The organism is Mycobacterium sp. 852002-51152_SCH6134967 (assembly GCF_001667105.1).
GTDB lineage: Bacteria > Actinomycetota > Actinomycetes > Mycobacteriales > Mycobacteriaceae > Mycobacterium > Mycobacterium neumannii_A.
Genome location: NZ_LZIK01000042.1, coordinates 115,344 through 170,557, shown reverse-complemented (window position 1 = coordinate 170,557; position 55,214 = coordinate 115,344). Strand labels below are relative to the sequence as shown.

At 68.1% G+C, this 55,214-nt stretch carries 60 protein-coding genes (2 of these 60 cut by a window edge); 34 read left to right on the top strand and 26 right to left on the bottom strand.

Translation table 11 applies throughout. The features are described from left to right. On the bottom strand, positions 1–1,370 hold the 5' portion of the coding sequence (locus A5790_RS14090) for a PLP-dependent aminotransferase family protein (RefSeq protein WP_066845095.1). 73 nt of this gene lie to the left of the window's left edge; the window shows 1,370 of its 1,443 coding nt (coding positions 1–1,370); it begins with the start codon at positions 1,368–1,370; its stop codon lies beyond the left edge, outside the window. A gap of 64 nt (positions 1,371–1,434) precedes the next feature. Between A5790_RS14090 and A5790_RS25990 the strand changes: the two genes are divergently transcribed. From A5790_RS25990 to A5790_RS14055, 8 genes are all read left to right on the top strand, one after another. Then, positions 1,435–1,590, top strand: a complete 156-nt coding sequence (locus A5790_RS25990; protein WP_197696786.1) for a hypothetical protein — start codon at positions 1,435–1,437, stop codon at positions 1,588–1,590. Next, positions 1,583–2,401 carry a YitT family protein gene (locus tag A5790_RS14085; protein WP_082961711.1) on the top strand — a complete coding sequence of 273 codons (819 nt, stop codon included), beginning with the start codon at positions 1,583–1,585 and terminating at the stop codon, positions 2,399–2,401. The genes A5790_RS25990 and A5790_RS14085 overlap by 8 nt, the downstream gene beginning before the upstream one ends. Then, positions 2,359–3,201, top strand: a complete 843-nt coding sequence (locus A5790_RS14080) for an ABC transporter ATP-binding protein (RefSeq protein WP_066845092.1) — start codon at positions 2,359–2,361, stop codon at positions 3,199–3,201. The genes A5790_RS14085 and A5790_RS14080 overlap by 43 nt, the downstream gene beginning before the upstream one ends. Further along, positions 3,198–4,043: an NUDIX hydrolase gene (locus A5790_RS14075; RefSeq protein ID WP_066845089.1), complete on the top strand. Its 846-nt coding sequence runs from the start codon at positions 3,198–3,200 to the stop codon at positions 4,041–4,043. Before A5790_RS14080 ends, A5790_RS14075 begins: the two co-directional genes overlap by 4 nt. Further along, a complete protein-coding gene (locus A5790_RS14070) occupies positions 4,040–4,687 on the top strand; it encodes an enoyl-CoA hydratase (RefSeq protein WP_066845079.1) in 648 nt (215 codons plus the stop codon). Before A5790_RS14075 ends, A5790_RS14070 begins: the two co-directional genes overlap by 4 nt. A gap of 11 nt (positions 4,688–4,698) precedes the next feature. Next, positions 4,699–5,706 carry a class I SAM-dependent methyltransferase gene (locus tag A5790_RS14065; RefSeq protein WP_066845077.1) on the top strand — a complete coding sequence of 336 codons (1,008 nt, stop codon included), beginning with the start codon at positions 4,699–4,701 and terminating at the stop codon, positions 5,704–5,706. Positions 5,707–5,708: 2 nt separating this feature from the next. Beyond that, positions 5,709–6,872, top strand: a complete 1,164-nt coding sequence (locus tag A5790_RS14060) for an SAM-dependent methyltransferase (RefSeq protein WP_066845181.1) — start codon at positions 5,709–5,711, stop codon at positions 6,870–6,872. Between the two features lie 63 nt (positions 6,873–6,935). After that, positions 6,936–7,628, top strand: a complete 693-nt coding sequence (locus A5790_RS14055; RefSeq protein WP_066845074.1) for an esterase — start codon at positions 6,936–6,938, stop codon at positions 7,626–7,628. 3 nt (positions 7,629–7,631) lie between these two features. On the opposite strand, the gene A5790_RS14050 is transcribed toward A5790_RS14055, so the two are convergent. Both A5790_RS14050 and A5790_RS14045 read right to left on the bottom strand, forming a co-directional pair. Next, positions 7,632–9,176 carry a sodium:alanine symporter family protein gene (locus A5790_RS14050; protein ID WP_066845071.1) on the bottom strand — a complete coding sequence of 515 codons (1,545 nt, stop codon included), beginning with the start codon at positions 9,174–9,176 and terminating at the stop codon, positions 7,632–7,634. Between the two features lie 133 nt (positions 9,177–9,309). After that, positions 9,310–10,614 (bottom strand): PQQ-binding-like beta-propeller repeat protein, encoded by a 1,305-nt coding sequence (locus A5790_RS14045; RefSeq protein WP_066845068.1) that lies wholly within the window; start codon positions 10,612–10,614, stop codon positions 9,310–9,312. A gap of 80 nt (positions 10,615–10,694) precedes the next feature. Between A5790_RS14045 and A5790_RS14040 the strand changes: the two genes are divergently transcribed. Together A5790_RS14040 and A5790_RS26435 are read left to right on the top strand one after the other, a co-directional pair. Beyond that, the gene (locus A5790_RS14040; RefSeq protein ID WP_066845065.1) at positions 10,695–11,432 is read left to right on the top strand and encodes an acyltransferase; all 738 of its coding nucleotides are present in this window, start codon (positions 10,695–10,697) and stop codon (positions 11,430–11,432) included. Between the two features lie 265 nt (positions 11,433–11,697). After that, positions 11,698–12,693 (top strand): IniB N-terminal domain-containing protein, encoded by a 996-nt coding sequence (locus A5790_RS26435; protein WP_066845062.1) that lies wholly within the window; start codon positions 11,698–11,700, stop codon positions 12,691–12,693. A 63-nt stretch (positions 12,694–12,756) separates the two neighbouring features. On the opposite strand, the gene A5790_RS14030 is transcribed toward A5790_RS26435, so the two are convergent. The 3 genes from A5790_RS14030 to A5790_RS14020 form a co-directional block, all read right to left on the bottom strand. Then, on the bottom strand, positions 12,757–13,998 hold the full coding sequence (locus tag A5790_RS14030) for a glycosyltransferase family 4 protein (protein ID WP_197696784.1): 1,242 nt from the start codon (positions 13,996–13,998) through the stop codon (positions 12,757–12,759). A gap of 100 nt (positions 13,999–14,098) precedes the next feature. Continuing rightward, positions 14,099–15,709, bottom strand: a complete 1,611-nt coding sequence (locus A5790_RS14025) for a 1,4-alpha-glucan branching protein domain-containing protein (RefSeq protein ID WP_369829787.1) — start codon at positions 15,707–15,709, stop codon at positions 14,099–14,101. Then, complete coding sequence (locus A5790_RS14020) at positions 15,706–16,476, bottom strand: bifunctional 2-polyprenyl-6-hydroxyphenol methylase/3-demethylubiquinol 3-O-methyltransferase UbiG (RefSeq protein WP_066845058.1); 771 nt, start codon at positions 16,474–16,476, stop codon at positions 15,706–15,708. The genes A5790_RS14025 and A5790_RS14020 overlap by 4 nt, the downstream gene beginning before the upstream one ends. A 194-nt stretch (positions 16,477–16,670) precedes the next feature. On the opposite strand from A5790_RS14020, the gene A5790_RS14015 reads away from it, so the two are divergent. The 8 genes from A5790_RS14015 (at position 16,671) to mnmA (ending at position 24,109) form a co-directional block, all read left to right on the top strand. After that, the gene (locus A5790_RS14015) at positions 16,671–17,462 is read left to right on the top strand and encodes an electron transfer flavoprotein subunit beta/FixA family protein (RefSeq protein ID WP_064398495.1); all 792 of its coding nucleotides are present in this window, start codon (positions 16,671–16,673) and stop codon (positions 17,460–17,462) included. A gap of 45 nt (positions 17,463–17,507) precedes the next feature. Next, on the top strand, positions 17,508–18,464 hold the full coding sequence (locus A5790_RS14010; RefSeq protein WP_066845056.1) for an electron transfer flavoprotein subunit alpha/FixB family protein: 957 nt from the start codon (positions 17,508–17,510) through the stop codon (positions 18,462–18,464). A 159-nt stretch (positions 18,465–18,623) separates the two neighbouring features. Continuing rightward, positions 18,624–19,367 carry an SDR family oxidoreductase gene (locus A5790_RS14005; RefSeq protein ID WP_066845173.1) on the top strand — a complete coding sequence of 248 codons (744 nt, stop codon included), beginning with the start codon at positions 18,624–18,626 and terminating at the stop codon, positions 19,365–19,367. After that, entirely contained in the window at positions 19,364–20,035 is a 672-nt protein-coding gene (locus A5790_RS14000; protein ID WP_066845054.1) for a nitroreductase, read from the top strand. The genes A5790_RS14005 and A5790_RS14000 overlap by 4 nt, the downstream gene beginning before the upstream one ends. A gap of 90 nt (positions 20,036–20,125) precedes the next feature. After that, positions 20,126–20,974, top strand: coding sequence for a GNAT family N-acetyltransferase (locus A5790_RS13995; RefSeq protein ID WP_066845171.1), 849 nt, complete (start codon positions 20,126–20,128; stop codon positions 20,972–20,974). Next, complete coding sequence (locus A5790_RS13990) at positions 20,971–21,801, top strand: 1-acyl-sn-glycerol-3-phosphate acyltransferase (RefSeq protein WP_066845051.1); 831 nt, start codon at positions 20,971–20,973, stop codon at positions 21,799–21,801. Before A5790_RS13995 ends, A5790_RS13990 begins: the two co-directional genes overlap by 4 nt. A 44-nt stretch (positions 21,802–21,845) precedes the next feature. Beyond that, positions 21,846–23,042: a cysteine desulfurase family protein gene (locus A5790_RS13985; RefSeq protein ID WP_066845048.1), complete on the top strand. Its 1,197-nt coding sequence runs from the start codon at positions 21,846–21,848 to the stop codon at positions 23,040–23,042. Next, the gene (gene mnmA / locus A5790_RS13980) at positions 23,042–24,109 is read left to right on the top strand and encodes a tRNA 2-thiouridine(34) synthase MnmA (RefSeq protein WP_066845045.1); all 1,068 of its coding nucleotides are present in this window, start codon (positions 23,042–23,044) and stop codon (positions 24,107–24,109) included. The genes A5790_RS13985 and mnmA overlap by 1 nt, the downstream gene beginning before the upstream one ends. On the opposite strand, the gene A5790_RS13975 is transcribed toward mnmA, so the two are convergent. Beyond that, positions 24,110–24,754 carry a sensor domain-containing protein gene (locus A5790_RS13975; RefSeq protein ID WP_066845042.1) on the bottom strand — a complete coding sequence of 215 codons (645 nt, stop codon included), beginning with the start codon at positions 24,752–24,754 and terminating at the stop codon, positions 24,110–24,112. A gap of 60 nt (positions 24,755–24,814) precedes the next feature. Here A5790_RS13975 and A5790_RS13970 point away from each other — a divergent pair, with 60 nt between their 5' ends. Next, complete coding sequence (locus A5790_RS13970; protein ID WP_066845039.1) at positions 24,815–25,825, top strand: methionine synthase; 1,011 nt, start codon at positions 24,815–24,817, stop codon at positions 25,823–25,825. Between the two features lie 339 nt (positions 25,826–26,164). Continuing rightward, the gene (locus tag A5790_RS13965) at positions 26,165–27,058 is read left to right on the top strand and encodes a hypothetical protein (protein WP_066845036.1); all 894 of its coding nucleotides are present in this window, start codon (positions 26,165–26,167) and stop codon (positions 27,056–27,058) included. Here the strand turns inward: A5790_RS13965 and A5790_RS13960 are convergent, their stop codons facing one another. Both A5790_RS13960 and A5790_RS13955 read right to left on the bottom strand, forming a co-directional pair. After that, positions 27,059–28,663, bottom strand: coding sequence for a 4-coumarate--CoA ligase family protein (locus A5790_RS13960; RefSeq protein ID WP_066845033.1), 1,605 nt, complete (start codon positions 28,661–28,663; stop codon positions 27,059–27,061). A gap of 38 nt (positions 28,664–28,701) precedes the next feature. Next, positions 28,702–29,106 carry an MmcQ/YjbR family DNA-binding protein gene (locus A5790_RS13955; RefSeq protein ID WP_066845030.1) on the bottom strand — a complete coding sequence of 135 codons (405 nt, stop codon included), beginning with the start codon at positions 29,104–29,106 and terminating at the stop codon, positions 28,702–28,704. Between the two features lie 79 nt (positions 29,107–29,185). Here A5790_RS13955 and ligA point away from each other — a divergent pair, with 79 nt between their 5' ends. After that, positions 29,186–31,270: an NAD-dependent DNA ligase LigA gene (ligA, locus tag A5790_RS13950; RefSeq protein ID WP_156656400.1), complete on the top strand. Its 2,085-nt coding sequence runs from the start codon at positions 29,186–29,188 to the stop codon at positions 31,268–31,270. A gap of 79 nt (positions 31,271–31,349) precedes the next feature. After that, positions 31,350–31,604, top strand: coding sequence for a hypothetical protein (locus A5790_RS13945; RefSeq protein ID WP_064416829.1), 255 nt, complete (start codon positions 31,350–31,352; stop codon positions 31,602–31,604). 4 nt (positions 31,605–31,608) lie between these two features. On the opposite strand, the gene A5790_RS13940 is transcribed toward A5790_RS13945, so the two are convergent. The 6 genes from A5790_RS13940 to A5790_RS13915 all read right to left on the bottom strand — a co-directional run bounded on the left by A5790_RS13940 (position 31,609) and on the right by A5790_RS13915 (position 35,968). Further along, positions 31,609–33,186, bottom strand: coding sequence for a polyamine aminopropyltransferase (locus tag A5790_RS13940; protein WP_066845023.1), 1,578 nt, complete (start codon positions 33,184–33,186; stop codon positions 31,609–31,611). Continuing rightward, positions 33,183–33,638: a DUF350 domain-containing protein gene (locus tag A5790_RS13935; protein ID WP_066845020.1), complete on the bottom strand. Its 456-nt coding sequence runs from the start codon at positions 33,636–33,638 to the stop codon at positions 33,183–33,185. Before A5790_RS13935 ends, A5790_RS13940 begins: the two co-directional genes overlap by 4 nt. Before the next feature lie 36 nt (positions 33,639–33,674). After that, positions 33,675–34,109 carry a DUF4247 domain-containing protein gene (locus tag A5790_RS13930; RefSeq protein WP_066845167.1) on the bottom strand — a complete coding sequence of 145 codons (435 nt, stop codon included), beginning with the start codon at positions 34,107–34,109 and terminating at the stop codon, positions 33,675–33,677. Then, positions 34,106–34,609, bottom strand: coding sequence for a DUF2617 family protein (locus A5790_RS13925; protein WP_066845169.1), 504 nt, complete (start codon positions 34,607–34,609; stop codon positions 34,106–34,108). Before A5790_RS13925 ends, A5790_RS13930 begins: the two co-directional genes overlap by 4 nt. Beyond that, the gene (locus tag A5790_RS13920) at positions 34,588–35,232 is read right to left on the bottom strand and encodes a DUF4178 domain-containing protein (protein ID WP_066845019.1); all 645 of its coding nucleotides are present in this window, start codon (positions 35,230–35,232) and stop codon (positions 34,588–34,590) included. The genes A5790_RS13925 and A5790_RS13920 overlap by 22 nt, the downstream gene beginning before the upstream one ends. A gap of 79 nt (positions 35,233–35,311) precedes the next feature. After that, entirely contained in the window at positions 35,312–35,968 is a 657-nt protein-coding gene (locus A5790_RS13915; protein ID WP_066845165.1) for an amino acid-binding protein, read from the bottom strand. A gap of 80 nt (positions 35,969–36,048) precedes the next feature. Here A5790_RS13915 and gatC point away from each other — a divergent pair, with 80 nt between their 5' ends. The 4 genes from gatC to gatB all read left to right on the top strand — a co-directional run bounded on the left by gatC (position 36,049) and on the right by gatB (position 40,474). After that, positions 36,049–36,348 (top strand): Asp-tRNA(Asn)/Glu-tRNA(Gln) amidotransferase subunit GatC, encoded by a 300-nt coding sequence (gatC, locus tag A5790_RS13910; RefSeq protein ID WP_064398527.1) that lies wholly within the window; start codon positions 36,049–36,051, stop codon positions 36,346–36,348. Between the two features lie 14 nt (positions 36,349–36,362). Continuing rightward, a complete protein-coding gene (gene gatA, locus A5790_RS13905) occupies positions 36,363–37,826 on the top strand; it encodes an Asp-tRNA(Asn)/Glu-tRNA(Gln) amidotransferase subunit GatA (RefSeq protein ID WP_066845017.1) in 1,464 nt (487 codons plus the stop codon). Positions 37,827–37,916: 90 nt separating this feature from the next. Continuing rightward, entirely contained in the window at positions 37,917–38,948 is a 1,032-nt protein-coding gene (locus A5790_RS13900) for an ATP-dependent 6-phosphofructokinase (protein WP_066845015.1), read from the top strand. A 23-nt stretch (positions 38,949–38,971) separates the two neighbouring features. Next, positions 38,972–40,474 carry an Asp-tRNA(Asn)/Glu-tRNA(Gln) amidotransferase subunit GatB gene (gene gatB / locus A5790_RS13895; RefSeq protein ID WP_066845013.1) on the top strand — a complete coding sequence of 501 codons (1,503 nt, stop codon included), beginning with the start codon at positions 38,972–38,974 and terminating at the stop codon, positions 40,472–40,474. Between the two features lie 78 nt (positions 40,475–40,552). Here gatB and A5790_RS13890 read toward each other — a convergent pair whose 3' ends face one another. Next, a complete protein-coding gene (locus A5790_RS13890) occupies positions 40,553–41,158 on the bottom strand; it encodes a TetR/AcrR family transcriptional regulator (RefSeq protein WP_066845011.1) in 606 nt (201 codons plus the stop codon). A 99-nt stretch (positions 41,159–41,257) separates the two neighbouring features. Here A5790_RS13890 and A5790_RS13885 point away from each other — a divergent pair, with 99 nt between their 5' ends. Then, positions 41,258–41,998, top strand: a complete 741-nt coding sequence (locus tag A5790_RS13885) for an SDR family NAD(P)-dependent oxidoreductase (protein ID WP_066845008.1) — start codon at positions 41,258–41,260, stop codon at positions 41,996–41,998. Positions 41,999–42,004: 6 nt separating this feature from the next. Beyond that, complete coding sequence (gene sugE / locus A5790_RS13880) at positions 42,005–42,322, top strand: quaternary ammonium compound efflux SMR transporter SugE (protein WP_066845005.1); 318 nt, start codon at positions 42,005–42,007, stop codon at positions 42,320–42,322. A gap of 21 nt (positions 42,323–42,343) precedes the next feature. Here the strand turns inward: sugE and A5790_RS13875 are convergent, their stop codons facing one another. Then, a complete protein-coding gene (locus tag A5790_RS13875; RefSeq protein WP_066845002.1) occupies positions 42,344–43,465 on the bottom strand; it encodes a PQQ-dependent sugar dehydrogenase in 1,122 nt (373 codons plus the stop codon). 139 nt (positions 43,466–43,604) lie between these two features. Between A5790_RS13875 and A5790_RS13870 the strand changes: the two genes are divergently transcribed. Then, positions 43,605–44,432: a DoxX family protein gene (locus A5790_RS13870; RefSeq protein ID WP_066845163.1), complete on the top strand. Its 828-nt coding sequence runs from the start codon at positions 43,605–43,607 to the stop codon at positions 44,430–44,432. On the opposite strand, the gene A5790_RS13865 is transcribed toward A5790_RS13870, so the two are convergent. Further along, complete coding sequence (locus tag A5790_RS13865) at positions 44,429–44,776, bottom strand: PH domain-containing protein (RefSeq protein ID WP_066844999.1); 348 nt, start codon at positions 44,774–44,776, stop codon at positions 44,429–44,431. The genes A5790_RS13870 and A5790_RS13865 overlap by 4 nt on opposite strands. 306 nt (positions 44,777–45,082) lie before the next feature. On the opposite strand from A5790_RS13865, the gene A5790_RS13860 reads away from it, so the two are divergent. The 3 genes from A5790_RS13860 to ilvC are packed head-to-tail and all read left to right on the top strand — an operon-like array spanning position 45,083 to position 48,513. Then, entirely contained in the window at positions 45,083–46,951 is a 1,869-nt protein-coding gene (locus tag A5790_RS13860) for an acetolactate synthase large subunit (RefSeq protein WP_066844996.1), read from the top strand. Next, a complete protein-coding gene (ilvN, locus tag A5790_RS13855) occupies positions 46,951–47,460 on the top strand; it encodes an acetolactate synthase small subunit (protein WP_066844993.1) in 510 nt (169 codons plus the stop codon). The genes A5790_RS13860 and ilvN overlap by 1 nt, the downstream gene beginning before the upstream one ends. A 51-nt stretch (positions 47,461–47,511) precedes the next feature. Further along, complete coding sequence (gene ilvC, locus A5790_RS13850) at positions 47,512–48,513, top strand: ketol-acid reductoisomerase (RefSeq protein WP_197506030.1); 1,002 nt, start codon at positions 47,512–47,514, stop codon at positions 48,511–48,513. 57 nt (positions 48,514–48,570) lie between these two features. Here the strand turns inward: ilvC and A5790_RS13845 are convergent, their stop codons facing one another. Beyond that, positions 48,571–49,008, bottom strand: coding sequence for a hypothetical protein (locus A5790_RS13845; RefSeq protein WP_066844987.1), 438 nt, complete (start codon positions 49,006–49,008; stop codon positions 48,571–48,573). A gap of 133 nt (positions 49,009–49,141) precedes the next feature. Between A5790_RS13845 and A5790_RS13840 the strand changes: the two genes are divergently transcribed. Together A5790_RS13840 and idi are read left to right on the top strand one after the other, a co-directional pair. Then, complete coding sequence (locus A5790_RS13840) at positions 49,142–49,978, top strand: MerR family transcriptional regulator (protein WP_066844984.1); 837 nt, start codon at positions 49,142–49,144, stop codon at positions 49,976–49,978. An 83-nt stretch (positions 49,979–50,061) separates the two neighbouring features. Next, positions 50,062–50,619 carry an isopentenyl-diphosphate Delta-isomerase gene (gene idi / locus A5790_RS13835; protein ID WP_066844980.1) on the top strand — a complete coding sequence of 186 codons (558 nt, stop codon included), beginning with the start codon at positions 50,062–50,064 and terminating at the stop codon, positions 50,617–50,619. A 47-nt stretch (positions 50,620–50,666) separates the two neighbouring features. Here the strand turns inward: idi and A5790_RS13830 are convergent, their stop codons facing one another. The 7 genes in view from A5790_RS13830 to A5790_RS13800 are tightly spaced (at most 38 nt apart) and all read right to left on the bottom strand, a layout consistent with a single transcriptional unit that may run on beyond the window. Beyond that, complete coding sequence (locus tag A5790_RS13830) at positions 50,667–50,876, bottom strand: DUF2945 domain-containing protein (protein ID WP_066844977.1); 210 nt, start codon at positions 50,874–50,876, stop codon at positions 50,667–50,669. A gap of 38 nt (positions 50,877–50,914) precedes the next feature. Continuing rightward, a complete protein-coding gene (locus A5790_RS13825; RefSeq protein ID WP_066844974.1) occupies positions 50,915–51,922 on the bottom strand; it encodes a DUF5914 domain-containing protein in 1,008 nt (335 codons plus the stop codon). Beyond that, a complete protein-coding gene (locus A5790_RS13820; protein WP_066844972.1) occupies positions 51,919–53,430 on the bottom strand; it encodes an FAD-dependent oxidoreductase in 1,512 nt (503 codons plus the stop codon). Before A5790_RS13820 ends, A5790_RS13825 begins: the two co-directional genes overlap by 4 nt. Next, positions 53,427–54,158: a class I SAM-dependent methyltransferase gene (locus A5790_RS13815; protein WP_066844969.1), complete on the bottom strand. Its 732-nt coding sequence runs from the start codon at positions 54,156–54,158 to the stop codon at positions 53,427–53,429. Before A5790_RS13815 ends, A5790_RS13820 begins: the two co-directional genes overlap by 4 nt. Then, positions 54,155–54,484 (bottom strand): lycopene cyclase domain-containing protein, encoded by a 330-nt coding sequence (locus A5790_RS13810; RefSeq protein WP_066844967.1) that lies wholly within the window; start codon positions 54,482–54,484, stop codon positions 54,155–54,157. Before A5790_RS13810 ends, A5790_RS13815 begins: the two co-directional genes overlap by 4 nt. After that, entirely contained in the window at positions 54,481–54,825 is a 345-nt protein-coding gene (locus tag A5790_RS13805) for a lycopene cyclase domain-containing protein (protein WP_066844964.1), read from the bottom strand. Before A5790_RS13805 ends, A5790_RS13810 begins: the two co-directional genes overlap by 4 nt. A 2-nt stretch (positions 54,826–54,827) precedes the next feature. Next, positions 54,828–55,214 carry the final stretch of a phytoene/squalene synthase family protein gene (locus A5790_RS13800; RefSeq protein WP_066844959.1) on the bottom strand. Its footprint extends 561 nt past the window's final position, so the window shows 387 of its 948 coding nt (coding positions 562–948); its start codon lies off the right edge, out of view; its stop codon occupies positions 54,828–54,830.

The following is a 55,214-nucleotide window of genomic DNA, read 5'->3' as shown; positions in this document are numbered from 1 at the left end:
ACCGCCTCACCCAACTGCTCCTCGGGTAGCGCGTACGGCACGCGGACGAACCGCTCGAGGGTGCCGTCCACCCCGAACCGCGGGCCCGCGGGCAGGTCGAGGCCCAGCCGGGAGGCCGCCGCCGATAGCGCCGTACTCATCGGGGCAGGCAGCCGCACCCACAACGACATACCGCCGGCGCCCGGGCCGGGCTCCCAATCGGGCAGGTGCTGACTCAGCAGCGACTGCAGATATGCGCGACGGCTGCGCAAGATCTCGCGCCGCTCTGGCAGCAACTCGTCGCGTCGGGCGAGAAGTCTTGCCGCAGCGTACTGTTCGAGCACTGCCGTGCCCATGTCGATCGACGGTCGCAGCGCGGCGATGGTGGCGATGGTGGCGCGCTCCGCACGGATCCAGCCGACCCGCAGCCCACCCCAGAACGACTTCGACATCGAGCCGACCGTCAGCACCAGATCGCGTCGCGACGTCATCTCGCCCGCAACCGGGCCGGGCGCGGGCTCGTCGAGCCACATGTCGAGGATGGTCTCGTCGATGACGGTGCGGGTGCGGGTCTCGGCGATGATGTGCGCCAGCTGTTTCCGGCCCGCGGCGGGCATGGTCATACCCGTCGGGTTCTGGTTGTCGGGGATCAGATACGCCAGCGTCGGCGACATCTGGTGCAGCGTGTTCTGAAGTGCGTCGAAATCCCAGCCGGTTTCGGTCATCGCGACCGGGACGGGGCGAGCGCCTGCGGTTGCGATCGAGGACAGCGCGCCGTGGTACGTCGGTTGTTCGACGAGTACGCGGTCACCGGGCTGAACATATGTCGTCAGGATCAGCCCGATGGCGTGCAGCGCCCCGGTGGTCACCATGATCTCGTCCGGCTCGGTGGAAAGCCCACGCTCGCAATACCTTTCGGCGATCACATGTCGCAGCGCCGGAACGCCGACGAGTTCGTGTCCCGGCGCGTGCAGATAGGGCGTGACGTCGCGGGTCGCCTCTGTGAAGGCCTCCATCACCGCGGCGGCCGGAGCCGACAACGCCGCCGCGGCCAGGCTCACCGACGCTGTGGCGGGCTCGACGCGCGCTGCAGGTGCGACGGGTAGCGCGGTGGTGCTGCGGGCGCCGCGGCGCGCGAGGAGATATCCGTCCTCCTGCAGCTGGGTGTAAGCGGCGGTGACCGTGGTGCGTGACACCCGCAGCGTGTCGGCGAGTGCGCGTTCGCTGGGCACGCGTGCGCCGACCGGAACACGTCCGTCGATGATCAGCAGACGAAGGGCGTCGGCCAGACCCTGGTAAACGGGTCCACTTCGACTGGAGGTGCGCCAGTTGCCCAACTCGCGGGCCAGAAGGTCCACATTGAGCGTTCGGGCGGGCGATTCAAGTGTCATTGCAGGCCAGTATCGCCTAACTGGCTATTGAAAGGCAAGCCAGTTAGAGCCAACGATGGAGCCCATGAGCTTAAACTGGATACCTCGCTTGAGTCGCCGCCTCGCCTCGACCCTGGCGTGGCAGCAGCCCGTCGCCCACGCTGACTACGTCGACCGCGACGCCGAACGCATGGCCCGCGAACTCGAACTCATCAAGGTGCGCTTCCCACACCATGCATAGAGGGGTCGTTCGCGGCCTGGTCCTTCTCGTCGGCTTGACCGGCTACGGCTTCTCGATGGCGGCCATGGTGCGCGCCGGGCTCGGATTGGATCCCTGGGACGTCTTCCATCAGGGTCTGTCCCGGCACACCGGGATGACGATCGGCGTGGCTTCGGCGGTCGTGGGCGTGGTCGTGCTGTTGGCCTGGATTCCGCTGCGCAACCGGCCCGGTGTGGGCACCGTGGCCAACGTCGTCGTCATCGCGATTACGGTCGACGCCGCGCTGTGGCTGCTGCCGACGCCCACGTCGCTGCCGGTGCGCAACACGATGATGGTGGGCGCGGTGGTGCTCAACGCGGTCAGCACCGTGCTCTACGTCGGCGCCGGCCTCGGACCGGGGCCGCGCGACGGGCTGATGACCGGCCTGGTCGAGCGCACCGGGTGGTCGGTGCGCGTTGTCCGTACCTCGATCGAGGCGACGGTGTTGGCGGTCGGCTGGCTACTCGGCGGCACGGTCGGCGTCGGGACCGTCGTCTATGCATTCGGGATCGGCCCGCTGGTGCAGTTCTTCTTGAGGGTCACGCCGGAGAGGGTGGTGGCGGCGAGCGGGTGGGCTTCCGTCGCCGAGGCTCGCCGCAGGCGCGCGACAACTTCCGTCGCCGAGGCTTGCCGCAGGCGCGCGACAACTTCCGTCGCCGATGCTCGGCGCAGGCGCGCGGGCGATTTGGGTGTGAAATCGATCGCTGGGCGAACGGAATCACGCCCAAGTCGCCTGTCTACGATGGGCGAGTGTCCACCACCGAAGGAGATCCAGCCGACCCCGACGTGCTGATCGACTTCGCCAAGGTGTCGTTGCGGCGCGGGGGCCAGACCCTGATCGGCCCCATCACGTGGGCGGTTGAACTCGACGAGCGCTGGGTGGTCATCGGTCCCAACGGTGCGGGTAAGACCTCGCTGCTGCGCATCGCGGCGGCGCTGGAGCATCCGTCGTCGGGGACGGCGTACGTGCTCGGCGAGCGACTCGGCCGAACCGACATGTCCGAACTGCGGTCGCGGGTCGGTCTGAGTAGTTCGGCGTTGTCGCAGCGGGTGCCCGACGGTGAGGTGGTGCGCGACCTGGTGGTCTCGGCCGGCTACGCGGTCCTGGGCCGCTGGCGCGAGGCTTACGACGACGTCGACTACGAGCAGGCGATCGACATGCTCGAAAGCGTCGGCGCCGAACACCTGGCAATGCGCACGTACGGCACTCTGTCCGAAGGCGAACGCAAGCGCGTGCTGATTGCACGGTCGATGATGACCGACCCCGAACTGCTACTGCTCGACGAGCCCGCCGCCGGACTGGACCTCGGTGGACGCGAGGAACTTCTGGCCCGGCTCGAGGATCTGGCCGAGGACGCGGACGCCCCGGCGATGGTTCTGGTGACCCACCACGTCGAGGAGATTCCGCGCGGTTTCTCACACGGATTGATCTTGTCCGAGGGCAAAGTGGTCGACTCCGGGCTGCTGCCCGACGTGCTGACCGCCGAGAACCTTTCCAAAGCCTTCGGCCAGGCGATCACGCTCGAGGTCGTCGACGGGCGGTACTTCGCGCGTCGCGCCAGGAGCCGGGCCGCGCACAGGAGACGAGCATGACCGAAGAACCACTGACGCCGAGGCCCGCCTCGACCGTGATGCTGATCCGCGACCAACGGAATGGACTCGCTCGAGGAGTTGAAGTTTTCCTCATGCGACGGCACTCGGCGATGGATTTCGTCGCCGGCGTGATGGTGTTCCCCGGCGGCGGTGTCGACGACCGCGACCGCAACGCCGACATCGACTGGTTCGGACCCGAACCCGATTGGTGGGCAGAGCGTTTGAACGTCGAGCCGAACCTGGCGCAGGCGCTGGTGTGCGCGGCGGCACGCGAGACGTTCGAGGAGTCCGGGGTGTTGTTCGCCGGGGCCGCCGACGATCCCGACGTCCTGGTCGATGACGCCTCGGTCTACCACGAGGCACGCGCCGCGCTGGTCAACCGGTCGCTGTCGTTCGCCGACTTCTTGCACCGCGAGAAGCTGGTGCTGCGCGCCGATCTGCTTCGGCCGTGGGCCAATTGGGTGACGCCGAAGGAAGAACGCACTCGCCGATACGACACCTACTTCTTCGTCGGCGCCCTGCCGGAGGGCCAACGCGCCGACGGCGACAACACCGAGACCGACACGGCAGACTGGATCACCCCGCAGCAAGCGCTCGACGATTTCGCCGCAGGCCGGACGTTCTTGCTGCCGCCGACATGGACCCAGCTGGACTCGCTCGCCGGCCACACCGTCGACGAAGTGCTTGCCGTGGAACGTCAGATCGTCTCCGTCACACCGCATCTCGCGGCGAACAAAGACACCGGCAACTGGGAGATCGAGTTCTTCGACAGCGGCCGGTACAACGCCGCCCGCAACCGCCGCAGCCCCGAGGGCTACGGATCCGGCGCGCGCCAGGCATGAGCGAGTTCGTCTCGGTCCACACCAGCGATGAGCGGCCCGGCATCGCCACGTTGCTGCTGTCGCGCCCGCCGACCAACGCCCTGACCCGTCAGGTCTACCGCGAACTGGTCTCCGCTGCGCGAACCATCGGCGACCGCGACGACATCCATTCGGTGATCGTGTACGGCGGCCACGAGATCTTCTCCGCCGGTGATGACGTGCCCGAACTGCGCAGCCTCAACGTCGAGGAAACCGACGCGGCAACACAGGCCTGCCGGGAGGCCGTGGACGCTCTGGCGGCCATCCCCAAACCGACGGTCGCCGCTATCACCGGTTACGCGTTGGGGGGTGGGCTGACGCTGGCGCTGGCGGTCGACTGGCGGGTCTGCGGCGACAACGTCAAGTTCGGTGTGACGGAGATCCTGGCCGGGCTTGTACCCGCAGGCGGCACCGCCCGACTGGCTCGCACCGTCGGCCTGAGCAAGGCCAAGGAGCTGGTCTTCAGCGGTCGGTTCATCGATGCCAAGGAGGCGCACGCGCTGGGCCTCGTCGACCAGATGGTGGCGCCCGACGGCGTCTACGACGCCGCGCTGGCCTGGGCACAACGGTTCGTCGGGCATTCGCCTCAGGTACTGGCTGCGGCCAAGGCGACGTTCGACCTCTAGGCTGCCCTGTTATGAGCTTTGAGGAAACCGACACTGTTTCTGATGTCGACGGCTCCGCGGCTCCGGTGCCGAATCCGCACGCCACCGCCGAGCAGGTGGAAGCCGCCCGCCACGACTCAAAACTGGCCCAGGTGCTGTACCACGACTGGGAAGCCGAGAGCTACGACGAGAAGTGGTCGATCTCCTACGACAAGCGCTGCGTTGACTACGCCCGCGACCTGTTCGACGCCACGGTTCCGTTCTCCGAGCAGCGCAAGCTGCCCTACGACCGGGCGCTGGAGCTCGGGTGTGGCAGCGGGTTCTTCCTGCTCAACCTGATTCAGGCGGGCGTGGCACGGCGCGGTTCGGTGACCGACCTGTCCCCGGGCATGGTCAAGGTCGCCACCCGCAACGGCGAGAACCTCGGCCTCGAGATCGACGGCCGGGTGGCCGACGCCGAGGGCATCCCGTGCGACGACGACACCTTCGACCTGGTCGTCGGCCACGCCGTGTTGCACCACATCCCCGACGTAGAACTGTCGCTGCGCGAAGTGGTGCGGGTGCTCAAGCCCGGCGGCCGGTTCATCTTCGCCGGCGAGCCGACGAACGCTGGGGAGAACTATGCCCGCCCGTTGTCGACGCTGACCTGGCGGGCGGTGACCAATCTGACCAAGCTGCCCGGACTCTCGGGATGGCGTCGCCCACAGTCCGAACTCGACGAGTCCTCGCGCGCAGCCGCGTTGGAGGCGGTGGTCGACCTGCACACCTTTTCACCGGGCGACCTGGAGCGCATGGCAAGCAACGCCGGCGCCGTCGAGGTCTCGACCGCGACCACCGAGTTCACCGCCGCGATGCTGGGCTGGCCGCTGCGCACCTTCGAGGCCGCGGTCCCACCCGGCCGATTGGGTTGGGGCTATGCGAAATTCGCGTTCCACAGCTGGATCGCGTTGAGCTGGGTCGACGCCAACCTTTGGAGCCGTGTGGTGCCGAAGTCCTGGTACTACAACGTCATGATCACAGGGGTCAAACCAGCCGCGTGACGGTGGCGTTCGGCGTCGAGGACGTCGACTATCTGCGCGGCCCTGCGGGTGTCGACGCTCTGCGGGAAACCGCCACGCTGCGGTTGACCGGTAACACGCTCGTCGCCGACATCGCTTCGGCGCGTAGGCGTTTCGGTGATCGAGCCGCCGTGCTGGTCGAGACCACGCTGCTGCGTCGCAAGGCGGCCGCCAAACTCTCGAATCCCGATGGTTGGTTGTTCACCGACGAAGCCCTGCAGCAGGCCACCGCCGAACCGGTCGCTCGGCACCGCGCCCGTCGGCTCAGCGGCGCCCGGGTACACGACGCGACGTGCTCGATCGGCACGGAGTTGGCCGCGCTCCGCGAATCGGCAGACGTCGTGATCGGCAGCGATATCGATCCGGTGCGCCTGGCGATGGCGCGCAACAACGTCGACGGTGTGGACCTCTGCCGCGCCGATGCCCTTCGGCCCATTACGAACGGCACGGTCGTCGTGCTCGACCCGGCGCGGCGCAGCGCCGGACGCCGCCGGTTCGATCCGCGTGACTACGCGCCCCCGCTCGACGAACTGCTCGATGTCTACCGCCGACACGACACCGTCGTGAAATGTGCTCCCGGAATCGATTTCGACGCCGTGAGGCGGTTGGGTTTCGACGGTGAGATCGAGGTGACGTCGCTTGCGGGCAGCGTGCGTGAAGCGTGCCTGTGGTCAGCCGGGCTCACCGAGGGTGGGGTCAGGCGTCGAGCCTCGTTGTTGGACACCGGCGAACAGGTCACCGACGATGAACCCGACGACTGCGCGGTGGCACCCGCGGGGAAGTGGATCGTCGACCCGGACGGTGCCATCGTGCGCGCGGGGCTGGTCCGCCACTACGCGGCACGGCACGGACTGTGGCAGCTCGACCCCGACATCGCCTACCTGTCGGGCGACCGGCTCCCGCCCGCTGTACGCGGCTTCCAGGTGCTCGACGAAGTCGCCTTCAGCGAACGGCGGTTGCGGCAGGTGCTTTCGGCGCGCGATGTGGGGGCAGCCGAGATCCTGGTGCGCGGCGTCGACGTCGACCCCGACGCGCTGCGCGCGCGGCTTCGCCTGCGCGGCTCACAGCAAGCTTCGGTGGTGATCACCCGCATCGGCACCGGAGGCGCAAGCCGGGCAACGGCATTCATTTGTCGTCCGTCGCGCTGAGCGTCCACGTATCCTTGCGGAGATACGCCGGTATCCGGACCGGCGCGGGCTGCGAGGACGTCGATGCGCAATTTCAGGTGGACCGCTCTGGTTGCGGTGGCCGCCGTCGCCGGCGCCGCCGCCATCCCCGCGGCCGCCGCCCAGCCGGGGTGTGCTGACCTGCAGGGCACGGTGGGGCCGGATCAGATATGCCGGGTGCACGTCGAAAAGCCGAACTACAGCTACGAATTGAGTTTCCCCAACGACTATCCCGACCAGGCGCCGCTGGTGGCCTACCTGACGCAGGCGCGCGACGGCTTCGTCAACGTCGCCGAGAACCCGGGCGCGGACGGGATGCGGTACGAACTCGACGCCGACGGTACCGGCTACCGATCGGGACCGCCGACCACCGGCACCCGCAGCGTGGTGTTCAGCGTCTGGCAGAACGTCGGCGGGGTGCGCCCGCAAACCTTCTACCAGTCGTTCAACTGGAACCTCGCCACGAATGCGCCGATCACCTTCGACACGCTGTTCAAGCCGGGCTCCGAGCCCATGGACGTGATCTACCGCGAGGTCGATCGATACCTGGAGAGGCAGGGCCTCATGGCCCCGGTTCCGCCGGGCCAAGGCACCGATCCCGCGAACTACCAGAACTTCGCGGTGACCGACGACTCGTTGATCTTCTTCTTCAGCCAGGGCGGGCTGTTCCCCGAATCGGCGGGCCCGGTTCAGGCGACGGTACCGCGCGCGGCGGTCGCGCCGATGCTCGCGCTGTAAGGCTCAAGTCCGCACCGATTCCCGCTCCTTGCCGGCGAGCGGGTCGTAGTTCTCCCAGAACGTCGCACCGGTGATCTCCAGCGCGCGGGGGTCGAAAATGGGATCCAGTCCGGCCTTCTTCTGCTTCTCGTAATCCCACAGTGCCCGGTAGGCCGGTTGCTGGAGGATCAGGATGCCGACGATGTTGAGCCAGGCCATCAATCCGACACCGATGTCGCCGAGGACCCACGCCTCGGTCGCGGTCGACACCGCGCCGAGGATGACCGACACCAGGATCAGCGCCTGCAGCGCCATGGTGAGGTTCGATCCCACGGTCCCGCGGATGACCGGCATCGACACCGTCGAGAAGCGCCCGAGCAGGAACCGCAGGTTGGTCTCGGCCATGTAGTAGTACGCCACGATCGTCGTGAAGCAGAAGAACGCCAATGACACCGCGATGAAGGTCGATCCGGCGCCGCTCCAGAGGGTGTCGAAGCCGGCCTGGGCGTAGGCGGGACCCACCTCGACGGTGGTGGCGAGCAGACCACCCTCGGCGATCACCGGGCCGGTCTCACTCTCGCCCCCGAAGACGCGGTAGGCGCCGGTCGACAGGATCAGGAAGCCGGTGGCCGAGCAGACGAACAAGGTGTCGACGTAGACCGCGAACGCCTGCACCAGGCCCTGTTTGGCCGGATGCGACACCTCCGCGGCGGCCGCCGCGTGCGGGCCGGTGCCCTGCCCGGCCTCGTTGGAGTAGATGCCGCGCTTGACGCCCCACATCACCGCCGAGCCGATGATCGCGCCGAACGCCGAATCCAGGCCGAACGCGCTGGCGAACACCATCTGCAGCACCTCGGGGACCCGCTCGGCGTTGACCATTACGACGACGAGGGCCAAGGCGATGTAGACGACGGCCATGAACGGCACGACGATCGAGGCGAACGCCGCGATGCGCTTGACGCCGCCGATGATGACGAACGCCAGCACGATCACCGTGCCTGCACCGACCCACCACTTGTCGAAGCCCCACGCCGACTCCATCGCCGATGCCATCGAGTTGGACTGGACGCTGGGCAGCAGCAGCCCGCACGCCAGCACGGTGACCGCGGCGAAAATCAGACCGTAGACCTTGAAGGCGCCGGCGGCGCGGGTGTGGGCCAGCGCGCGGCTCAGATAGTAGGCGGGCCCACCGCGGTATTCACCGGTCAGCGGGTCGCGGGTCTTGTAGATCTGCCCGAGGGTGCACTCGACGAAAGACGTCGACGCGCCGAGGAAGGCCATCGCCCACATCCAGAACAGCGCACCGGGACCGCCGAACGCGATCGCGGTCGCCACGCCGGCGATATTGCCGGTGCCGATCCGCCCGGCCAGCGACATCGTGAGCGCCTGAAACGACGACACCCCCGACGGCGACTTCTCGCCCTTGAGCATCAGCCGGACCATCTCCCGCACCTGGCGTACCTGCACGAACCGGGAGCGAACAGAGAAGTACACACCTGCGGCCAGGCACAGATAGACCAGCGAGTCGCTCCATACGTAACCGTTGACTGCGTCGAGGAACTCGGACAATCCGTCTCCTTAGCTCGGGTGCGCCCGCAGGCGCCTCACTGGGGCCATACGCGCACGGTGGCATGCTGGCATGCCCGCGCGCTTCGTATGTTTCGTTGCGGTGACAAATGCGATTCGCGACCGGTGCCGTGCACTACGCCGGTGCGAAGCCGTACACCATGCCGTCGCTGGTGGCGGTGACCACGCGGCGGTCCTTTCCGATGGAGACGCCGACCGGCCAACCCGTCGCCCTGGGCAGCGGATAGCTGTTGAGGGTGCGCCCGTCGGCGGGATCGAAGACCAGCAGCGCCTGTCCGTCGTCCTCCCCGTCGCCGTTGCGCACGACGGTGTAGGCGAGATCGGCGCCGGATCGACTCGAGGTCGTCAGCGGCGTGACGTCGTCGCGGGTCCACTGCACCTCGCCGCGGTCGCCCTCGTCCCTGATGCCGGTCAGCTTCGCCCCGGGCCCGCCGCCGGCGACGATCAGCCCGTCGGGTGACACGGAGGGCGGGGTTTGGGCGAGGTAGTCGAGCGGCACCGACCACTTTGCCTTGCCGTCGGCGGCGTTGAGCGCCCATAGCCGGTCGTCGCGTCCGTTGACGTAGACGGTCGATCCGTCGGCCGAAAACACCGGGCTGGCAAGGGGTCCGCCGCCGGCGGCGTCGCTGGTCCACTCGCGGGTCAGAAACGGCGACTGCCCGGGCCGGTAGCGCAGGCCCACGAGGATGGGCGCGTCGGCACCTGGCTCCCACAATGAGAGGACGACGGTCCCCGTGGCAGAGGCGAACGCCGGCGCGGCGGCCACCGGGCAGCGCGGGCGGGCCGGCCGGCAGTCGGCGAGGCCGCGCTCGGAATCCTTGGGGTCGACGCCGGCGACCAGGTCGATCGGGCTGCCTTCGACCGTCCCGCGGTGGGCGTCGAAAACCAGCACCTGACCCAGGTGCGTCACGACCAGCAGGTGACCCGGGCTCAGGATCCGCGCTGTGGTCGGCATCCCGATGACCGGTTGACGCCAGCGGATCCACTGCGTCGGGGGGAACGACAGCATGGCGCCGGGCTGTCCGATGTAGAGGTTGTCGAAGCCGTCGAACAGAGGACTGGACGCGCCCCCGCCCTGTACGAGGCGCGTGCACCAACGCTGCCGCGCCTTGTTGTCGGCCTCCCACACCATCAGCGAGCATCCGTCTGGGGTCTGCGCGTTGACGGCCAGATAGCTGCCGGTGCCGAGTGCCACCGCCGCGGCGAGGTCACCCTTGACCGACCTCATCCATTCCAGGCGCAGCGTGTCGGCACCCGCCACCGGTTGGTAGCTGCTGTTGGCGGCATCGCCGTATTGGGCGGCCCAGCCGTCAGCGGCCTTGGCCTCGACCCAGGAGGTGGTGTCCTGGCAGCCCGCCAGGGTGGCCGTGATCAGCGCCGTCAGTAAGGACACTGCCAGCACGGTCAATCGCCGGAACACTCGATCCTTCCCGTTTCTCGTCATCGGTCCACGTGAGGGTAACCGTTGCCGATTCGGACGCTCGCGTAGGCTTTCCGGCCATGACGACCATGTGGGGCGCGCCGCTGCACAAGCGCTGGCGAGGGTCGCGATTGCGTGACCCGAGGCAGGCGAAGTTCCTGACCTTGGCGTCGTTGAAATGGGTGTTGGCCAACCGCGCCTACACCCCGTGGTATCTGGTGCGGTACTGGAGATTGCTGAAGTTCAAGCTGCGCAATCCGCACATCATCACCCGCGGGATGGTCTTCCTCGGTAAGGGCGTCGAGATCGAGGCGACGCCGGAGCTGTCGACCATGGAAATCGGCCGCTGGGTGCACATCGGCGACAAGAACACGATCCGCTGCCACGAGGGTTCGCTGCGGTTCGGCGACAAGGTGGTGCTCGGCCGCGACAACGTCATCAACACCTACCTCGACATCGAGCTGGGTGATTCGGTGCTGATGGCCGACTGGTGCTACATCTGCGATTTCGACCATCGTATGGACGACATCAACGTGCCGATCAAGGACCAGGGAATCGTCAAGGGGCCGGTGCGAATCGGGCCAGACACGTGGGTGGGTGTCAAGGTCACGGTGTTGCGCAGCACCACGATCGGGCGTGGTTGCGTGCTCGGATCGCACGCGGTCGTGCGCGGCGACGTGCCCGACTTCTCGATCGCCGTCGGTGCGCCCGCGAAAGTGGTCAAGAACCGCCAACTCGCATGGGAAACATCGGCGGCGCAGCGCGCGGAACTGGCCGCGGCCCTTGCCGACATCGAACGCAAGAAGGCCTCCCGCTAGCGCGCACTCTGGTTTCCGCGAGCGCGCGTGTCTGCATACGCCACGCCGCTGAAATTCAACAGTTTGCGCACGCTCGTCGCCGTTCGGCGACCGCGAACTGCTCACAGAGAACCGCCCCTAATCCCCTAATAGGGGTCTGGGTTGACCCTGCATCCGTCCACCGCAGCGAGGGGGCTTCGGCCCGTTTTCGGGATATCCGCGGATTCGTAACGTTCGCATCAGTTCGCCGGAGGTCGGCGACCAGACATCCGAAAGGACCACTGAGATGAACGTAATCGACTGGATTCTGAACCTGTTCCGTGACGAGGTCTCGGCTCAGGCCTTCGTCGACGATCCAGAACGGGCCATGTGCGGTGCCGGCGTGCAGAACGCGTCCGCAGCCCAACTGCAGCACGCCGCCGCGGCCGTGGCGCCTGCGGCGGTGGTGCACGGGGGTGGTGATCCGGTGGTGGGGCTGCAGCAGGCGGTGGCCCAGACGCACGGGATCGCGTTCACCCCGCAGCGGCAGACCGAGGTGTTGTCCAACAACGACACCCTCAGCCATAACGACACCCGGTTCCTGAGCCCGGAGACCAACACGGTCAACCACGCCGGTGAGGATCAGCAGCAGGGTATCGGCAACTTCGGGCTGGAGTTCGGTGACATCACCTTCGGTGACAAGACCACCAACACCGCCACCGACGGCGGGGTGGTCAACACCGGCACCGCAGGCGATATCGATGCCACCAACGTCGAGGGCGACGGCAACGTCGTCGGCGATGACAACGAGAACGTCAACACCGGTGATATCGAGGACTCCAACGTCAACATCGGTGAGGACAATGAGATCGACGACAGCGGAGACCAGACCGCCGGCGGCGACATCATCTCCGACAATGACGGCCCGGTGATCAACGATGTCGACATGAGCGGTGGCAGCGGCGGCAGCGCCTCGGGCGGTGACGGCGGTGGCGGCCTGATCGGGGTCGGCAACGACGGCGGCAACGCCACCGGTGGGGCCGGCGGCTCGGGTGGCGGGATCGTGATCAACGACAACGACACGACCACCACCAATGTCGATGGCAACCAGACCAATGTCGGCGATATCGACGGCAGCGTGACCGGCGGCATCTCGGGCGGGTCGAGCATCGAGGACAACTCGGTGGACAACTCGGTCGACAACTCGGTCGACAACTCCGGACAGGACAACTCGACTGACAACTCCGGTCAGGTCAACACCGACGTCGATGTGGACACCACCGTCGACACCGGCCTGTTCTGAGCCCAACCACACAACGCCACTGGCGGGGATCAATCCACGATCCCCGCCAGTCGGCACGTCTGATCAGCGGCCGGGCAGGGCGTGTTCGATGATGGGTCGGCGCCGATGTGGTTCGCGCTCACGGCGTTTGGCGGCCAGGTACACCTGCGCGGTTTCGTCTGCGATCGCGTGCCATTCGAACTGCGAGGTGAGCCGCTCGCGGGCGGCGATCGCGCGTTGCTGGGCGGCGTGCGGGTCGTCGAGAACCAAGCGGACAGCCGCCGCCAGGCGCGCGGTATCGCGTGGCGGAAAGGACATTCCGGTTTCACCGTCGATGACCGCCTCGCCCAACCCGCCGACGTTCGAGGTCACCAAGGGGATTCCGGTCGCCGCAGCTTCCAGTGCGACGATGCCGAACGGCTCGTAGTGGCTGGGCAATACGGCTGCGTCGGCGGTGTGCAGCAGGTTCACCAACGCGTCGTGGTCGAGGTGTCCGGCGAACGCGGTCGCCTTGAGCACCTTGTGCTTTCGCGCCTGCTCGACGAGCCAATCGAGCTGGGTGCCCTCGCCGGCGATCGTCAGCGTGGTACCGGGGTGGGTGCGCCTGATTCGGGGTAGCGCGGCGATTGCGTCGTGGATGCCTTTCTCATACTCGAGCCGACCGAGATACAGCAATCGGGCAGGTCCGGTCCGGGGCTTGCGTTGAGCGAATGGCCAGCGACTGCAGTCGATCCCGTTGCGGATGACATACGACTCGGCCAGGCCCGGCCCGAAGAGCTCCGAGACCTCATCGCGCATCGAGGCCGAACAGGTGATCAGCGAATCGGATTCGCGCACCAACCACGATTCCACCGCGTGGACCTGTCTGCTGATGCGGCCCGACACCCACCCGGAATGTCTGCCGGCCTCGGTGGCGTGGATCGTGGATACCAGTGGTACATCGAAGAATTCGGCCAGGGCGATCGCGGGATGTGCGACCAGCCAGTCGTGTGCGTGTACGACGTCGGGGCGCCAAGGGCGGCCGCGTCGCGACTTCAGCGTCAAACCGGTTCTGACCATCGCGTGGCCCATCGCCAACGTCCAGGCCATCATGTCGTTGCCGAAATCGAACTCGTGCGGATCGTGCGCCGCCGCGACCACGCGCACGCCTTCGGCGATCTCGTCGGTGGTCGGATGCGTGGCGGGGTCGGTGTTCGACGGTCGCCGGCTCAGCACGACGACCTCGTGGCCCGCTTCGGCGAGCGCGGTGGCGAGATGATGGACGTGCCTGCCGAGTCCGCCGACCACGACCGGCGGGTACTCCCACGACACCATGAGGATCTTCACGGTCGCTGACTCCTGTGCGAGTGACCGGAAAATGTACACGCGGAGCGGCGTGTCGGTGTGCAAACACGGTCGCTCGCGGAAGTGAAGGCTGGGGGTGGGGTCATCGCGGTAACCGCCGGGCGTCCAGCGCGCCGAACAGACCGTCGGCACGATTCCAACCGGCGGCCAGACGCTGTGCATGCTCATGGCGACCGGACGCCGCGGCGTCGGCGATCTCGCGGGTGGCGTGGGCGTGCAGATGCGCCCGGTAGCGGGCATAGTCGGCCGCGGAGTCCTTGCTGACCATGAACGGCCAGTCGCTCGAAACGGTCAGCAGCGTCTCGCGCAGGATCTGGTCGGCGACGAAGTTGCGTGCCGGCGGAGCGTCGGTCTCGCCGAGCGCCTTATCGACGGTCGCCAGCGCGGTGTCGACGACCTCGGTGTTCAACTGGACCAGATCGGCGACCTGCTCACCGGCCCACACCTGCCAATCCTTGCCCGAACCCCATGAGCTGGGCGGCAATTCGACAGGCGAGCCGACGAAACTGTCGGCCTTGGCGTCGCTCAGCGTGCCGAGGCGCACACCGGCCTCCGGCAGCGCCCGCAGCACCCGTTCCAGCCACACGGGGCCCTCGTACCACCAGTGGCCGAACAACTCGGTGTCGAATGCGGCGATGACGTGTGCGGGGCGCCCGATGCGTTCACTCTCGTCGCACAGTCGCTGCCGGACCACCGCGACGAAATCGGCGACGTGGGCGTCGATCGCGCGGTCGGCGCGCTCGGGGTCGTATGGCGCCTTGGCCTCTGACGGCACATTGCGGCCCGTCACCCGAGCCGGCTTGAGTCCGGTGGTGTGGTCGTAGGTGTGGAAGTCGCGGTAGGCGGCGTGCCCGGGGTAGCCGGACTTCGGCGACCACACCCGATAGCTGACGTGAAGGTCCCGACCGAAGGCCACCACGTCGGACGATCCGACGGGACGGCCGAGCGCGGTGTCGCCGTGCAGGGACGGCCCGTCGACCATGAAGTGGCCGACACCGGCTGCGGCGTAGTCGGTTTCCATGCCTGGCGCGTAAGCGCATTCCGGGGCCCAGATGCCGACGGGTGTGTGCGCGAACCGCAGGCGGGCATCGGCGAGCCCCTCGTGCAGCGCGAATTCCCGCAGCCGCGGGTTGAGCAGCGGCTGGAACGGATGCGCAAGCGGACCGCCGAGCAGTTCGATGGTTTCGGCGTCGATCACCTCGCGCAGCAACGGACTGCCGCCGTGCGCCCACAGCGTGGCGAAGTCCTCGATGGCCTGCTCGGCCTCGGCGTGCTCGCGAACACCGAACTGGCGCAACGGATCACCGAGAGTGGTCGCCTCGAGCGCGCGCAGCTGCCAGTTCGCCAGCCAGTGGTGCATCCCCGTCAGGCAGTACGGGTCGTCGAGTTGTGCGGTGACCACCGGCGTCATGCCCAGCGTCAACTGGTGGCGGCGGCCTTCGGCCGCCAGCGTGCGCAGCACCCGCATCAGCGGGAGGTAGCACGCCGACCACGACTGGTAGAGCCACTCCTCGCCGACGGGCCAGCGGCCGTGATGAGCCAGCCAGGGCAGGTGGGTGTGAAGAACGAGCGTGAAGAGGCCCGGAGCCGGGTCGCCGGCGACATTGGACCGGGGAGCCGGGTCGCCGGCGACATTGGACCGGGGAGCCGGGTCGCCGGCGACATTCAGCCCCGGGGGGTCGCCGGATGTCACGGCCGCACCGCGATCGCGACCAGATCGAGGCTGTCGTCGATGTTCCGATCGCGCGCGTCGACCAGATCGAAGTCGTCGCTGCGCACGGAGGCCACGTCGGCGAGCAGATCCTCGGGCCAGGGCGCATCGGCGATTGCCCGCGCGATCTGGGCGTCTATGATCGAGCCGCCGTGTCGGGCGTCGAGTTCGACGAGCCGCGGCCCGTGAAAGACCCCGTGCACGCCTTCGACCGCGAACCCTTCGGTGGTGAGCAGTTCGGTCAGCTCGGCGGCGTTGAGTTCGCGGGTGTGGAACGGGTTGATCGGGGTGTCGCGGCCGGGGGAGAACGTGATCCGGTTCGGTGTCGACATCAGCAGAGACCCACCCGGACGCAGCACACGCAGGCATTCGCGCACGAATTGCCCCTGATCCCAGAGGTGTTCGATGACCTGGAAGTTCACGACGACGTCGACGGAGCCGTCGGCGAGCGGCAACTCGGCCAGATTGCCCTGGCGCATGTCCACGCGCGGATACCGCGCACGGACGTGGGCGACCGCTGTCTCGTCGTAGTCCAGGCCGATCACGCGGCGGGCGACCTCGGCGATCAGGTTGGCCCCATAGCCCTCACCGCAGCCGGCCTCGAGCACGTCGCGATCCGCGCAGCGGTCGGCCATCTGCTCGTAGACGACCTCGTGGCGGCGGAACCAGTAGTTCTCCTCCGCGAGTCCCGGAACCGTGCGTTCCCCGGTGAGGGGGAGGTCGGGTCCATCAGTAACAAAAGCGCTCATTGGAAGGCAGGCTAACGTGAAACGGCCCACAGACGAATGGTTCACCCCCTACGTGCTGCTAGAACACGAACTTCGACCCGCTACAGTGTTCCTGCGAACCGCCACAAGTTACCCGCGAGTAACATGGTGGTTGTTGCTCAAAGCGTGTTATGCGGGCCGATCATCGGTCCCTTCGAGGAGGACGAACCAGACTCATGACGAACATCGTGGTCCTGATCAAACAGGTCCCTGACACCTGGTCGGAGCGCAAGCTCACCGACGGCGACTTCACTCTCGACCGCGAGGCCGCCGACGCGGTGCTCGACGAGATCAACGAGCGCGCCGTCGAAGAGGCGCTGCTCATCAAGGAGAGGGAAGGCGGCGACAGCACTGTGACGGTGCTGACGGCCGGCCCCGAGCGCGCGACCGAGGCGATCCGCAAGGCGCTGTCGATGGGTGCCGACAAGGCCGTGCACCTCGTCGACGAGGGCATGCACGGCTCGGACATGGTCCAGACCGGATGGGCCCTGGCACGTGCGCTGGGCACCATCGAGGGCACCGAGCTGGTCATCGCCGGCAACGAGGCCACCGACGGCACCGGCGGCGCGGTCCCCGCGATCATCGCCGAGTACCTGGGCCTGCCGCAGCTGACGCATCTGCGCAAGGTGACCGTCGAGGACGGCAAGGTCAGCGGCGAGCGGGAGACCGACGACGGCGTGTTCTTCGTCGAGGCTCCGCTGCCCGCCGTGGTCAGCGTCAACGAGAAGATCAACGAGCCTCGCTTCCCGTCCTTCAAGGGCATCATGGCCGCCAAGAAGAAGGAAGTCACCAAGCTCACGCTCGCCGAGATCGGTGTCGAGGCCGATGAGGTCGGTCTCGCCAACGCCGGGTCCAAGGTGCTGTCGTCGACGCCGAAGCCGCCGAAGACCGCCGGCGAGAAGGTCACCGACGAAGGCGATGGCGGAACCAAGATCGCCGAGTACCTGGTCGCCCAGAAAATCATCTAGGCCCCAGACCGAGACTGCGAAGAACAAGAGACGAGAGAAGAACTCATGGCTGAAGTACTCGTGCTCGTTGAGCACGCCGAAGGTGCACTGAAGAAGGTCACCTCGGAGTTGATCACCGCGGCTCGCAAGCTCGGCGAGCCCTCGGCCGTCGTCGTCGGCGCGCCGGGCACCGCAGAACCGCTCACCGACGGCCTGAAGGCCGCGGGCGCGGCCAAGATCTACGTCGCCGAGTCCGACGACGCGGAGAACTACCTGATCACCCCGCAGGTCGACGTGCTGGCATCGCTGGTCGAGTCGGCTTCGCCCGCCGGTGTTCTGCTGTCGGCCAACGCCGACGGCAAGGAGATCGCCGGCCGGTTGGCGGCCCGCACCGGTTCCGGTGTACTCACCGACGTCGTCGACGTCCAGGAGGGTGGCAAGGCCGTCCACTCGATCTTCGGTGGTGCATTCACCGTCGAGGCCGAGTCCACTGGTGAGGTTCCGGTCATCACGCTGCGCGCAGGAGCCATCGACGCTGAACCCGCCGACGGTGCGGGCGAGGTCGTCAACGTCGAGGTGCCCGGCCAGGCCGAGAACGCGACGAAGATCACCAAGCGCGAACCCGCCGTCGCGGGTGACCGCCCGGAGCTCACCGAGGCGACGGTTGTCGTCTCGGGTGGCCGCGGTGTGGGCAGCGCGGAGAACTTCAACGTGGTCGAGGAGCTGGCGGACTCGCTCGGCGGCGCTGTCGGCGCGTCCCGTGCCGCCGTCGACTCCGGCTACTACCCGGGCCAGTTCCAGGTGGGCCAGACCGGTAAGACGGTGTCGCCGCAGCTGTACATCGCCCTGGGCATCTCCGGCGCGATTCAGCACCGCGCGGGCATGCAGACGTCCAAGACGATCATCGCGGTGAACAAGGACGAAGAGGCGCCGATCTTCGAGATCGCCGACCTCGGCATCGTCGGCGACCTGTTCAAGGTCACACCGCAGCTGACCGAGGCGGTCAAGGCTCGCAAGGGCTGAGTTTCCGCGCGACAGGCCCCCGGACGCTGTCCGGGGGCCTTTTGCATGCCGTCCCGAGGGCGTACGAGGGTGAGCGCTCGGACTACGGACTTTCAAGGGCTCGATCGCCGTCACCCGAGTGCCAGTCTTTTCGTGACAGGCACGACGAAAGGTTCCGAGATGAAGATCACCGTGTTCGGCGCGACCGGACTCATCGGCTCGAAGGTGGTATCGATCCTCACCGCGGACGGCCACGAGGTGGTCGCCGCGGCGCGCTCCACCGGATTGGACGTTTTGACCGGCGCCGGGGTGGCCGAAGCGGTCGCCGGCGCGGATGTGGTGATCGACGTGACCAACTCGCCGTCGTTCGAGGACGACGCGGTCATGGACTTCTTCACGAGGTCGACGACGAATCTGGTGGGTGCCGCGACGGCCGCGCGGGTGGGTCACGTCGTGGCGCTGTCGATCGTCGGCGCCGACGGGCTTCCCGAAAGCGGTTATCTGCGTGCGAACGTCGCGCAGGAACGCATCATCAAAGACTCCGGACTGCCGTTCAGCATCGTGCGCGCCACGCAGTTCCACGAATTCGCCGAGGCGATCACCGAATCGCTGAGCGGCAACGGCGAAGTGCGAGCGCCCGATGCGCTGATCCAGCCGATTGCAGCCGATGAGGTCGCCGCCGAGGTGGCCCGGACAGCCGTGGCGACCCCGAGCAACGGTCACGTCGATATCGGCGGGCCCGACAAGATGCCGTTCGCCGAGCTCGCGGGTGCGGTGCTGGCCGCACGCGGCGACGAGCGGCCGGTCGTGGTCACCACCGAGGCGACGTACTTCGGCACTCCGCTCGACGAGCGGAGCCTGGTCACCGGCGACGGCGCCGTCATCGCCGCGACGCACTTCACGGATTGGCTGGCACGACGATGACCTCGGCGGCGCCCGAGAGCGACCTGGACCGGGCTGTTCGCGAGCGGCACTGCACACGGAAGTTCCTGCCCGACAAGCCCGTACCGCGCGTACTCCTCGACGAGGCATTGGAGCTGGCGATGCGTGCACCGTCGAACTCCAATATCCAACCCTGGCGGCTGTTCCTGGCCACCGGCGCGCGCCGCGACCAACTCGTCGAATCATTGCTGGACCGCGCGTCCGCCGGTTTTCCCGCGACCATGGGGATTCCGGAGAGCTTCGCACCGCTGCGGCAGGAGTTGGGCGCGTTGGTCTACGGCTCGATGGGTGTGGCCCGTCACGACGCCGAGGGGCGACGTCTCGCACAGCTGCGCAACTTCGAGTTCTTCGGCGCCCCAGTGGCGGGAGTGGTCTGCATGCACCGCGATCTCGGACACGCCGACAGCCTCGCGGTCGGGATGTTCCTGCAGACGCTGGTGCTTGCGCTGACCGAACGCGGTCTCGACACGTGCGTGCAGGTTTCGGTTGCGCACTTCTCCGAGGTGCTGCGCGAACAGCTGGACATCCCCGCAGAACTGCGGGTGTTGTGCGGACTCGCGATCGGGTACGCCGACCCGAACTTTCCGGCCAACCACGTGCGCACACCCCGCAACGCGGTAGCCGACAACGTCGTGCTGCTCGGCGACTGACGCCTCGCCGGGGCAATTCGTCACCTGGCGCTCATCGACACGTCACGCCTGCGATGCCGCCCGGAGATGCGGCTGGGCGAGCGTGCAGCCATGAGCACTGCTTCTGTACTCATCGCCCCCGAGGAGACCGACGGCGGCCGGACCGGGTCCGCAGGTCCCGCGCCGCGCTACACCCTGCTGCTGACGACGGATGCCACGCTCATCGAAGCGGCGCAGTGGCTGCGCCACGACGTGTTCACCGCCGAGCCCGGATTCACGCTGACCGGTTCCGCCGACGGCCGGGACGCCGACCGCTTCGACGAGCACTGCGACCACCTGCTGGTACGCGAGGACGTCACCGGCGAACTCGTCGGCTGCTATCGAATGCTGCCACCCGCGGGCGCCGTCGCTGCCGGAAGCCTCTACAGCGCAACCGAATTCGACGTGCGTGCGTTCGACCCGCTGCGGCCGGGCCTGGTCGAGATGGGCCGGGCTGTGGTGCGAGCGGATCACCGCAGCGGAGCCGTCGTGCTGCTGATGTGGGCCGGGATCCTGGCGTACCTCGACCGCTGCGGGTACGACTACGTCACCGGTTGCGTGTCGGTGCCCGTCCACGGCCCCGACGGTTACCCGCCGGGCGCACAGATCCGCGGGGTCCGCGACTTCGTCCGTCGCCGCCACGCCGCACCGGCGCTCTATACCGTGCACCCGTACCGGCCGGTGACCGTCGGCGGGAAGGGCCTCGACGACATCGAGCCGCCGGAGAGGCTCGTCGTACCACCGTTGATGCGCGGCTACCTGCGACTCGGCGCGCAGGTGTGCGGCAAACCCGCCCACGATCCCGATTTCGGCATTGGCGATTTCCCGGCGTTGCTCGACAAGCGCCGGGCCGACACGCGCTACCTGCGCAGGCTGCGGTCTGTCGAGGCCGCCGCCCTGGCCGGCGGGATCGCGCCGTGAGCACCCTCGGCACCTGGGTGCCGAAGGCGTCGTGCGATGCGAGCTGCGTCGGCGCAGACGCCGCGCGGTCTGGGCCACGGGTGATCGTGACCTGCCGCGCCGCGGTACGGGTCACCTCCGCCCTGCTGCTCCTGCTGGTGGCGCCGATGCTGGCCGTCCCCGCACCCGGCCGATCCCATCTGCAGCGCGGCTACTGCCGGTTGCTGCTGTACTGCCTTGGTGTGCGGACCAGGGTTTCCGGGGGCCCGATCCGCAACCTGAGCGGCGTTCTGGTGGTCAGCGGCCACATTTCCTGGGTGGACGTCTTCGTGGTCGGCTCGGTGCTGCCAGGCCGGTTCGTCGCCAAGTCCGAGCTCGTCAGCTGGCCGGGCCTCGGACTGCTGGCTCGGCTGCTGAAGGTGATCCCGATCGAGCGGTCGGACCTGCGGCGCCTGCCCGACGTGGTGGGCGCCGTCACCCGCAATCTGAGTGCGGGCCGTACCGTGATCGCGTTTCCGGAGGGCACCACCTACTGCGGACTGGCGTACGGCCGCTTCCGCCCCGCCATGTTCCAGGGCGCCATCGACGCCGGCAGGCCGGTCCAGCCGTTGCGTTTGGCGTATCACCACGCCGACGGCGCCACCTCCACCGTCGCCGCCTATGTGGGCGATGACACACTGCTCGACTCGATCCGGCGACTGGTCACGACGAGGCGCACGGTCGCGCGGGTGCACGTCGAGTCGCTGCAGCTACCCGGAACCGACCGCCGCGACCTGGCCAATCGCTGTGAGACGGCGGTGCGGGGCGACATCACCAAACACCCGTCCGGTCACGCGCTCGTGGCCTGAGCGGATCGGGGGAGTCCCGGCTCGACGGCTATTCTGGACGGGTTATGACCTCGGATCAGCCGGTCTACCTCGATCACGCCGCCACCACCCCGATGCACCCCGCTGCCATCGAGGCGATGACGGCCGCGATGGCGACGGTCGGCAACGCGTCGTCGTTGCACGGCACGGGCCGCACGGCCCGGCGGCGGATGGAGGAGTCGCGCGAGACGCTGGCCAATCTGCTGGGCGCCCGCCCGTCGGAGGTGATCTTCACCGCGGGCGGCACCGAGAGCGACAACCTTGCGGTCAAAGGCATCTTCTGGGCCCGCCGCGACGCCGATCCGCGCCGCAGGCGGATCGTGACCACGCCGGTCGAGCACCACGCCGTGCTGGATTCGGTCGAGTGGTGCGTCGAGCACGAGGGCGCCGAGGTGACCTGGCTGCCCGTCGAGAAGGACGGTTCGGTCACGCATGCGGCGCTGCGACAGGCGCTGCAGGACCACGACGACGTGGCTGTGGTGTCGGTGATGTGGGCCAACAACGAGGTCGGGACGATCATGCCGATCGCCGAGCTCGCCGCTGTGGCAGCAGAATTCGACGTGCCGATGCACAGCGACGCCGTTCAGGCCGTCGGCCACATTCCGGTCGACTTCGCAGCGAGTGGGCTTTCGGCGATGAGCATCGCGGCGCACAAGTTCGGCGGCCCCACCGGGATCGGTGCGCTGCTGCTGCGCCGCGACACGGCCTGCGTCCCGCTGTTGCACGGCGGAGGCCAGGAGCGCGACGTCCGCTCCGGCACACCGTATGTGGCGGGAGCAGTCGCGATGGCCGCAGCGGCGAGAGCCGCGGTCGACGGGCTCGAGACCAACGGTGCGCGGGTGTCGGCGCTTCGTGACCGCTTGATCGAAGGCGTGTTGGCTGCCATCGACGACGTCGAGGTGAACGGCGCTACGGGTGCCGCTCGGCTGCCCGGCAACTGCCACTTCACCTTCCGCGGCTGCGAGGGCGACTCGCTGCTGATGTTGTTGGACGCCAAGGGTATCGAGTGTTCGACCGGTTCGGCCTGCACGGCAGGCGTCGCGCAGCCCTCACACGTGCTGATCGCGATGGGTGCCGACCCGGCGAGTGCGCGGGGTTCGCTGCGACTCTCGTTGGGGCACATCAGCAGTGAGGACGACGTCGATGCCGCGCTCGCGGTGCTGCCCGCCGCCGTCGAACGGGCCCGGCAGGCGGCGCTGGCAAGTTCGGGAGTGGTCGAGTAGTGCGGGTACTCGTGGCGATGAGCGGCGGCGTGGACTCCTCGGTCGCCGCCGCCAGGATGGTCGACGCCGGACATGACGTCGTCGGTGTTCACCTGGCACTGTCACCGTCTCCTGGCACACTGCGCACCGGATCGCGCGGCTGTTGTTCGAAAGAAGACGCCGGTGACGCGCGACGGGTCGCCGATATCCTCGACATCCCGTTCTACGTTTGGGATTTCGCCGACCGGTTCAAAGAGGACGTCATCGACGACTTCGTGTCGTCATACGCTCGCGGGGAGACCCCGAACCCTTGTGTGCGCTGCAATGAACGGATCAAGTTCTCCGCGTTGGCCGCCCGCGCGCTGGCGTTGGGATTCGACGCCGTGGCCACCGGACACTATGCCCGGCTGTCGGACGGTCGACTGCGGCGCGCGGTCGACGCCGCCAAAGACCAGTCCTACGTGCTCGCGGTGCTGACCGCCGAGCAACTGCGGCATGCGGTGTTCCCGGTCGGCGACACCCCGAAGCCGCAGATCCGCGAGGAGGCTGCGCGTCGCGGTCTCGCGGTCGCCGAGAAACCAGACAGCCACGACATCTGCTTCATTCCCTCCGGTGACACCCGCGCGTTCCTCGGGGCCAAGATCGGTGTGCGACGCGGTTCGGTCGTCGACGGTGCAGGGACGGTGCTCGCCGAACACGACGGCGTGCACGGGTTCACGGTGGGTCAGCGCAAGGGTCTGGGCATCGCCGGGCCGGGCCCGGACGGACAGCCGCGCTATGTGACGGGGATCGACCCGCAGACCGCGACCGTGCGGGTCGGTGGCGCCGAAGACCTCGACGTGTGGACCTTGACCGGTGAGCGGCCGATCTTCACCACCGGTGTCGCGCCTGCGGGCCCGATCGAATGCCAGGTGCAGGTCCGCGCGCACGGCGGTGTCGCAGACGGCGTGGCCGAACTGCGCGGCGGCCGGCTGGTCGTCGAGCTGCGCGCGCCCCTGCGCGGCGTGGCTCCCGGCCAGACGATGGTGCTGTACCGCCCCGACCCGGCGGGCGACGAAGTGCTGGGCAGCGCGACGATCACCCGATAGCTATCCGGGAACGTTGGCCAGAATGTTGGACATGACGATCTCGGGCACCGACTCGGGGAACCGGCACGCGGTCACCTCCACCAGCACGACCGACTTCACGCGGTAGTCGCGACCGCAGGCACCCGAGGGCCGGGTCTGCAGGGTGTCCGCGCCCACCCTCCACTCGCCGACGAACATCGGCCCCAAAGGCGTTGCACTGCAACCGTCGACGAGAGCGACGAGCGAGTCGAAGGCCCGCCGGGCGGTCGCGGTGTCGCGATAGGCCGCCGCGCCCTCGGAGATCAGTCCACCTTCGGGCGGGTGCTGGAACGTGGTCTTGCGGAACTCCTCGACCTCTGGTCCGAAGGTCTGGGTCTCGGCGAAGATCCATTGGCAAGGCAGGGGAGTGGTTTCGGCGAGCGGCTCGATGTCGACGGGGATCTTGCCGTCCATGGTCGGGATGATCGTGAGATCCTCACCGGCTCCGGTGATCGCACGCATCTGTGACTGGTCGAGCATGATCGTCTCGACATCGACCGGCGACAGCGATCCGTCGTCGATGCCCGGTGTCGCCCGCATCGCGTGTCCGTCGATGACCTGAGCGCACCCCGAGGTGATCGCGACCGCCACGCACCACAGCACGAGCGACCGGAGCGCTGCGGGCATGGCCTGTCCTTCCCCAACCCTTTCGGGATGAGATTAGCCCCATCGAATACTGTCAAACGAGTGAGTGCTTTCGCCGCGGCCACCGGCATCGGGTCCTGGCCCGGAACGTCGGCGCGCGAGGCCGCCGAGGTCGTCGTCGGCGAACTGCACACCTTGCCGCATCTGGTGGAACTGCCGGGCCGTGGCGTGGGTGCCGACGTGATCGGCCGGGCTGGTGCGATTCTGGTGGACATCGGTATGGACACCGTGCCCCGCGGATATCGGATCGCGGCGGGCCGCACCGCAGTGCTGAGGCGGGCGAGGAGCCTGCTCGAAGAAGACCTCGACGCGCTCGAAGAAGCCTGGGAGAAAGCAGGTTTACGTGGCGCTGGGCGCACGGTCAAGGTTCAGGCGCCGGGGCCGGTCACGTTGGCGGCGCAACTGGAGCTGGCCAACGGCCATCGCGCCCTGACCGATCGAGGCGCGGTGCGCGACCTCACCGCGTCGCTGGCCGAAGGGATCGCAGCGCACCGCGCGACTGTGGGCCGGAGGCTCGACGCGGCGGTCGTCGTTCAATTCGACGAACCGCTGTTGTTCTCCGCGCTCGAAGGCCGGCTGACCGGGGTCACCAGTTTGACGCCCGTGCATGCCGTCGACGAGGCGCAGGCCATCGGTTTGCTCGACGAATGCGTCGCCGCGGCGGACGTCCCAGTGGTCGTGCACAGCTGCGCCGCAGGTGTGCCGTGGAATGTGTTGCAGCGCAGTTCAATCGCCGCGGTTTCCGTCGACGTGTCCACACTGGCGGCCGACGACCTCGACGGCGTCGGAGAGTTCGTCGACTCGGGTCGCACGGTGGTGTTCGGCGTGGTGCCCTCGACAGCGCCGGAGACCCGTCCTTCGGTCGAGGAGATCGCCAAGGCCGCGGTGTCGCTGACCGACCGGCTCGGCTTTCCCCGATCCGTGCTCAGGGAGCGGACCGGCATCTCGCCGGCGTGCGGTCTGGCGGGCGCCACCACCGAATGGGCGCGCACCGCGATCGGATTGGCGCAGAAGGCGGCGGATGCTTTCGCCGAGGACCCCGACGCGATCTAGTCAGCGAAGCGGCCGAGGTGATACCGGTCAACCGGCTGGCAACGACCAAACCGTTGGCGTCAGCCGGCTTGGTGAGCAGTCGGTGCAGTGGCCGTGAACGCATCTGGCGGATGTGGCCCGCACTCCTCGCCGACGCCAGCGAGTCCCTGGAGACGCTGTCGCGAACCGTGGATCGCACCGTCGAGCGACCCACGGGCGCACGTCGCGGACTACGGAAAACGCGCTTCGCTGAACTATTTGCGGCGTTCCTGCCGGACACCTCGTATTACGCGGCTACCCATGCGAGAATGCTCCGCAGGCGGCGTCGATCGCCTTTGCCGAGAAGGGAATGGTGTCCGGATGAACGCGCGCCTCGCCGCAGGTGCCGGCGTGGTGTCCGTATTTCTCCTGGTGAGCGGATCGGGTGCGGTGGTCGCATACGCCCACCCCGGTGATTCGCGCGGCTCGGACCGGGGCCACAGCGCCGACCGCGGCGGCGGCCACCACAGCCGCGGGTCCGGCAACGGCAAGTACGACAACGACCGTCGCGATGGTAAGCGCACGACCGGCAGCAAACGGGGCGGGGACACCAACGGGTCCGGCGCGGCCCCGAAGTCGCGGGTCGGGTCCGGCCGAGACGGGCTCGCGCAGCCGTCGCCGGATAGCCGGCCGGGCGCTGTTATCGCCCCGGAATCGGCGGGCCGCGCCGCCGCGCCCGACGTATCGGCCAGCCGTGCGGCTGCGGCGCCCGACGTATCCGCCAGCCGTGCGGCTGCGGCGCCCGACGTATCCGCCAGCCGGTCGGCCGTCGGCGCGACGCCGCCGGCCGAAGTGCCGGTGAACACCGCGTCGTCGGCCGCCCCGGTCGCCTCCGGCGGATCCGGCGCTGCGAGTGCGCCGGCCCCCGCCTTCGAGCCGCCACAGGTGGCGTTCGGCAACGGACGCGCGCCGCACAGCCGCGACCTTCAGCCCGAAACCGATTGGCAGCCACCAGCACTGGCACCCTCAGCGCCGGTGCCCGCGCAACCGATCCCGACGACGCCGCTCTCACCGGCACCGCCCGCACCCGCTGTGTTGGACCCGGTGGCCACTCCGCCCGCGGTGGTGCGCCAGTTCGTCGTCGCGCCCGGCGCCGGGACCAGCGACCCGCTGTGGGGGCTGGCCGGGCTGCTGCTCATCCCCGTGGCGGGCGCCGCGCTAGGCTATCGGCAGGCGCGTGCGGCGCAGGCCGCCGAACGGATCGGCCGGCCCTGATCAGCCGCGCAGGTCCTTGCGCAGGATCTTGCCGGACGCAGACTTCGGCACCGCGTCGATGAACGCCACCTGGCGGACCTTCTTGTAAGGAGCCACCTCGCCGGCGACGAACTCGATCACCTGCTCCTCGCTCAGCTCGGCTCCGGATCGCTTGACCACGAACGCCTTCGGCACCTCTTCTCCGTCCGCGTCGACGACCCCGACCACGGCTGCGTCGGTGATGTCGGGATGAGTCAGCAGCACGGCCTCCAGCTCGGCGGGCGGCACCTGATAACCCTTGTACTTGATCAGCTCCTTGAGCCGGTCGACGATGTAGACACAGCCGTCGGCGTCGACCTGTGCGAGGTCACCGGTGTGCAACCAGCCCTGGTCGTCGATGGTCTCCTTGGTGGCCTTCTCGTTGCCGAGGTAACCCGCCATGACGTTGGGGCCCTTGAACAAGAGTTCGCCGGTTTCGCTGAGACCCTCTGTGGGCGGGTCGATCTCGTCACCGGTCTCGGGGTCGACGATCTTCGACGCGGCGTTCGACACCGTCCAGCCGACCGAGCTGAGCGGGGCCACCATGTTCATCTCGTGTTGGCCGCCGTCGAACGGCGTGATGTGGCTGACCGGGCTGAGCTCGCTCATGCCGTAACCCTGGATCACCCGGCAGCCCAACCGCTCGGCGACGGCGTGGCCGAGGTCGGCGTCCAAGGGGGCCGCACCCGACATCACCACATTCAACGACGACAGGTCGTACTCGTTGACCAGCGGATGCTTGGCCAGCGCCACCGCGACGGGTGGGGCGATGAACGCGATGGTGCAGGCGTGGTCCTGGATGTTGCCCAGGAAGTCGCCGAGATCGAAGCTCGGCATGATGACCAGCCGGGCCCTGGCGTGCAGTGCCGCGTTGAGCAGCACGGTCATCCCGTAGATATGGAAGAACGGCAGAACGGCCAACACGGTGTCGTCGGCGACCATGCCGTGCAGTGGCCGGATCTGGGCGACGTTGGCGACCAGGTTGCGGTGGGTGAGCATGACGCCCTTCGGGTTTCCGGTCGTTCCCGAACTGTAGGGCAACACCGCCAAGTGCGATGAGGGCGCGAAGCTCACCTCAGGCGGTGGATGGCCCGGCCCCATGAGGTCGGCGGCGTTGGGATGCCCGTCGGAGGACAGGCCGGGTCCGTCGAGCACGATGAGCCCGTCGTCGGGAATGCCGACCGCCGCGGCCGCTTCCTGGGCTTGGGCCAGCAGCGGCGACACCGTCACGAGCATCTTGGCGTTCGAGTCGGTCAACTGCTTGGCGATGTCCTTGGCGGTGAACAACGCGTTGACGGTCGTGGCCGTCGCGCCCGCGCGCAGGATGCCGTGGAATGCGACCGCGAATCCCGAACTGTTCGGTGAGAGCAGGCCGACCACATCGCCGACGCCGATCCCGCGTCCGGCGAGCGCACCGGCGAACGCGTCGACGCGCGCGATCGTTTCGCGGTAGGTGGTTTCGCGCCCCGATTTCGCGTCGACAAGCGCGACGCGGTCGAGGTCGTCTTCTGCGATATCACCGAACAAGTAGTCGTAGACGCTGGTGGACGGGATGTCGACCTCGGGGAAGGGGCTCGCAAAACTCATGGCGTCTCCGATCGAATCATGGCCTGCCTGCTACCTGTTCAGCCTTCGTCGAGCTGTTTGACGAGTTTCCTGGGCGCGGTCAATCGGAACGACGCGTCGATCAGCTCGCGTATCTCGTCCCAATCGATCTTTTTGTCTGCCGACAGGTCGAGCCCGAGCCACCCCGACGGTGCGAGGTAGGCGGGCGAGAAGAATCGGGCGTCCTGCTGCAGCGCCTGGCGTTCACTGTCGTCGACCTTGACCAGGATCGATTGCGGGTACTGGATGTAGTCGCCCTTGGTCGCCGGTCTGACGCTGCCGCCGTACATGGCGAACATCTTGGCGACGAAGAACGCGGGCCGTCCGTGCGAGACCTTCTCGTAGGCCTCGGGGAACGCCAGCGCCATGGTCCGTACCCGCGCCAGCACCGGGTCGTCGTCGCGGAACATGATCGGGTGCGGCATGGGGCCAGGGTAACGGTGCGGTGCTGTCGGGCCGCTCGGTTAGCCTGCGAAGGTGACCTCCAAGGGTGCGGAAGACGCGCTGGCCGCACAGGCCGACGACGCCCCCGACGCCGACGTGCGTCGTCGCTGGCAAGAGCTCGCCGACGAGGTGCGTGAGCACCAGTTCCGCTACTACGTGCGGGACTCGCCGATCATCACCGACGCCGAGTTCGACACGCTGCTGCGTGATCTGCAGGCCCTCGAGGAGAACCACCCCGAACTGCGGACCCCGGACTCGCCGACGCAGTTGGTCGGAGGTGCGGGCTTCTCCACCGACTTCGCCTCCGCCGAGCACCTCGAGCGGATGTTGAGCCTGGACAACGTGTTCACGCCCGACGAGCTCTCGGCATGGGCGGGCCGGCTCAAGAGTGAGCTGGGTCCCAACGTGCTGCAGGAGGCGAACTTCCTGTGCGAACTCAAGATCGACGGGGTGGCGCTGGCCCTGGTGTACCGCGACGGCCGGTTGGAGCGTGCGGCCACCCGGGGTGACGGCCGCACCGGCGAGGACGTCACGCTGAACGCCCGCACCATCGGCGACGTGCCCGAAAAGCTCACGGCGAGCGATGAATTCCCGCCGCCGAAGGTCCTCGAGGTACGCGGCGAGGTGTTCTTCCGCGTAGCCGACTTCGAGGACCTCAATGCCGGCCTGGTGGCGGACGGTAAGCCACCGTTCGCCAATCCGCGCAACAGCGCCGCGGGCTCGCTCCGGCAGAAGAACCCCGCCGTCACCGCGCGTCGCAAGCTGCGGATGATCTGCCACGGTGTGGGCCGCGCCGAAGGTTTTCGGCCCAAGACCTTGCACGACGCCTATCGCGCGCTGGCGGCCTGGGGGCTGCCGGTCTCCGAGCACACCGCCCAGGTGACGGGAATCGACGCGGTCACCGAACGCATCGCGTATTGGGGCGAGCACCGCCACGACGTCGAACACGAAATCGACGGCGTGGTGGTCAAAGTCGACGATGTCGCGTTGCAGCGCAGGCTCGGTGCGACATCGCGGGCGCCGCGGTGGGCCATCGCCTACAAGTTCCCGCCCGAGGAGGCGCAGACCAAACTGCTCGACATCAGGGTCAACGTCGGGCGCACCGGCCGGGTCACGCCATTCGCTTGGATGGAACCGGTCAAGGTGGCCGGGTCGACGGTCAGCCAGGCCACGCTGCACAACGCCTCGGAGGTCAAGCGCAAGGGCGTGCTCATCGGCGACACGGTGGTCATCCGCAAGGCGGGTGACGTGATCCCCGAGGTGCTCGGCCCGGTCGTCGATATGCGCGACGGTTCCGAGCGCGAGTTCGTGATGCCCACCCACTGCCCCGAGTGCGGAACGAAGCTCGCGCCCGCCAAGGAGGGTGACGCCGACATCCGCTGCCCCAACACCCGGTCCTGTCCGGCGCAGTTGCGCGAGCGCGTGTTTCACGTCGCCGGCCGCGGCGCGTTCGACATCGAGGGTCTGGGCTATGAGGCGGGCACCGCTCTGCTGCAGGCCGGTGTCATCACCGACGAGGGCGACCTGTTCACGCTGACCGAAGAGGACCTCCTGCGCACCGACCTGTTCACGACCAAGAACGGACAGCTCTCGGCGAACGGTAAACGCCTGCTGGCCAACCTGGACAAGGCGAAATCCCAACCGCTGTGGCGGGTGCTCGTCGCGTTGTCGATCCGGCACGTCGGGCCGACGGCGGCGCGCGCACTGGCCACCGAGTACGGCAGCCTCGACGCCGTCATGGCGGCTTCGGAGGAGGAGCTGTCGGTTGTCGAAGGCGTGGGCCCGACGATCGCGGCCGCGGTGACCGAGTGGTTCACCGTCGACTGGCACCGGGCGATCGTGGACAAATGGCGTGCCGCGGGCGTGCGGATGGCCGACGAACGCGACGCGAGCATCGACCGGACCTTGGAGGGGTTGTCGATCGTGGTCACCGGGTCGCTGGCCGGTTACTCACGTGACGAGGCCAAGGAGGCGATCGTCGCCCGCGGTGGCAAGGCGGCCGGCTCCGTGTCGAAGAAAACGGCGTACGTGGTCGCCGGTGATTCGCCGGGTTCGAAGTACGACAAGGCCGTCGAGTTGGGCGTGCCGATCCTCGACGAGGACGGGTTCGCCCGGTTGTTGCAGAACGGGCCCGACGGCGTCTGAGTCGCTGCTTGTGACTACGGCTGCGTTTGTCGGCCCCGCTCACCGGGCACTCGACTGGGCGAATCGACAAGGAGTTGTGATGGCGATCTGCGATACCTGTGGCAACGACTACGACAAGGCGTTCACCGTGACGTGGCCCGACGGCCGCAGCGCGACGTTCGACAGCGTCGAGTGCGCGGCGGTCCAACTGGCTCCAGAGTGTGCCCACTGCGGGTGCCGAATCCTCGGTCACGGTATCGAGACAGAAGAAGCGATCTTCTGTTGCGCGCACTGTGCCCGCAAGGACACCAACGCCGACGTCAACGACCGCTGGCCGGTGCCTGCGGGCGGCTGACGGGTCAGCGGTATCCACGCCGCACGTCGTCGACGACGCGCGGGTGGTCGAGCGTCGAGGGCTCCAACGACCGGGGCCGGATGTCGCCGCCGAACACGGTGGCGGCATCCAGCGTCCGCTGGTCGAGGTAGCGCAGCGGCGGGGCGTCGGCCGGGATCGTCGGCTTCGGCGCCGTCGGGCCCCGGCGCGCCAGGACGAATCCCCAGTCGCCGAATGTCGGCACGTGCACGTGATACGGGGTCACCGAGTAGCCGGCGGCACGGATCGTCGACACCGTGCGCCAGAACGCGGCCGGGGTGGAGAAGGGACTGCCCGCCTGCACGGCCAGCAGACCGTCCGGCGCCAGAACGCGACCGATCAAGGCGTAGAACTCCATTGAGTACAACCGTCCCAACGCCGGGTTGTCCGGGTCGGGCAGGTCGGCGATCACCGCGCCGAAGCCGCCGGGCTCGACGTTTCCGGGGGCCGCACGCAGCCATGTCATCGCGTCGTCGATGACCACCCGCATCCGCGGATCGTCCAGGGCGCCGGCGTTCGCGTCGCGCAACGTGGTACGCCCGACCTCGACCACGGCGGGGTCCAACTCCACCTGCACGATTGTCTCGATGTCCTCGTCTCGCAAGACTTCACGTGCCACCAGGCCGTCACCGCCACCGAGGATCAACACCGAGCGAGGGTCGCCACCGAGTGCGGGGTAGACCAGGCTCTCGGTGTAGCGGTACTCGTCGCGGGTCGAAAACTGCAGTCCGCCATCGAGATACAGCCGAACGTCGTCACCGCGCCGGGTGACGACGATCTCCTGGTACGCCGACTGCTCGTGGGCGATGATCGGATCGGCGTAGAGGCGCTGGCGGGTCGAGGTCTGAATGCCGTCGGCGCGCACCAGAAGCGTGACAAGCAGCGCCAGCGCGGCCGCCAGCACCGTCAGCGACACCGCCAGTTCGCGCGTAGTGACGATGCGTCGCAGCAGGAGCACCGCCACGACGGCCGCCGCGACGAGGTTGACGATCCCGGTGGCGGCGGCGCCCCGGATCATGCCCAGCTGCGGCAGTAGGAGAAACGGCCAGACCAACCCGCCGATCAGCGCGCCCAGGTAGTCGGCGGCGTTCAGGTTGGCCAGCACCCGACCGGTATCGGCGGCGCCCGCGGTGCGTCCGCGCTGCAGCAGGGTCATCAGCAACGGCACCTCGGCGCCGACCAGGCAGCCGATCACGGCGGTGCCGATCGCGAGCACCCACAGCGAGCCGCCAACGAAAGCGAACGCGACGTACAGTGCGGCCGCGGACAACCCGCCGACGATCGCCAGCGTCGTCTCGACGGCGATGAACGTGACCGCGGCGCGGTGCAGCAACGGCTTCACCAGCAGCGCACCGACGCCCAACGCGGCGACATAGCCCGCGACGATCAGTGACATCGCCACGATGCCCCCGCCGTGCAGGCTGGTCGACAGGGTCAGCAGCGCCAGTTCGTAGATGATGCCGCACGCCGCGCACGCCGCCACGGCCGCGAACAACACCGCGCGCCACCGCCGGACCGATCCGGCCAGCCGCGGTGCGGGTGCGTCGTGTTCGGTCGCCGTCATGACAGCGCGGCGGCGTTCACCCCTCCCACGGCGAGCAGCGTCACGCCGGTCGCGATGGCGGCCGGGTGCAGCCGCTCCTCGGTGATCAGGTCGCGGAAACGCCCGGGCACCACCACTTCCAACACGATCAGCGCCAGTCCTTGCAGCACAACGCCGACGAGGCCGTACACCGCCGCGTCGACGAGCCCCTGGCCCAGTTCGTTGGAACTGGCCACGATCGCCGAGATCACCACGATGGCCAGGGCTGCATACATTCCCGATGCGACCGCGACGGCGTTGGGCCGCCGCTCGACGAACACCAACCGACGCAGGTTCCCCGGGGTCAGCACGTCGGCCATGGCGAATCCGGCTGCCAGGACGCCGACACCCACCAGGAAGTACAGGATCGCTGCGACCACATTCTGGGCGAGGCTCTCGCCGCTGATGCTGCCGAATTCGACCGCCAGATTCATGGGGTTCTCCTTACCTGATTGGCTCTGGTGCGCGCGTCATTTCGTTCCGCCCGGGCCGCCGGAGCTACCGCCCGCGCCCCCGGCCGGTGCACCGGGGAAGAACCCCGGCCCGAGGAAGATGAAGGCGCCCCCGCTGTATCTGCTGCCGCGAACGTCCTCGACCCGGATCGTGCATGGTCGGTTGCCGTCCGGCCCGATGATCACGATGTCGTCGTCATAGCGCAGGTACTCGATGCCGCGATCGGTGGCCCGCGCCTCGGGAGCCCGATAGTCGGCAAGACGGTCGGCCACTTCGCTGGGCGACCCGCTGCACTCGTAGCTGCTGGCCTCCGAACCGTGCGAGTGCGCGGCGTAGTTCTCGGCCACATATGTACGAATGTCGCGGTTCTGCAACGAGATACCGAGAACCAGGCATGCGATCCCCGCCACGGCCAGCCCGCCGGCCAGCCAGAACAACGCGGTTCTGCTCACGGTCGCCACCGACTGCGGGTGTAGACGACGGTGCCGCCCGCGGCTCGGTCGGGGTACAGATGCCATGTCCGCCAGCGCCATCCGGGCCCGTCCGGTTCGGCGGCCAGCGCGGTCAGTGCGGCGTCGTCACCCGGGAAAGCACCACCGAGCCAGCCACGCTCGCGCTCACAACTGACCCGCAGCATCTGCGCGAGCCTGCGAAACTCCGCCTCGCCACACGCTTCCGTCCGAGACTCGATCCGGTATCCGGGCGCTTCGGCGCGGCCCGGAAGCTCGGCATCCGTGCGCGCGGTGCACGAAACCTCTTCGGAGAAAGTGTGTTCGGATTGCTCTACGGTGACCACGTGCGACGCACCGAGCACGCCGAGCGCCAGCGCGCCGTCGGCGGGATGGGGCAGCGAGCACGCCGCCAGCGGCGTCGGTACGCACGCATTCAACGCCAGCCGAAGTCTCCTGCCGGACACATCGGCCGGAGTCACTACCAGTCGGTGAAAGGGCACGGTTTCCATTCGCTGGGCGGCGGCGCGGGGTAGACCGTCAGCTCGCCGGCCCGCACGGGCTTGCCGGTCGACACTTCCCACGGCATGTCGGGCGCCCAGCGTTCGAACCCGAGAAGCGATGTCTCGTCGGCGTTCGCGTAGTCGACGAACTCCATCTCCCCACCCGCGGGCAGTCCGGTGGTGCCTTCGGTGGTGAACGACGCGCTGCCGCGTTCGGTCTCGCGATAGGCGATTCCGTCGACGGCGAGTTCGCCGCCCGGCTGCAGTGCCGCATCCTTGCGTCGTGTCCACATCACCAACTCGAGTCGGCCCTCGTCCTCCTCGACGCTGAACCACAGCGGCTCCGAATCGGAATCACCTTCCAGCAGGTGCTCCCACCAGACGAACGGGCCTTGGCGCAACGTCACCGAGCCGCGGACCACGTAGTCGATGCCGCCGTGGGAGACGATTGCGCCGGGTCCGAGTTGGCGCGGGCCGAACTGCGGCATGGTGGCGGCGAACTTGAGCGGATCTTCCCGCGTGGTCGGGGTCTTCGGCGTCTTCGGCCGCTGAAGTGCCTTCACCAGCACGACGATCGCCGCGATGAGCAGGATGGCGGCCAGCACGATCAGCAGCGTTTCCACGCGAAACCTTCCGGTCGACGTTGAGCGGTGCGGTTGATGGGATTGCGGCCAACCGTAACAGCCGCCCGGCCGCGTGGACTCAGCGCAGAATCGTGGCGACGATGCCCGCCAAATAACCCAATCTGGCGACCTCGGACGGCCGGAACTGCGGCCCGCCGGGGCGGCCCAGCACCACCGCGGTGCGCGGATCGCCGAGCGGGGCGGCGGCCAGGGTGGTCCCCATATCGCGCCAGACCTGGGGCACCCACGCGGCGTCGCCGTCGAGGGCCTCGGCCCGGTTGAGTGGTAGCCACGGGATTTCTGCCGCCTGCGTCTCGGGGGCGCCCGGGCTGCCGACGACACGTTGCGGCCCGCCGTCGGTCAGGTGCATCACGGTGGCCCAACCCACCCGCAACACCCGAGGCGCTTCGTCGGCCAGGACCTGCAACTTGTCCTTGCGGTGCGCCGCCGCGATGTGGTCGATGAGCTCGAGTTCGCGATGCGCCTCGAGCAGGCCGGTGTGCGGCCGGACCGAGTCGACGTAGACACCCTTGATCTGTTCGGCGGCGGTGATCAGCATGTCCGGCATGGCGCCGGCGGGCAGTTCGACCACGAGATCGTCGACGGCGTAGCCGGCCGAACGTTCAACCACGTCGAGCGACAGAATGTCGGCGCCCACCGACCCGAGCGCCACGGCAAGGGAGCCGAGGCTGCCGGGCCGGTCCTCTAGCTGGACCCGCAGCAGGTACGTAGGCACGCGCAACACTTTTGCACAGCGGGAGGGCGCGGGCATTCCGGCCTCGGCGGGCGCAACGGCGATGACTAGGCTTGCTTGTCGTGTCGCAGATCTCCCGAGACGAGGTAGCCCATCTGGCGCGTCTGGCCCGCCTCGCCCTGACCGAAGACGAGCTGGACAGCTATGCCGGGCAGTTGGACGCCATCCTCGGTCACGTCAGCCAAATTCAGTCCGTCGACGTCGAAGGGGTCAAACCGACCGGGAACCCGCTCACCGACGTCAACGTATTCCGGCCGGACACGGTCGAGCCGTGCCTGACGCAGGAGGAGGCGCTTGACCAGGCGCCCAAGGCGGCCGAGGGCCGGTTCGCGGTGCCGCGGATCCTGGGGGAGGCGCAGTGAGCGATCTCACCCGGATGGACGCCGCGACGCTGGGGCGACAGATCGCCGCCAAAGAGCTGTCGTCGACGGAGGTCACCCAGGCGCACCTGGACCAGATCGCGGCGACCGACGACCGCTACCACGCGTTCCTGCACGTCGCGGAGGAGCGGGCGCTGGAGGCTGCGGCGCGCGTCGATGCGGCCGTCGCGGCCGGAGAAGATCTGCCCTCGCCGCTGGCCGGGGTGCCGGTGGCGCTCAAGGACGTGTTCACCACCACCGACATGCCGACGACCTGCGGATCGAAGATCCTCGAGGGCTGGACGTCGCCCTATGACGCGACCGTCACCATGCGGCTACGCGCGGCCGGCCTGCCCATCCTCGGCAAGACCAACATGGACGAGTTCGCGATGGGTTCGTCCACAGAGAACTCCGCGTACGGGCCGACGCGCAACCCATGGGACGTCGAGCGCGTCCCTGGAGGCTCCGGCGGCGGGAGCGCCGCGGCGCTGGCGGCGTTTCAAGCGCCGTTGGCCATCGGTACCGACACCGGCGGCTCGATCCGCCAGCCGGCCGCGCTGACCGCCACGGTCGGCGTGAAACCGACCTACGGAACCGTCTCCCGCTACGGGCTCGTCGCGTGCGCGTCCTCGCTCGACCAGGGCGGCCCGTGCGCGCGCACCGTCCTCGACACCGCACTGCTGCACCAGGTGATCGCCGGGCACGACGCGAAGGACTCCACCTCGGTCCACGCGACGGTGCCCGACGTCGTCGGCGCCGCACGGGCGGGGGCGGCGGGTGACCTGGCGGGCGTGCGGATCGGTGTGGTCAAGCAGTTGCGCGGCGACGGCTACCAGCCCGGTGTACTGGAGTCGTTCAACGCCGCCGTCGAACAGCTGACCGCGCTGGGCGCCGAGGTCAGCGAGGTGGACTGCCCGCACTTCGACTACTCGCTACCGGCCTACTACCTGATCCTTCCGTCGGAGGTCTCGAGCAACCTCGCGCGCTTCGACGCGATGCGCTTCGGGATGCGCGTCGGTGACGACGGCACGCACAGCGCCGAGGAAGTCATGGCGTTGACCCGCGCCGCCGGCTTCGGCCCGGAAGTCAAGCGCCGCATCATGATTGGTACCTATGCGCTGTCGGCGGGGTACTACGACGCGTATTACAACCAGGCGCAGAAGGTGCGCACGCTGATCGCGCGCGATCTCGACGAGGCCTACGAGAAGGTCGACGTGCTGATCTCGCCGACGACGCCGACCACGGCATTCCCGTTGGGGGAGAAGGTCGACGACCCGCTGGCGATGTACCTGTTCGACCTGTGCACGCTGCCGTTGAACCTGGCGGGCCACTGCGGAATGTCGGTGCCTTCGGCGCTGTCACCCGACGACAAGCTGCCCGTCGGACTGCAGATCATGGCGCCCGCGCTGGCCGACGACCGGTTGTACCGCGTTGGTGCGGCCTACGAGGCGGCGCGCGGTCCGCTGTCGACGGCGGTTTAGGCGCCGCCAGCGCACGTTTGTTGGACGCAAACGCCGACAGAGGGCGCAAACATTCGCGCGCTCGGGGAGGATCTCGGGGAGGATGTAGCCATGCGGATCGGAGTGCTGACCGGTGGCGGTGACTGTCCCGGACTGAATGCGGTCATTCGGGCCGTGGTGCGCACGTGCGACGTGCGCTACGGCTCGTCGGTCGTCGGATTCCAGGACGGCTGGCGCGGTCTGCTGGAGAACCGTCGCATCCAACTGGCCAACGACGACCGCAACGACCGGTTGCTGGCCAAGGGCGGCACGATGCTCGGCACCGCCCGCGTGCATCCGGAGAAACTGCGCGCCGGGCTCGACCAGATCAAGCAGACGCTCGACGACAACGGCATCGACGTTCTGATCCCGATCGGCGGCGAGGGCACGCTCACCGCCGCGCACTGGCTCTCCGAGGAGAACGTTCCCGTCGTCGGCGTGCCGAAGACCATCGACAACGACATCGACTGCACCGATGTCACGTTCGGACATGACACCGCGCTCGGGGTGGCCAGCGAGGCCATCGACCGCTTGCACAGCACTGCGGAGTCACACCAGCGCGTGATGCTCGTCGAGGTGATGGGCCGCCACGCGGGCTGGATCGCGTTGAATTCGGGGTTGGCGTCCGGTGCGCACATGACGCTGATCCCCGAACAGCCCTTCGACGTCGAAGAGGTTTGCCGACTGATCAAACAGCGCTTCGTGCGCGGTGATTCGCACTTCATCTGCGTGGTGGCAGAAGGCGCGAAGCCGGCCGAGGGGTCGATGCAACTGCGGCAGGGCGGACTCGACGAGTTCGGCCACGAGCGTTTCACCGGCGTCGCACAGCAGCTCGCCTTCGAGGTGGAGAAGCGAATCAACAAAGAGGTGCGGGTGACGGTTCTGGGCCACGTGCAGCGCGGCGGCACGCCGACGCCCTTTGACCGCGTGCTGGCCACCCGCTTCGGTGTCAACGCCGCCGATGCCGCACACGCGGGCGAGTACGGGATGATGGTGTCGCTTCGCGGCCAGGAGATCGGCCGCGTCTCGCTCGCCGACGCCACCCGCCAGCTGAAGCTCGTCCCGCAGAGCCGGTACGACGACGCCGCGGAGTTCTTCGGCTGAGCCCGCTTACTAAGATCGGCGTCATGACTGCTGCGACCGCCGACCTGCTGGACTACGACGACGTCGTCGCGCGCTACGAGCCCGTGCTCGGATTGGAAGTCCACGTCGAACTGTCCACCGCCACCAAGATGTTCTGCGGTTGCGCCAACAAGTTCGGCGCTGAACCCAACACTCAGGTGTGCCCCGTCTGCCTGGGACTGCCCGGGTCGCTGCCCGTGCTCAACGAGAAGGCCGTCGAGTCCGCGATCCGGATCGGGCTCGCGCTGAACTGCGAGATCGTGCCGTGGTGCCGGTTCGCCCGCAAGAACTATTTCTATCCGGACATGCCGAAGAACTACCAGATCAGCCAGTACGACGAGCCGATCGCGATCAACGGTTACCTCGACGTGCCGCTCGACGACGGTTCGACCTGGCGGGTCGACATCGAGCGCGCCCATATGGAGGAGGACACCGGCAAGCTGACCCACCTCGGCAGCGAGACGGGCCGCATCGAGGGCGCCACGACATCGCTGATCGACTACAACCGTTCCGGTGTGCCGCTGATCGAGATCGTCACGAAGCCCATCGAAGGCGCCGGCGAGCGCGCCCCCGAGATCGCCCGTGCCTACGTGACGGCGCTGCGGGATCTGCTGCGCGGCCTCGGCGTCTCCGATGTCCGCATGGACCAGGGATCGATGCGCTGTGACTCCAACGTCTCGCTCAAACCGATAGGGCAGAAGGAGTTCGGCACCCGCACCGAAACCAAGAACGTCAACTCGCTCAAGAGCGTCGAGGTCGCGGTCCGCTACGAGATGCGCCGCCAGGCAGCGGTTCTCGAGTCGGGCGGTCGAATCACCCAGGAGACCAGGCACTTTCACGAAGACGGGTACACCTCACCGGGACGCAGCAAGGAAACCGCCGAGGATTACCGGTATTTCCCCGAGCCCGACCTCGAGCCGGTGGCACCCGATGCGGAGTGGATCGAGCGGTTGCGGGCGACGATCCCCGAGCTTCCGTGGCTGTCCCGCAAGCGGATTCAGGACGATTGGGGAATTTCCGACGAGGTGATGCGCGACCTCGTCAACATCGGTGCGCTCGACCTGATCGCCGCCACCGTCGAACAGGGCGCATCGAGCGACGCGGCCCGGGCGTGGTGGGGAAACTTCCTGGTGCAGAAGGCCAACGAAGCTGGTGTGGAACTCGACGCGCTCCCGATCACCCCCGCGCAGGTGGCCGCCGTCGTCAAGCTCGTCGACGGCGGCAAGCTGTCCAACAAGCTCGCCCGGCAGGTCGTCGAGGGCGTTCTGGCCGGCGAGGGCGAGCCCGAGCAGGTGATGAAGGGTCGTGGGCTGGAGGTCGTGCGCGACGATTCGGCGTTGCAGGCCGCCGTCGACGAGGCGCTGGCGGCCAATCCCGGCATCGTCGAGAAGATTCGGGGCGGCAAGGTGCAGGCCGCGGGCGCGATCGTCGGCGCCGTCATGAAGGCCACCAAGGGACAGGCCGACGCGGCACGGGTGCGCGAGCTGGTCCTGGAGGCTTGTAGCTAGCGTCGAAACTGCACACAGGGTCGTGCGCGACGCGACGGTTCACAGCCCTGGCTGCATTCTGGCGCATGGCCGGCCGTGTCAGGACCCGGTCAGGCCCTCCCAAGCTGCGATGGCCGCTTCGGCGATCGCCGACAACTTCTCTCGGTCCGCGCCGTCGCGGGCTTGTATCGCCATCCCATGGTTCACGGTGTTGTAGAACGCGGCGATGGTCGCGGCGTCGGCTCCGGCCGGGACGTCGCCGTCGGCGATCCCCCGGTCGACCCGGGTGCGGAAGGCGTCCTCGGTGGCGACGCGCCACTCGGCGAGGTGTTCGTGCACTGAACGAGTGCGTTCGGTGCAGGTGGTGGCGGCGAGCACGATCATGCAGCCGCGGGGTTTGTCCGGATCGCAGAACACCTCGGCGTGGTGGCGCAGCACCGCGGCGATGGCCTCACGTGCGGTGGGCCGATCGCGCAACTCGGCTGCCGCGGTGGCGCCCAGCGTCTGGTCGTAGCGAGCGACCGCCTCGCGGAACAGCTCCTCCTTGGACCCGAACGCCGCATACAGGCTCGGCGAATTGATGCCCATCGCCGCGGTCAGGTCGCTCATCGACGTGCCCTCGTAACCGTGCTGCCAGAACACCTCCATGGCGCGTTCCAGGGCTTCGGTGCGATCGAAGGTGCGTGGTCGGCCGCGTGACACCATGCCCCCGCACCCCCTTCTGTATCGAACGGCAAAGAAATCGTTGACAAGTATACGCAGGCCGGATAATTATGTATCGAACGATACATAAAGGAGGTCGAGATGTCGGAATTGGAAGGGAAGTCGGCGCTGGTCACGGGCGGCAGCAGGGGGATCGGGGCAGCCATCGCGGCCCGCCTCGCCGAACGCGGCGCGGACGTCGCCATCACCTACGCGCGGTCTAAGGAGCGCGCCGACGAGGTCGTTGACGGGATCGCTGCGCGCGGCAGGCGCGGCCTGGCGATTCGTGCGGACAGCGCCTCCGCCGACGACGTGCCAGCGGCCGTGGAGCAGGCCAATGCGCAGTTCGGCAAGCTCGACATCCTGGTCAACAACGCGGGCGTCTTTCCCTATGGTCCGATCGAGGCGGTATCGGTCGAGGAGATCGACCGCACACTCGCCATCCACGCCCGTGCGGTGTACCTGGCCAGTCAGGCTGCGGTGCGGCACATGCCCGGCGGCGGCCGGATCATCAGCATAGGAAGCAATCTGGCCGAGCGGGTGCCCTCTGCAGGGGTCACGCTCTACTCGATGAGCAAGGCCGCGCTCATCGGGTTCACCAAAGGCCTTGCGCGCGACCTCGGGGCACGCGACATCACCGTCAACCTTGTGCAGCCCGGCTCGACCGACACCGACATGAACCCCGCCGACGCGGCCGGCGCCGACGAGCAGCGCGCGCTCAGCGCTCTCGGCCGCTACGCCGCCGCCGAAGACATCGCCGATTCCGTTGCGTTCCTTGCGGGTCCGGGTGCATCGAACATCACCGGCGCGGTTCTCACCGTCGACGGTGGAACGAATGCGTGACCCGCGATGGCGTGGCTGATCCTGGTTGTCGCGGGGCTGCTCGAGATCGTCTGGGCGATCGCGCTCAAGCAGTCCGAGGGGTTCAGCAGGCTGGGCCCCAGCGTGCTCGGCGTCGGCGCCGCGTTGCTCAGCTTCGTCCTGCTGACCCTGGCACTTCGTCAGTTGCCCGCAGGCACCGGCTATGCGGTCTGGGTGGGCATCGGCGCCGTCGGTGTCGCGGTCGCGGGAGTGTTCCTGCTCGGTGAGCCGGCCAGCGCGGCGCGCGTGGCGTTTCTCGCCGTGATCGTCGTGGGCATCATCGGCCTGCGCATCGTCGAGAGCTGAAGGTCCTTGCCGCGCAGTCGATCAGGTGTTGTCCGCCGGGTTACGCGGGAAGCCGCCGCCCTGCGGGAACAGTGGGAAGACCACGTCGTCGAGTTTTTGGGCATCGCCCGCCGTCTTGTTGATCGTGCCGCCCCAGATGTTGCCGTCGGGCGACATGGCCAATGCCCAGGCGTGGCCGTGCTGGTCCTGGCGCACCACCTCGGGATCGCCGGTCACCGCACCGGTTTCGGGAGCGAGCCGCACGGCGACCGTCTGCTTGGTGTTGACCAGATTGACCAGAACCGACCCGTCGAGAGCGGCGCAGCCCGCCACACCGGGCCGGTCGGGCCAGGTCCACACCGTGGACGTCTTCGAGTCCTTGGTGATGCGCTGCAACCTGTCACCGGATGCGGCGCGGTCGGTGATGTACAGCGACCCGTCCGAGTGGTCCAGGCACATGCCGCCCGCGGCGCCCAGACCCGACAGGGCGGTCGTCGTCGGGGCCTGATCGACCGTGGTGGGCTGCTCGATCCGCAACACCTTTCCGGCCAGCGACCCAGGGTTCGCGGCATCGGCGGCATTGCCCGCGTCGCCGGTCTGCACGAGCAGCGTCGTCGGGCTGGTGAAGATCAACGCGCCGGTGTTGCCGGTGGCGCCCTTCGGGATGCCGGTCAGGATCGGCTTGGGGATGTCGCCGTCGGCGATGCGGATGACGCGGTTGTCGGTGGGGGTGCTGACGTAGGCGTACATCAGCCGGTCCTGTTGATAGGTCGGCGACAGCACGATGTCCAACAGCCCGCCATCACCCGAGCCGTCGACCGGCAGCGTCGTCTTGACCTTGGGCTCGGCCCGCACCGAGACCTCTTTGACCACGCCGGTCGTGCGCTCGGCGACCAGGGCCGACTGGCTGTCGGGCAGCATGATCAGGCCGCTGGTGCTTTCCAGACAACCCTGCATGACGCCGGGCGCCGGGCACTCCTTCGGAAACGGCGTCGGGGGCAGCGGCGGCGGTGGCGGCGGTGACGACGTCGGACCGGGTTCCAGCTGGGGCTCAGTGGTGAACGGTTGCGACTGCAGATCGTCGAATCGCGCACAGCCGGACCCGACGAGCAACGCCGCGCACGCCACGGCGAGCGCACCCCGCATCGGCCGGCGCAGTTTCATGCGAGCCAGGTTACGGATCATTCGGATGTGTTCGCCACGCGCACCCGCTGGGCCGCGCCCCGAACCGTCGGCGAATTAAGGCCCCGAAAGCACCGCGCCAATACCCGGCTACCGGGTGACAAGCACTTACGCTGGCATGGTGACCAGTCATTCCAATGACCCACGCGCCTGGCAGCGGCCCGACGACGCGGCCGGGCGGCCCGCGTCGGCGAGCCTGGTCGACCCCGAAGACGACCTCCCGTCGGCCAACTACGCCGGCGACTTCGAGACCACCGCGATCCCGCACTACGACTCGAACAGCGGCGCGCCGGTCTCCACCGGTTTCGGACTGCTCAACGATCCCGAGCCGCTGCCGTACGTGCAGCCCGGCGGCAGGCACGCACTCGACTACTCGGCCGATCCGGCGGAGATCGGCCCCGATCCGTTCCGCGCCGCACCGGAGCGCCGCGGCACGCTCGACCTCGGCCTTCTACTGTTGCGCCTCGCAGTCGGTGCCCTGTTCATCGGCCACGGCCTGCAGAAGGCGTTCGGGCTGTGGGGCGGGCCCGGGCTGGGCGGATGGGAAGCCCAGCTGTCCGATATGGGCTTCCGCTACGCCGACATCCTGGCCTACGTCGGCGCGTTCGGGCAGATCGCCGCGGGCGTGCTGCTCATCCTGGGTCTCTTCACCCCGGTGGCCGCCGCCGGCGCGCTGGCGTATCTGGTGACCGGCGTACTGGCCGAGGCGATGGTCGCCCACGAGGAGGCGCGCCTGTCGGACTTCCTCACCGACGGGCACGAGTACAACGTGTTTCTGACCTGCGCGGTGGCCGCGCTGGTGTTGACGGGCCCCGGCCGGTACGGATTCGACGCCGGACGCGGTTGGGCACGCCGGCCCTTCCTCGGATCGCTCGGCGCGCTGGTGCTCGGCGCGGGCGCCGGTGTGGCGATCTGGGTGCTGCTCAACGGCGGCAACCCGTTCGCCTAATCCTTCGCGTACGGATTGGGCACACGCCCCTCGCTGGCCTCGGCCAACAGCGGCAACGTCGCGAACGTCACCGCGGGCAACCGCAGGTCTCTGCCGTCCTTCAAATGGGCGTAAGCCGATGACCCCTTGCCGAAGCGCAGGCCGTCGATGTCGCCCCAGCCGACGGTCTCGCTGCCCAACAGCGTGCGCGCGGTCACCTGATCGTGGTCGGCGACGGTGCGGTAGCGCGCGACGAACACCGACAACACGATCGGAATGATCAACAGGGCCGCCACCCAGGTGAGGCCCGCCAGAACCAGCGAAAGCATGCTGAACGCCAGAAAGGCGACGGCGAAATGCGCCATGGGAGAGATCCGGATGACGACGGGAGCGGGAGCGGCGTTCGAACTCACCCCGCCATCTTCGCACCGTGCCGCGATTTGACCTGTGACCAGTGCAGAGGCTACCGTCGACGGTTATGCAGGCCCAGGGGTTGCTCGTAGTAATCGGGAAGCGCGTTGATGCCGCGCTCGCCCTTACTCGGGCATAACTCCGGCATCAGCGCGCGACCCTCGTACAGCAACCCAGCTGACGGGGGTTTTTTCTTGCCCGACCACCGAATTTGAGACCCTAGAGACGGATCCGAAGAGGGATTTAGGAGAACGAACACCGTGAGCGCACCAACAACCCGACCGCTGGAGCAGGTGGCGGCAACCGTGCCCGACGACGGACATGCCACCCACCCGACGGCCAAATCTGCGCCCGCACCGGCCAAACGCGCTGAGCCGCAACAGATGACCGGCGCACAGGCAGTCATCCGGTCGCTGGAGGAACTCGACGTCGACACCATCTTCGGGATCCCCGGCGGGGCGGTGCTGCCGGTGTACGACCCGCTGTTCGACTCCAAGAAGTTGCGCCACGTCCTGGTCCGTCACGAGCAGGGCGCCGGGCATGCCGCCAGTGGTTACGCCCACGCGACCGGCAAGGTCGGCGTGATGATGGCCACGTCGGGGCCCGGTGCGACCAACCTGGTGACGCCGTTGGCCGACGCGCACATGGACTCGATTCCGGTGGTGGCGATCACCGGTCAGGTGGGGCGCGGCCTGATCGGCACCGATGCGTTCCAGGAGGCCGACATCTCCGGCATCACGATGCCGATCACCAAGCACAACTTCCTGGTGCGCAGCGGCGACGAGATCCCGCAGGCGATCGCCGAGGCGTTCCACATCGCGGCCTCGGGCCGCCCCGGGCCGGTGCTGGTCGACATCCCCAAGGACGTTCTGCAGGGGCAGTGCACCTTCAGCTGGCCGCCGCGCATCGACCTGCCGGGCTACAAGCCGAACACCAAACCGCACAACCGTCAGATCCGCGAGGCCGCCAAACTGATCGCCGCCGCACGCAAGCCGGTGCTCTACGTCGGCGGCGGGGTGATCCGCGGAGAGGCCACTGAGGAACTGCTGGAGCTGGCCGAGCTGACCGGAATTCCGGTCGTGACAACGCTGATGGCGCGCGGTGCGTTCCCCGACAGCCATCCGCAGAACATGGGCATGCCCGGAATGCACGGCACGGTGTCCGCGGTGGCCGCCCTGCAGCGCAGCGACCTGCTGATCGCGCTGGGCACCCGGTTCGACGACCGGGTGACCGGGCGGCTGGATTCCTTCGCGCCGGAGGCCAAGGTCATCCACGCCGACATCGACCCCGCCGAGATCGGCAAGAACCGCCACGCCGACGTGCCGATCGTCGGTGACATCAAGGCCGTCATCGCCGATCTGGTCGTGGCCCTGCGTCGGGACGGCACCGCCGACGCGATCACGATCGACAACTGGACGGAGTACCTGGGAGGTGTGCAGGCGACCTACCCGCTGAGCTACGGGCCGCAGAGCGACGGCAGCCTCTCACCGGAGTACGTCATCGAGACGCTGGGCAAGATGGCCGGTCCCGACGCCGTGTACGTCGCAGGCGTCGGCCAGCACCAGATGTGGGCCGCGCAGTTCATTTCCTACGAGAAGCCGAAGACATGGCTGAACTCCGGCGGCCTGGGCACCATGGGCTACGCCGTGCCCGCGGCGATGGGGGCCAAGTTCGGCCGCCCGGAGGCCGAGGTGTGGGCCATCGACGGCGACGGCTGCTTCCAGATGACCAACCAGGAGCTGGCCACCTGTGCCGTTGAGGGTGCGCCGATCAAGGTGGCGCTGATCAACAACGGCAACCTCGGCATGGTGCGCCAGTGGCAGACGCTGTTCTACGAAGAGCGGTACAGCCAAACGGATCTGGCCACGCACTCGCGTCGCATCCCCGACTTCGTCAAGCTGGCCGAGGCGCTCGGATGCGTCGGATTGCGTTGCGAGCGAGCCGAAGACGTCGAGGACGTGATTCGGCAGGCCCGCGAGATCAACGACCGTCCCGTGGTGATCGACTTCATCGTCGGCGCAGACGCCCAGGTGTGGCCCATGGTCGCGGCGGGCACGAGCAACGACGAGATCCAGGCCGCGCGCGGCATCCGCCCGCTGTTCGACGATCCGGAAGAAGGCCACGCCTGATGGGTACCAACGCTACGCAGACGTTGTCGGTTCTGGTCGAGGACAAACCGGGTGTCCTGGCGCGCGTCGCGTCGCTGTTCTCCCGGCGCGGCTTCAACATCCAGTCCCTGGCGGTCGGTGCGACCGAGCAGAAGAACATGTCGCGGATGACGATCGTGGTCAGCGTGGACGAAGCGCCGCTGGAGCAGATCACCAAACAGCTCAACAAGCTGGTGAATGTGATCAAGATCGTCGAGCAGGAGGAAGAGAACTCGGTTTCGCGTGAGCTCGCGCTGATCAAGGTGCGCACCGACGCGTCGACCCGCGGTCAGGTCATCGAGGCGGTGAACCTGTTTCGCGCCAAGGTCGTCGACGTGTCGACCGAGTCGCTGACGGTCGAGGCGACCGGTACACCCGAGAAGCTCGAGGCGCTGCTGCGGGTGTTGGAGCCCTTCGGAATCCGCGAGATCGTGCAGTCCGGTGTGGTGTCGCTGTCGCGCGGCCCGCGCAGCATCGGGACCACCAAGTAACCCAAATCGCCAAACCAAGTGAGTAGATAAGGAAATTCAGTGGCAGTAGAGATGTTCTATGACGACGACGCGGACCTGTCGATCATCCAGGGACGCAAGGTCGGCGTCATCGGCTACGGCAGCCAGGGTCACGCGCACTCGCTGAGCCTGCGCGACTCCGGCGTCGAGGTGAAGGTCGGCCTCAAAGAGGGCTCGAAGTCGCGCGAGAAGGTCGCTGAGCAGGGGCTCGAGGTCGACACGCCCGCCGAGGTCGCCAAGTGGGCCGACGTCATCATGTTGCTGGCGCCCGACACCGCACAGGCCGAGATCTTTTCGAACGACATCGAACCCAACCTCGAGGACGGCAATGCGCTGTTCTTCGGGCACGGCCTCAACATTCACTTCGACCTGATCAAGCCGCCGGCCAACGTCACGATCGGCATGGTCGCCCCGAAGGGTCCGGGACATCTGGTGCGCAGGCAGTTCGTCGACGGCAAGGGCGTGCCGTGTCTGATCGCGATCGATCAGGACCCCAAGGGCGAGGGCCAGGCGCTTGCGCTGTCGTACGCCAAGGGCATCGGCGGCACCCGCGCAGGCGTCATCAAGACCACGTTCAAGGACGAGACCGAGACCGACCTGTTCGGTGAGCAGGCCGTGTTGTGCGGCGGCACAGAGGAACTCGTCAAGACCGGGTTCGACGTGATGGTCGAGGCCGGTTATGCGCCGGAGCTGGCGTACTTCGAGGTGCTGCACGAGCTCAAGCTGATCGTCGACCTGATGTACGAGGGCGGCATCGCGCGGATGAACTACTCGGTGTCCGACACCGCGGAGTTCGGCGGCTACCTCTCCGGGCCGCGGGTGATCGACGCCGACACCAAGGAGCGGATGCGCACCATTCTCAAAGAGATTCAGGACGGCACCTTCGTCAAGAAGCTCGTCGCCAACGTCGAGGGCGGCAACAAGGAGCTCGAGGGCCTGCGCAAGAAGAACGCGGAGCATCCGATCGAGGTGACCGGCAAGAAGCTGCGCGACCTGATGAGCTGGGTGGACCGGCCCATCACCGAAACGGCTTAACTTCGGCGATTTCGGTGTAGTTGGTTGCGCTCAGCGGCACCGACGACACCGAAATCACTACTCGTCGGGGCGGTGCTCGTGCCCGGGGCGACCCTGGGTGCGGCGCCGCTCCTTCATTTCGGACTCGAACACGTGCCTGCGGCCCTGCTGCAGCTCGTCGCGCACTTGGCGTTCGTGGTCGCGGAACACCGACCAGTAGCTGTCGTCGAAGTCCTCGACGATCTGGAACGTCCAACGGCCGTACAGCACGTTGCGGCCGACGAGTTCGGACTCCAGACGTTCGGCGACACCGTCGTGGCCGGCGTCGCGCAACTTGTCACAAGCCTCGCCCAGCAGAAGGTCTGCGCGACCCATCAGCTGGTGGAACGAATACAGATGTCCGCGTGCGCGTTCCACCCACTCCAATGCCTCCGAGACCCCGCCGACCGCCTCGACGGTCGCGTCGTCGAGTCCCTCGGGGCGGCTGTGCTGTTCGTCCTTCTGCTGATCGGTCATGGGGCTACAAGTACCCGCTTCGAGCCGCAGCCATGTCCACATAACGAACTGATGCATCGCTTTCGCATTGATGGTTTGCCCGGCGCGCGATCGGTGAACCCTCGCTAGGCCGAAACCCCAGTGAGCAGGCCCCATGAATGACGCTGACACACCGCGGTACACCGTCCGCGTGGTGGCCGAGCGCGTCGGCGTGCCGACTGCGACCCTGCGCAGCTGGAGCCAGCGCTACGGGGTCGGGCCATCGCAGCACCGCCCCGGACGACACCGGCTCTACAGCGACAACGACATCGCCGTCGTGCAGCACATGCACCAGCTCATCGGGCAGGGCACCAGCGCCCGCAGCGCCGCCCGCCTCGCGTCCGGGTCCGTCGCGCCGCGACGCGGCGATGTCGAGGCGCTGCTGTCGGCCGCATTCGAACTGGACCTCGCCGCGTTGGGTCGACTCCTGGACACCCACCTGCGTCACTTCGGGGTTGTCGACACATGGGACCTGATGGTGCGGCCGGCGTTCGCGGCCATCGTCACCCAGCAGGACGAGGACGGCGGCTGCGTCGACGTCGAACACGCGCTGTCGTGGGCGGTGTCGCGCTCACTGCACGCAGCACCGCTCATGCGCATCGACGCCTCGACAGCGGTCATCCTGGCCTGCACCGCGCGCGAAGCGCATGTCCTGCCGCTCGAAGCGCTTCGCGCCGCCCTCTCCGAACGTCGGCGCGGTGCGCTGATGCTCGGCGCCGACGTTCCGGTCGCGGCCTTGACCGAGGCGATCGGCAGGGTGACGCCTTCCGCCCGGGTGGTGCTGTGGTCACACACCTCCGATACTGCCGACATGGATATGGTCGCAGCGGCCAGCGCGGAAACCGACGTCGCGCTCGGCGGCACCGGGTGGGACGCGGCCGCCGGCGTCGGCCCGGCCGCGCGCGTGCACAGCCTGCGTGAGGCCGTCGATTGGTGTGTGGGCGCCTCATGACCGGGTTGCATCGTCTATGCGTCGGTTAGCCCGGCGGATTTGGGTACACACGTGAGGTGTCTGCAGTGAGCACGCCGACGACCATGGCCACGACCGGTGAGTGCGTCGTCCTTCTCGACGAAGAGGGGCGGCAGATCGGCAGCGCCGCCAAAACGAGTGTCCACCACGCGGCGACCCCGCTTCACCTCGGTTTTTCGTGCTATCTGTTCGATGCCGACGGTCGGGTGCTGTTGACCCGTCGCGCGCTGAACAAGACGACCTGGCCGGGGGTGTGGTCCAACTCGTTCTGCGGGCACCCGGCACCGGGGGAGCAGGTCGAGGATGCGGTGCGCCGCCGCGCCCGCCAGGAGTTGGGCATATCGATCCAATCCCCGGTGTGTGTGCTGCCCGACTTCCGGTACCGCGCGGTCGCCGCCGACGGCACGGTCGAGAACGAGATCTGTCCGGTGTTCGTCGCCCGCTGTGACGGGCGGTTGCGGCCCGATCCGGGTGAGGTCATGGAGTGGATGTGGGTTTCCTGGGATCAGTTGCGCTCGGCGGTCGGGTTGCCCTGGTCGATCAGCCCGTGGGCCATGGAGCAGATACCTCTGCTCGACGAGCCTCACTTGAAGGGGTCGTGGCCCCAGTTCATCAGCGAGTAGCGCCACGCCGAGTCCTCGATGTCGCCGTTCGGCGCTGAGCCAGGTGGCTACTTCTTCTTCAGCGATTCCGGCTTGTGCACCGCGTCGCGGCCGCTCTTGTCGCTGCGCACCCGGTACTGCGGGTTATCGGTGTCGGCGCGCACCGTGCGACCCGCGGCCTCGGTGTCCGAGGTGATCTTCTCTTCGACCGTCCCGGTTACGGTGGTGCCGTGACTCTTCCACTGCACCTTGTCGCCCTTGCGGATGTCCTTGCTCATCTCGGCGGTATACCCGGGCGACCCGACGCAAAACGGGCTCAAGCGCGCGATCGTTGCCGGTAAAGCCGTTCGGCGTAAGCCAGATCGTCCCGCCACAAGCGGGTGGCCGCATATCGCATGAACGGGGTGATCATCGGCGCGCCCCAAAGCGCGTGTGCGAATCCCGGACGGTTGGAATGGGCGATGACCGCCTCGATGACGGCGGTGCGGGGCGCGCCGTCGCGGTCGGGACCAAGCGGGGTCGCGTGCGTCTCGACCACGCTGCCCGCGCCTTCGCCGTCGATGATGCGCATGGTGATGGTGCGCGGCTCCGGTGTGGTGAACTCCGCGATCACCGGGACACCGAGCCGACCGATGCGGAAGGTGACCGCGACGAGGAAGCGGTCGGCGTCCTCGGGGAGATCGTCGTCGGCCGCCGGCGCCGACAGTACGTCCAGCCGCGTGAACGAATACGGGTGAAACCACGCCCCATGCCACGGGTCGAGCCGGTTGGCGATCACGTCGCTGGGTTCGCAGATGCCGACCAGTCGCGTCACCGCCGACAGCCGCGGGCCGTTGGGTCGCCTCGGCAGTATCGGTGTCTCCGTAGGGGTTTCGCCGCCGACTGCGTCCAGCCGCACCCATGCGAGTACACCGTCGTCGTGGGCGGGATAGGGCCGCCAGCTCCACGTTCGGCCGCCGTCGAAGCGCAGTCCGTGCCACGGGCAGATCAACGTGCCGCACTCGACGGTCCCGGTGGACAGGTCGGCGCCGAGGTGCGGACAGGCTGCCGGGCCGACCGCGAGTCTGCCGTCGGTGCCGCGCCAGGCGACCAGTTCGACTCCGCCGACCGTGGCGCTGACGGGTCGCTTGCCGATGGTGTCGCTGGCCGCGAATGCATACCAGTTTCCGCTCGGCCTGCGCTGTGAGCGGCGCAGCGCGCTGTGGATCAGCGACGGTTTGGCATCGTCGTAAGTCGGCTGCTGGCCGGACCACGTGGTGCGCGGAAGCAATTGGAACGGCGTGGTTTTCGCCAACCGTGCCTTGAGTTCGGCGAGCATGGTCATGCGTACTGCCTTTCGGCCAGTCGCCGCAGGGGGGCGAAGCGACCCTGGGTGGGTACCGTCTGGAGGTCGTGGCCGGTGAGGCCGAAGCGCTTGAGCAGCAGGTTGGCCGCCGACCATCCGGTGGTGGCGGCCCGCTCCATCAGCGCGACCGGCAGGTCGATGCGTATACCGTCACCGGCCAGTGCCAGGCCGGGCTGCGGCGTCGAGACGGTGGGGCGGCGTTCGAAGTCACCGGGGGCGAAACGCGGGCAGTCCTGACGGCACAGCACCCGTTCGCCGACGATCTTCGCATCGGCGGTTTCGGGATACAGTTCGGCCATCCGCACCGGTAACCGCTCGAGCACGTCGTCTTTTCCGTCGGTCACCGCGTACGCGTGCAGCTCCACCACCGAGCCGCCGGTTCGGCGCGACCACGTCGCCGCCTCCCGTTCGTACCTGTCCAGCACGCTCACATTGTCCAGCGGCGGTCGGCCGCCCGTCCCGAGAAATGCCGCACGGCCCGGATCGACGGGCCGGTCCAACCACAGTCGCTGCACGACGAACGGTGCGGCCGTGCCCATTGCGGCGATCCGGGACCGCCATTCGTCGTCGCCGAGCGATGCCGATTGACCGACGATGCGCTGCACGCCGGAGACATCGGTGGCCAGTACCACCCCGTCGGCCTCGAGCGGATCGCCGCCGTCGGAGTGCACCGCGAACCGGTCACCGGTGCGTACCTCGGTCACCGACACACCGGTGTGGATGCGAACTCCCAGCGATTGCAGGTACGCGCGCAGCGGTTCCCACAGCGCCGTGTCGAAGTTCGCACCTGCGACGTCGAACACCAGGCCCTCGCTGGAGCCCAGAAAGTAGATGTGGAACATTGTTGCCAGTTCGGCGGCCGAGAGGTTGGTCGGCTCGGCGAAGAAGCTTCTCGAGAAGACTTCGAAGGCCAGGTGGCGAGCGGGTTCGGGGAAGTTGATGTCGCGAAGGAAGGTGTCGGCGTCGACATGGTCCAGACGGTCATAGATCTCGGGGACCGACACCGCGGCCAAGGGTGCTGCGGCGCGGGCGTTGAGCCGCACCAGGTCGCGAAGCCGGAAGGTGGGGCTGCGCAGCGCGAAAGCCAACGCATTCCACGGTGGCGTCTGCGGCAGGCCCCGGAAGGTGTCGCGTCTACCGTGCGCGTCGACCAGGGGGTAGTCGGAGACGGCGGTGAGCATGCCCAACGCTGGATCGATGCGGCGCAATAGGTTTCGAAGGTTGTAGTACTGGCGGAAGAAGGCGTGGAAGCCGCGGTTCATGGCGACCGGAGAGCCGTCGTCGAGCGAATCGGTCCACCCACCGACACGACCCCCGAGGTACGTCTCGCGTTCGAGGACATCGACGCTCACACCGCGTTCGGCGAGACCGGTGGCCGCGGCCAGGCCCGCGATGCCCCCGCCGACGACGACCACGTGCGGTTTGTCGAAAGGCACCCCCGCGTCGGGCGGCGGTGCGGGGTGGGTGATGCGTTGCGGGTCGGTCATCGGGGCGCCTCGGCGAGGAACGTGTGCACGATGTTGCGCTGCCAACCCGGCATCGTCTCGCTGTGTACGGCCGTGAAGCCATTGCGGCGCAGGCGATCCCGAAAGTCCGCGGCACCGTCGAAGCGGTTCACGCTGCGCCGCAGGTACCGGTACAGCGAGGCGTCACCGCTGCGGAGACGCCCGCTCGGAATGATGATGGTGGCGCACACGGCGTTCCACACCGCGGTCGCCAGCCGCGAGTCGCGCACGGAGTACTCGTGAACCGCCAGCGTCGCTCCCGGGCGCAGCAGCGTGCGGAACTCGCGCAGTTGCGCGTCGGGGTCGGGCAGGTTGCGGATGAGGTAGGCGGCGAAGATGCCGTCGAAGGGACCGCTGACGCCGGCGGCGGCGAGGTCCTCGATGCGGCTGTGGACGAACCGCACCGAGTCGGGCCACTGTTTGGCCCGCGCCTCGGCCAGCATGCCTTCAGAGCCGTCGACGCCGACGATCTCGGCTTGCGGCGCCACCGACAGCAGCGCCGCGGTGGACGCGCCGGTGCCGCAGCCGGCGTCCAGCAACCGCAGACCGCGACCGTCATCGGGCAACCGCATCCGCTGTGCCGAAATACGAAGGTGCTCATGGTATCCGGGATTGGAGTCGACCAGCGTGTCGTAGGCCGGTGCCCCCTCGTCGAACGCGGCGGGGACATCAGCGGGGTCACCGGCGTCACGGCCCGCATTGACTTTCACGGCGCGTTCCTCCTCTGTGTGCGCAGCCGCTGCCGTTCCCACAGCAGTAGCACCGCGGTGACCAGCGCCCAGCCGAAAAGGAAGTCCTCGACCGGGATGTCGAACGGGAACCGGATGCCGCTGGTGTGCCGTTCGTCGTAGATGACGATCGGCGCGCTGAGCTTGGTGAGCCAACCGTCGACCGGTATCTGGAAACCGAGCACGATCGCCATCGAGATCCAGTACGCGGGCTTGCGGAACAGCCCGGTGCGAAGCACGCCCAATTCCAGGGCGCACACGGTGATCACCCCGAGCACGGCGGGCACCGTGTAGCCGAGTCCGGTCATTTGGCCTGCTCCACACGATCCCGCGTCCGTTGCAACCACGTCAGGATCGTGGTGACGGCGTTGTAGGTCAACAATCCGCACAGCGGGATCACGATGAAGAACAGCAGTTCCTCGATCGGCATCACGCCGGGGATGTCGATCCCAGTGACGTACTTCGAGTTGTAGGTCCACACGTCGGCGACGATGGCGATCACATCCCAGAGCACGAACACCGCGGCCACGGGCAGAATCGCGACCGCGGCCCGGCGCGCCTGCCGGTAAACGCCGTCGCCGAAGGTCTCCAACGGCGCGGTGATCACCAGGCAGGCGGCCAGAACCAACAGGTAATGCCAGTTGTCCATCGTCACGCCCTGGGTTCCTGACGACGCGCCCTCCACGCCTTGACCAGTCCGCCGCATCCGACGCGGATGCGGCGACCGGTGCCCACGGTGGCGCGCTGGCTGAACACGGCGAAGTCGATTTGCTCGATACGGTCGAGGATTTCGGAATACAGGGTCAGCGCCGCCGACACGCACGGGCGAGACCGCGGGCTCAGATGAGCGATGCCGCGCCGCGCGAAGTCGTACACGCGCCGGTTGATGGCGTGTTGTTCCACCAGCGCCCGGCGCACCTTCGCGTCGGTGCGACGGTTCTCGTGGCACCAGGTCAACACATCCCGGTCGACCCCGTGTGCGGCCAGTTCGTCGGCCGGCAGATAGACCCGGCCGCGCTCGAGATCCTCGTCGATGTC

What these genes read in the sequence shown, in the direction of transcription:
- A5790_RS14000 (WP_066845054.1), top strand. Translation starts at nt 19,364, where the DNA reads ATGACCTCGGCGGCGCCCGAGAGCGACCTGGACCGGGCTGTTCGCGAG.
- A5790_RS13945 (WP_064416829.1), top strand. Translation starts at nt 31,350, where the DNA reads ATGGCGATCTGCGATACCTGTGGCAACGACTACGACAAGGCGTTCACC.
- A5790_RS13985 (WP_066845048.1), top strand. Translation starts at nt 21,846, where the DNA reads ATGACCTCGGATCAGCCGGTCTACCTCGATCACGCCGCCACCACCCCG.
- A5790_RS14010 (WP_066845056.1), top strand. Translation starts at nt 17,508, where the DNA reads ATGGCTGAAGTACTCGTGCTCGTTGAGCACGCCGAAGGTGCACTGAAG.
- A5790_RS14070 (WP_066845079.1), top strand. Translation starts at nt 4,040, where the DNA reads ATGAGCGAGTTCGTCTCGGTCCACACCAGCGATGAGCGGCCCGGCATC.
- A5790_RS13900 (WP_066845015.1), top strand. Translation starts at nt 37,917, where the DNA reads ATGCGGATCGGAGTGCTGACCGGTGGCGGTGACTGTCCCGGACTGAAT.
- gatA (WP_066845017.1), top strand. Translation starts at nt 36,363, where the DNA reads ATGGACGCCGCGACGCTGGGGCGACAGATCGCCGCCAAAGAGCTGTCG.
- A5790_RS13825 (WP_066844974.1), bottom strand. Translation starts at nt 51,922, where the DNA reads ATGACCATGCTCGCCGAACTCAAGGCACGGTTGGCGAAAACCACGCCG.
- A5790_RS13865 (WP_066844999.1), bottom strand. Translation starts at nt 44,776, where the DNA reads ATGGCGCATTTCGCCGTCGCCTTTCTGGCGTTCAGCATGCTTTCGCTG.
- A5790_RS13955 (WP_066845030.1), bottom strand. Translation starts at nt 29,106, where the DNA reads ATGCCGCACCCGATCATGTTCCGCGACGACGACCCGGTGCTGGCGCGG.
- A5790_RS13845 (WP_066844987.1), bottom strand. Translation starts at nt 49,008, where the DNA reads ATGACCGATCAGCAGAAGGACGAACAGCACAGCCGCCCCGAGGGACTC.
- A5790_RS13995 (WP_066845171.1), top strand. Translation starts at nt 20,126, where the DNA reads ATGAGCACTGCTTCTGTACTCATCGCCCCCGAGGAGACCGACGGCGGC.
- A5790_RS14065 (WP_066845077.1), top strand. Translation starts at nt 4,699, where the DNA reads ATGAGCTTTGAGGAAACCGACACTGTTTCTGATGTCGACGGCTCCGCG.
- A5790_RS13890 (WP_066845011.1), bottom strand. Translation starts at nt 41,158, where the DNA reads ATGGTGTCACGCGGCCGACCACGCACCTTCGATCGCACCGAAGCCCTG.
- A5790_RS13975 (WP_066845042.1), bottom strand. Translation starts at nt 24,754, where the DNA reads ATGCCCGCAGCGCTCCGGTCGCTCGTGCTGTGGTGCGTGGCGGTCGCG.
- sugE (WP_066845005.1), top strand. Translation starts at nt 42,005, where the DNA reads ATGGCGTGGCTGATCCTGGTTGTCGCGGGGCTGCTCGAGATCGTCTGG.
- A5790_RS13935 (WP_066845020.1), bottom strand. Translation starts at nt 33,638, where the DNA reads ATGAATCTGGCGGTCGAATTCGGCAGCATCAGCGGCGAGAGCCTCGCC.
- A5790_RS13875 (WP_066845002.1), bottom strand. Translation starts at nt 43,465, where the DNA reads ATGAAACTGCGCCGGCCGATGCGGGGTGCGCTCGCCGTGGCGTGCGCG.
- A5790_RS13830 (WP_066844977.1), bottom strand. Translation starts at nt 50,876, where the DNA reads ATGAGCAAGGACATCCGCAAGGGCGACAAGGTGCAGTGGAAGAGTCAC.
- A5790_RS13940 (WP_066845023.1), bottom strand. Translation starts at nt 33,186, where the DNA reads ATGACGGCGACCGAACACGACGCACCCGCACCGCGGCTGGCCGGATCG.
- idi (WP_066844980.1), top strand. Translation starts at nt 50,062, where the DNA reads ATGGCCACGACCGGTGAGTGCGTCGTCCTTCTCGACGAAGAGGGGCGG.
- A5790_RS13840 (WP_066844984.1), top strand. Translation starts at nt 49,142, where the DNA reads ATGAATGACGCTGACACACCGCGGTACACCGTCCGCGTGGTGGCCGAG.
- A5790_RS13885 (WP_066845008.1), top strand. Translation starts at nt 41,258, where the DNA reads ATGTCGGAATTGGAAGGGAAGTCGGCGCTGGTCACGGGCGGCAGCAGG.
- A5790_RS13965 (WP_066845036.1), top strand. Translation starts at nt 26,165, where the DNA reads ATGAACGCGCGCCTCGCCGCAGGTGCCGGCGTGGTGTCCGTATTTCTC.
- A5790_RS25990 (WP_197696786.1), top strand. Translation starts at nt 1,435, where the DNA reads ATGAGCTTAAACTGGATACCTCGCTTGAGTCGCCGCCTCGCCTCGACC.
- A5790_RS26435 (WP_066845062.1), top strand. Translation starts at nt 11,698, where the DNA reads ATGAACGTAATCGACTGGATTCTGAACCTGTTCCGTGACGAGGTCTCG.
- A5790_RS14085 (WP_082961711.1), top strand. Translation starts at nt 1,583, where the DNA reads ATGCATAGAGGGGTCGTTCGCGGCCTGGTCCTTCTCGTCGGCTTGACC.
- A5790_RS13810 (WP_066844967.1), bottom strand. Translation starts at nt 54,484, where the DNA reads ATGACCGGACTCGGCTACACGGTGCCCGCCGTGCTCGGGGTGATCACC.
- gatB (WP_066845013.1), top strand. Translation starts at nt 38,972, where the DNA reads ATGACTGCTGCGACCGCCGACCTGCTGGACTACGACGACGTCGTCGCG.
- A5790_RS14015 (WP_064398495.1), top strand. Translation starts at nt 16,671, where the DNA reads ATGACGAACATCGTGGTCCTGATCAAACAGGTCCCTGACACCTGGTCG.
- A5790_RS14075 (WP_066845089.1), top strand. Translation starts at nt 3,198, where the DNA reads ATGACCGAAGAACCACTGACGCCGAGGCCCGCCTCGACCGTGATGCTG.
- A5790_RS14055 (WP_066845074.1), top strand. Translation starts at nt 6,936, where the DNA reads ATGCGCAATTTCAGGTGGACCGCTCTGGTTGCGGTGGCCGCCGTCGCC.
- A5790_RS14005 (WP_066845173.1), top strand. Translation starts at nt 18,624, where the DNA reads ATGAAGATCACCGTGTTCGGCGCGACCGGACTCATCGGCTCGAAGGTG.
- A5790_RS14020 (WP_066845058.1), bottom strand. Translation starts at nt 16,476, where the DNA reads ATGAGCGCTTTTGTTACTGATGGACCCGACCTCCCCCTCACCGGGGAA.
- A5790_RS13820 (WP_066844972.1), bottom strand. Translation starts at nt 53,430, where the DNA reads ATGACCGACCCGCAACGCATCACCCACCCCGCACCGCCGCCCGACGCG.
- A5790_RS13805 (WP_066844964.1), bottom strand. Translation starts at nt 54,825, where the DNA reads ATGGACAACTGGCATTACCTGTTGGTTCTGGCCGCCTGCCTGGTGATC.
- A5790_RS13960 (WP_066845033.1), bottom strand. Translation starts at nt 28,663, where the DNA reads ATGAGTTTTGCGAGCCCCTTCCCCGAGGTCGACATCCCGTCCACCAGC.
- A5790_RS14040 (WP_066845065.1), top strand. Translation starts at nt 10,695, where the DNA reads ATGACGACCATGTGGGGCGCGCCGCTGCACAAGCGCTGGCGAGGGTCG.
- ilvC (WP_197506030.1), top strand. Translation starts at nt 47,512, where the DNA reads ATGTTCTATGACGACGACGCGGACCTGTCGATCATCCAGGGACGCAAG.
- ilvN (WP_066844993.1), top strand. Translation starts at nt 46,951, where the DNA reads ATGGGTACCAACGCTACGCAGACGTTGTCGGTTCTGGTCGAGGACAAA.